Origin of the sequence: Micromonospora sp. NPDC126480 (genome assembly GCF_040302465.1) — a bacterium.
Taxonomy (GTDB): domain Bacteria; phylum Actinomycetota; class Actinomycetes; order Mycobacteriales; family Micromonosporaceae; genus Micromonospora.
This window is the reverse complement of sequence record NZ_JBEORU010000014.1, coordinates 1-56,218: the sequence shown is the minus strand read 5'-3', so window position 1 is coordinate 56,218 and position 56,218 is coordinate 1. Positions and strand designations below refer to the sequence as shown.

55 protein-coding genes are annotated in these 56,218 nt (G+C 73.5%); 39 read left to right on the top strand and 16 right to left on the bottom strand.

Translation table 11 applies throughout. The features are described from left to right. The first annotated feature begins 8 nt into the window (after positions 1–8). The 3 genes from ABTW87_RS15325 to ABTW87_RS15315 all read left to right on the top strand — a co-directional run bounded on the left by ABTW87_RS15325 (position 9) and on the right by ABTW87_RS15315 (position 3,614). A complete protein-coding gene (locus ABTW87_RS15325; protein WP_350651438.1) occupies positions 9–854 on the top strand; it encodes a single-stranded DNA-binding protein in 846 nt (281 codons plus the stop codon). Positions 855–1,074: 220 nt separating this feature from the next. Continuing rightward, positions 1,075–2,076: a cobalamin biosynthesis protein gene (locus tag ABTW87_RS15320; protein ID WP_350651437.1), complete on the top strand. Its 1,002-nt coding sequence runs from the start codon at positions 1,075–1,077 to the stop codon at positions 2,074–2,076. Then, entirely contained in the window at positions 2,073–3,614 is a 1,542-nt protein-coding gene (locus tag ABTW87_RS15315; protein ID WP_350651436.1) for a cobyric acid synthase, read from the top strand. Before ABTW87_RS15320 ends, ABTW87_RS15315 begins: the two co-directional genes overlap by 4 nt. Before the next feature lie 60 nt (positions 3,615–3,674). Here the strand turns inward: ABTW87_RS15315 and ABTW87_RS15310 are convergent, their stop codons facing one another. After that, a complete protein-coding gene (locus ABTW87_RS15310) occupies positions 3,675–4,076 on the bottom strand; it encodes a rhodanese-like domain-containing protein (RefSeq protein WP_350651533.1) in 402 nt (133 codons plus the stop codon). 169 nt (positions 4,077–4,245) lie between these two features. On the opposite strand from ABTW87_RS15310, the gene ABTW87_RS15305 reads away from it, so the two are divergent. The 4 genes from ABTW87_RS15305 (at position 4,246) to ABTW87_RS15290 (ending at position 8,284) form a co-directional block, all read left to right on the top strand. Further along, complete coding sequence (locus ABTW87_RS15305; protein WP_350651435.1) at positions 4,246–4,911, top strand: uridine kinase family protein; 666 nt, start codon at positions 4,246–4,248, stop codon at positions 4,909–4,911. 73 nt (positions 4,912–4,984) lie between these two features. Continuing rightward, positions 4,985–6,331, top strand: coding sequence for a dipeptidase (locus ABTW87_RS15300; protein ID WP_350651532.1), 1,347 nt, complete (start codon positions 4,985–4,987; stop codon positions 6,329–6,331). An 82-nt stretch (positions 6,332–6,413) separates the two neighbouring features. After that, positions 6,414–6,620: a hypothetical protein gene (locus ABTW87_RS15295; protein WP_350651434.1), complete on the top strand. Its 207-nt coding sequence runs from the start codon at positions 6,414–6,416 to the stop codon at positions 6,618–6,620. An 80-nt stretch (positions 6,621–6,700) separates the two neighbouring features. Continuing rightward, on the top strand, positions 6,701–8,284 hold the full coding sequence (locus ABTW87_RS15290; protein ID WP_350651433.1) for an ATP-dependent DNA ligase: 1,584 nt from the start codon (positions 6,701–6,703) through the stop codon (positions 8,282–8,284). A gap of 7 nt (positions 8,285–8,291) precedes the next feature. Here ABTW87_RS15290 and ABTW87_RS15285 read toward each other — a convergent pair whose 3' ends face one another. Then, positions 8,292–9,110 carry an SURF1 family cytochrome oxidase biogenesis protein gene (locus tag ABTW87_RS15285; protein WP_350651432.1) on the bottom strand — a complete coding sequence of 273 codons (819 nt, stop codon included), beginning with the start codon at positions 9,108–9,110 and terminating at the stop codon, positions 8,292–8,294. A gap of 268 nt (positions 9,111–9,378) precedes the next feature. On the opposite strand from ABTW87_RS15285, the gene ABTW87_RS15280 reads away from it, so the two are divergent. Continuing rightward, the gene (locus ABTW87_RS15280) at positions 9,379–10,782 is read left to right on the top strand and encodes a cobyrinic acid a,c-diamide synthase CobB (RefSeq protein WP_350651431.1); all 1,404 of its coding nucleotides are present in this window, start codon (positions 9,379–9,381) and stop codon (positions 10,780–10,782) included. Continuing rightward, positions 10,779–11,348: a GNAT family N-acetyltransferase gene (locus ABTW87_RS15275; RefSeq protein WP_350651430.1), complete on the top strand. Its 570-nt coding sequence runs from the start codon at positions 10,779–10,781 to the stop codon at positions 11,346–11,348. The genes ABTW87_RS15280 and ABTW87_RS15275 overlap by 4 nt, the downstream gene beginning before the upstream one ends. A 36-nt stretch (positions 11,349–11,384) precedes the next feature. On the opposite strand, the gene ABTW87_RS15270 is transcribed toward ABTW87_RS15275, so the two are convergent. Next, a complete protein-coding gene (locus tag ABTW87_RS15270) occupies positions 11,385–13,517 on the bottom strand; it encodes a transglycosylase domain-containing protein (RefSeq protein ID WP_350651429.1) in 2,133 nt (710 codons plus the stop codon). A gap of 122 nt (positions 13,518–13,639) precedes the next feature. On the opposite strand from ABTW87_RS15270, the gene cobC reads away from it, so the two are divergent. Genes cobC through cobA form a run of 3 tightly spaced genes read left to right on the top strand, consistent with a single transcriptional unit; the run spans position 13,640 to position 17,101 of the window. Further along, complete coding sequence (gene cobC, locus ABTW87_RS15265) at positions 13,640–14,746, top strand: Rv2231c family histidinol phosphate aminotransferase CobC (RefSeq protein ID WP_502891588.1); 1,107 nt, start codon at positions 13,640–13,642, stop codon at positions 14,744–14,746. Then, positions 14,746–15,816 carry a nicotinate-nucleotide--dimethylbenzimidazole phosphoribosyltransferase gene (cobT, locus tag ABTW87_RS15260; protein ID WP_350651531.1) on the top strand — a complete coding sequence of 357 codons (1,071 nt, stop codon included), beginning with the start codon at positions 14,746–14,748 and terminating at the stop codon, positions 15,814–15,816. The genes cobC and cobT overlap by 1 nt, the downstream gene beginning before the upstream one ends. Before the next feature lie 46 nt (positions 15,817–15,862). After that, positions 15,863–17,101 (top strand): uroporphyrinogen-III C-methyltransferase, encoded by a 1,239-nt coding sequence (gene cobA / locus ABTW87_RS15255; protein ID WP_350651427.1) that lies wholly within the window; start codon positions 15,863–15,865, stop codon positions 17,099–17,101. Between the two features lie 96 nt (positions 17,102–17,197). On the opposite strand, the gene otsB is transcribed toward cobA, so the two are convergent. Then, positions 17,198–19,798, bottom strand: a complete 2,601-nt coding sequence (gene otsB / locus ABTW87_RS15250) for a trehalose-phosphatase (protein ID WP_350651426.1) — start codon at positions 19,796–19,798, stop codon at positions 17,198–17,200. Next, positions 19,795–21,195, bottom strand: coding sequence for an alpha,alpha-trehalose-phosphate synthase (UDP-forming) (locus tag ABTW87_RS15245; protein WP_350651425.1), 1,401 nt, complete (start codon positions 21,193–21,195; stop codon positions 19,795–19,797). The genes otsB and ABTW87_RS15245 overlap by 4 nt, the downstream gene beginning before the upstream one ends. Positions 21,196–21,502: 307 nt before the next feature. On the opposite strand from ABTW87_RS15245, the gene ettA reads away from it, so the two are divergent. From ettA to ABTW87_RS15225, 4 genes are all read left to right on the top strand, one after another. Next, positions 21,503–23,179 (top strand): energy-dependent translational throttle protein EttA, encoded by a 1,677-nt coding sequence (gene ettA / locus ABTW87_RS15240; RefSeq protein ID WP_350651424.1) that lies wholly within the window; start codon positions 21,503–21,505, stop codon positions 23,177–23,179. Between the two features lie 6 nt (positions 23,180–23,185). Then, positions 23,186–23,632: an acyl-CoA thioesterase gene (locus tag ABTW87_RS15235; protein ID WP_350651423.1), complete on the top strand. Its 447-nt coding sequence runs from the start codon at positions 23,186–23,188 to the stop codon at positions 23,630–23,632. Beyond that, positions 23,629–24,366: a DUF8185 domain-containing protein gene (locus tag ABTW87_RS15230; protein ID WP_502891587.1), complete on the top strand. Its 738-nt coding sequence runs from the start codon at positions 23,629–23,631 to the stop codon at positions 24,364–24,366. Before ABTW87_RS15235 ends, ABTW87_RS15230 begins: the two co-directional genes overlap by 4 nt. A 131-nt stretch (positions 24,367–24,497) precedes the next feature. Beyond that, complete coding sequence (locus ABTW87_RS15225; RefSeq protein ID WP_350651422.1) at positions 24,498–25,085, top strand: type III secretion system chaperone family protein; 588 nt, start codon at positions 24,498–24,500, stop codon at positions 25,083–25,085. A gap of 19 nt (positions 25,086–25,104) precedes the next feature. Here the strand turns inward: ABTW87_RS15225 and ABTW87_RS15220 are convergent, their stop codons facing one another. From ABTW87_RS15220 to ABTW87_RS15210, 3 genes are all read right to left on the bottom strand, one after another. Then, the gene (locus ABTW87_RS15220) at positions 25,105–25,533 is read right to left on the bottom strand and encodes a globin (RefSeq protein WP_350651421.1); all 429 of its coding nucleotides are present in this window, start codon (positions 25,531–25,533) and stop codon (positions 25,105–25,107) included. 52 nt (positions 25,534–25,585) lie between these two features. Further along, positions 25,586–27,031 carry an MFS transporter gene (locus ABTW87_RS15215; RefSeq protein ID WP_350651420.1) on the bottom strand — a complete coding sequence of 482 codons (1,446 nt, stop codon included), beginning with the start codon at positions 27,029–27,031 and terminating at the stop codon, positions 25,586–25,588. Between the two features lie 219 nt (positions 27,032–27,250). Then, positions 27,251–28,297 carry a mechanosensitive ion channel family protein gene (locus ABTW87_RS15210; RefSeq protein WP_502891586.1) on the bottom strand — a complete coding sequence of 349 codons (1,047 nt, stop codon included), beginning with the start codon at positions 28,295–28,297 and terminating at the stop codon, positions 27,251–27,253. Between the two features lie 287 nt (positions 28,298–28,584). Between ABTW87_RS15210 and ABTW87_RS15205 the strand changes: the two genes are divergently transcribed. Next, entirely contained in the window at positions 28,585–29,118 is a 534-nt protein-coding gene (locus ABTW87_RS15205; protein WP_350651418.1) for an HNH endonuclease, read from the top strand. A 2-nt stretch (positions 29,119–29,120) separates the two neighbouring features. Here ABTW87_RS15205 and ABTW87_RS15200 read toward each other — a convergent pair whose 3' ends face one another. From ABTW87_RS15200 to ABTW87_RS15190, 3 genes are all read right to left on the bottom strand, one after another. Continuing rightward, a complete protein-coding gene (locus ABTW87_RS15200) occupies positions 29,121–29,960 on the bottom strand; it encodes a class F sortase (RefSeq protein WP_350651417.1) in 840 nt (279 codons plus the stop codon). Positions 29,961–29,974: 14 nt separating this feature from the next. Further along, positions 29,975–30,463: a hypothetical protein gene (locus tag ABTW87_RS15195; protein WP_350651416.1), complete on the bottom strand. Its 489-nt coding sequence runs from the start codon at positions 30,461–30,463 to the stop codon at positions 29,975–29,977. A gap of 91 nt (positions 30,464–30,554) precedes the next feature. Continuing rightward, positions 30,555–31,016: an Lrp/AsnC family transcriptional regulator gene (locus ABTW87_RS15190; RefSeq protein ID WP_350651415.1), complete on the bottom strand. Its 462-nt coding sequence runs from the start codon at positions 31,014–31,016 to the stop codon at positions 30,555–30,557. 169 nt (positions 31,017–31,185) lie between these two features. Between ABTW87_RS15190 and ABTW87_RS15185 the strand changes: the two genes are divergently transcribed. From ABTW87_RS15185 to ABTW87_RS15120, 14 genes are all read left to right on the top strand, one after another. Next, the gene (locus ABTW87_RS15185) at positions 31,186–32,088 is read left to right on the top strand and encodes a tryptophan 2,3-dioxygenase (RefSeq protein WP_350651414.1); all 903 of its coding nucleotides are present in this window, start codon (positions 31,186–31,188) and stop codon (positions 32,086–32,088) included. Further along, positions 32,064–33,383: a kynureninase gene (gene kynU / locus ABTW87_RS15180; protein ID WP_502891585.1), complete on the top strand. Its 1,320-nt coding sequence runs from the start codon at positions 32,064–32,066 to the stop codon at positions 33,381–33,383. Before ABTW87_RS15185 ends, kynU begins: the two co-directional genes overlap by 25 nt. Further along, positions 33,380–34,723, top strand: coding sequence for an FAD-dependent oxidoreductase (locus ABTW87_RS15175; RefSeq protein WP_350651412.1), 1,344 nt, complete (start codon positions 33,380–33,382; stop codon positions 34,721–34,723). Before kynU ends, ABTW87_RS15175 begins: the two co-directional genes overlap by 4 nt. A 20-nt stretch (positions 34,724–34,743) precedes the next feature. Next, positions 34,744–36,225, top strand: a complete 1,482-nt coding sequence (locus tag ABTW87_RS15170; RefSeq protein WP_350651529.1) for a 2-hydroxymuconic semialdehyde dehydrogenase — start codon at positions 34,744–34,746, stop codon at positions 36,223–36,225. Next, positions 36,222–37,019 (top strand): 2-keto-4-pentenoate hydratase, encoded by a 798-nt coding sequence (locus tag ABTW87_RS15165; RefSeq protein ID WP_350651411.1) that lies wholly within the window; start codon positions 36,222–36,224, stop codon positions 37,017–37,019. Before ABTW87_RS15170 ends, ABTW87_RS15165 begins: the two co-directional genes overlap by 4 nt. Next, positions 37,016–37,978, top strand: a complete 963-nt coding sequence (locus ABTW87_RS15160; RefSeq protein ID WP_350651410.1) for an acetaldehyde dehydrogenase (acetylating) — start codon at positions 37,016–37,018, stop codon at positions 37,976–37,978. The genes ABTW87_RS15165 and ABTW87_RS15160 overlap by 4 nt, the downstream gene beginning before the upstream one ends. Next, the gene (gene dmpG / locus ABTW87_RS15155; RefSeq protein ID WP_350651409.1) at positions 37,975–39,039 is read left to right on the top strand and encodes a 4-hydroxy-2-oxovalerate aldolase; all 1,065 of its coding nucleotides are present in this window, start codon (positions 37,975–37,977) and stop codon (positions 39,037–39,039) included. The genes ABTW87_RS15160 and dmpG overlap by 4 nt, the downstream gene beginning before the upstream one ends. Then, on the top strand, positions 39,036–39,809 hold the full coding sequence (locus ABTW87_RS15150; protein ID WP_350651408.1) for a 2-keto-4-pentenoate hydratase: 774 nt from the start codon (positions 39,036–39,038) through the stop codon (positions 39,807–39,809). The genes dmpG and ABTW87_RS15150 overlap by 4 nt, the downstream gene beginning before the upstream one ends. Next, the gene (locus ABTW87_RS15145; RefSeq protein WP_350651407.1) at positions 39,806–40,231 is read left to right on the top strand and encodes a RidA family protein; all 426 of its coding nucleotides are present in this window, start codon (positions 39,806–39,808) and stop codon (positions 40,229–40,231) included. The genes ABTW87_RS15150 and ABTW87_RS15145 overlap by 4 nt, the downstream gene beginning before the upstream one ends. Further along, on the top strand, positions 40,228–40,752 hold the full coding sequence (locus ABTW87_RS15140) for a 3-hydroxyanthranilate 3,4-dioxygenase (protein ID WP_350651406.1): 525 nt from the start codon (positions 40,228–40,230) through the stop codon (positions 40,750–40,752). Before ABTW87_RS15145 ends, ABTW87_RS15140 begins: the two co-directional genes overlap by 4 nt. Further along, positions 40,752–41,753 (top strand): amidohydrolase family protein, encoded by a 1,002-nt coding sequence (locus ABTW87_RS15135; RefSeq protein WP_350651405.1) that lies wholly within the window; start codon positions 40,752–40,754, stop codon positions 41,751–41,753. The genes ABTW87_RS15140 and ABTW87_RS15135 overlap by 1 nt, the downstream gene beginning before the upstream one ends. 197 nt (positions 41,754–41,950) lie before the next feature. Then, entirely contained in the window at positions 41,951–43,417 is a 1,467-nt protein-coding gene (locus ABTW87_RS15130) for an amidase (protein WP_350651404.1), read from the top strand. A gap of 46 nt (positions 43,418–43,463) precedes the next feature. Beyond that, entirely contained in the window at positions 43,464–43,778 is a 315-nt protein-coding gene (ctaJ, locus tag ABTW87_RS15125) for an aa3-type cytochrome oxidase subunit CtaJ (protein ID WP_502891584.1), read from the top strand. Continuing rightward, a complete protein-coding gene (locus tag ABTW87_RS15120) occupies positions 43,765–44,178 on the top strand; it encodes a DUF5130 family protein (RefSeq protein WP_350651403.1) in 414 nt (137 codons plus the stop codon). The genes ctaJ and ABTW87_RS15120 overlap by 14 nt, the downstream gene beginning before the upstream one ends. Before the next feature lie 145 nt (positions 44,179–44,323). Here the strand turns inward: ABTW87_RS15120 and pepN are convergent, their stop codons facing one another. Next, complete coding sequence (gene pepN, locus ABTW87_RS15115; protein WP_350651402.1) at positions 44,324–46,870, bottom strand: aminopeptidase N; 2,547 nt, start codon at positions 46,868–46,870, stop codon at positions 44,324–44,326. A gap of 218 nt (positions 46,871–47,088) precedes the next feature. On the opposite strand from pepN, the gene ABTW87_RS15110 reads away from it, so the two are divergent. From ABTW87_RS15110 to ABTW87_RS15095, 4 genes are all read left to right on the top strand, one after another. Next, positions 47,089–47,712, top strand: coding sequence for a mycothiol-dependent nitroreductase Rv2466c family protein (locus tag ABTW87_RS15110; RefSeq protein ID WP_350651401.1), 624 nt, complete (start codon positions 47,089–47,091; stop codon positions 47,710–47,712). Positions 47,713–47,883: 171 nt separating this feature from the next. Further along, entirely contained in the window at positions 47,884–48,174 is a 291-nt protein-coding gene (locus ABTW87_RS15105; protein WP_350651400.1) for a hypothetical protein, read from the top strand. A gap of 124 nt (positions 48,175–48,298) precedes the next feature. Then, complete coding sequence (locus tag ABTW87_RS15100) at positions 48,299–49,498, top strand: DUF1015 family protein (protein ID WP_350651399.1); 1,200 nt, start codon at positions 48,299–48,301, stop codon at positions 49,496–49,498. 83 nt (positions 49,499–49,581) lie between these two features. Further along, complete coding sequence (locus ABTW87_RS15095; RefSeq protein ID WP_350651398.1) at positions 49,582–50,049, top strand: ribose-5-phosphate isomerase; 468 nt, start codon at positions 49,582–49,584, stop codon at positions 50,047–50,049. 7 nt (positions 50,050–50,056) lie between these two features. Here ABTW87_RS15095 and ABTW87_RS15090 read toward each other — a convergent pair whose 3' ends face one another. Continuing rightward, a complete protein-coding gene (locus tag ABTW87_RS15090; RefSeq protein ID WP_350651397.1) occupies positions 50,057–50,368 on the bottom strand; it encodes a hypothetical protein in 312 nt (103 codons plus the stop codon). A gap of 16 nt (positions 50,369–50,384) precedes the next feature. Then, a complete protein-coding gene (locus ABTW87_RS15085; RefSeq protein WP_350651396.1) occupies positions 50,385–51,614 on the bottom strand; it encodes a GNAT family N-acetyltransferase in 1,230 nt (409 codons plus the stop codon). Between the two features lie 112 nt (positions 51,615–51,726). Here ABTW87_RS15085 and ABTW87_RS15080 point away from each other — a divergent pair, with 112 nt between their 5' ends. Continuing rightward, positions 51,727–52,269 (top strand): hypothetical protein, encoded by a 543-nt coding sequence (locus ABTW87_RS15080; protein WP_350651395.1) that lies wholly within the window; start codon positions 51,727–51,729, stop codon positions 52,267–52,269. 149 nt (positions 52,270–52,418) lie between these two features. Here the strand turns inward: ABTW87_RS15080 and ABTW87_RS15075 are convergent, their stop codons facing one another. Next, positions 52,419–53,627: a S8 family peptidase gene (locus ABTW87_RS15075; RefSeq protein ID WP_350651394.1), complete on the bottom strand. Its 1,209-nt coding sequence runs from the start codon at positions 53,625–53,627 to the stop codon at positions 52,419–52,421. Between the two features lie 120 nt (positions 53,628–53,747). Further along, positions 53,748–54,014 (bottom strand): hypothetical protein, encoded by a 267-nt coding sequence (locus ABTW87_RS15070; protein WP_350651393.1) that lies wholly within the window; start codon positions 54,012–54,014, stop codon positions 53,748–53,750. Positions 54,015–54,154: 140 nt separating this feature from the next. Between ABTW87_RS15070 and metK the strand changes: the two genes are divergently transcribed. From metK to ABTW87_RS15055, 3 genes are all read left to right on the top strand, one after another. Next, on the top strand, positions 54,155–55,372 hold the full coding sequence (metK, locus tag ABTW87_RS15065; RefSeq protein ID WP_350651527.1) for a methionine adenosyltransferase: 1,218 nt from the start codon (positions 54,155–54,157) through the stop codon (positions 55,370–55,372). Continuing rightward, entirely contained in the window at positions 55,372–55,677 is a 306-nt protein-coding gene (locus ABTW87_RS15060) for a DUF6059 family protein (protein ID WP_350651392.1), read from the top strand. The genes metK and ABTW87_RS15060 overlap by 1 nt, the downstream gene beginning before the upstream one ends. 46 nt (positions 55,678–55,723) lie before the next feature. Further along, positions 55,724–56,218: adenosylhomocysteinase (locus tag ABTW87_RS15055; RefSeq protein ID WP_350651391.1), on the top strand; the 495-nt coding region annotated here is incomplete at its 3' end.

The following is a 56,218-nucleotide window of genomic DNA, read 5'->3' as shown; positions in this document are numbered from 1 at the left end:
GAGGGACGATGTTCGACACCTACGTCACGATCGTGGGCAACGTGCTCACCACGCCCGAGTGGCGGCGTACCACGCAGAGTCAGACTCTGGTGGCCAACTTCAAGGTGGCCTCCACCGCCCGCCGGCTGGACCGCGACAGCGGCCGCTGGGTGGACGGCAACAGCCTGCGCGTCCGGGTCAACTGCTGGCGGAAGCTCGCCGAGGGCGTGGCCGCCTCGGTGATGGTGGGCGACCCGGTGATCGTCTGCGGGCGCCTCTACACCCGCGACTGGACCGACGACGCCGGCAACCACCGCACGCTCTACGAGTTGGAGGCCGTCGCGGTCGGGCACGACCTGTCCCGGGGCCGGGGCCGGTTCCTGCGCAACCGCCCGACGACGGCGACCAGCGCCGTCGAGGACGCCGAGGCCGAGCATCGCGTGCACGGCGAAGCGACCGAGCCGGTTCCGGCCGCCGAGTCGCCCGCCCTGCTCGACGACCGGCCGCTGGACGACGACTTCGAGCTGCCCGGGTTGGCGGCCCGGGGCGTGCCGGCTCCGCTCGGCTTCGGCCCGGCGGAGCACCCGGACCGTCCCGCTGACGGTCCGAGCGACTCGATTCACGGCGGCACCGACCCGGGTGCGGACCTCAGCGGCTACTACCCGGCAGACGTGGACCCCGACGGTCATGGCGAGCCGGGCCCGGATCCGGACGTTGAGTCGCGCCCGGAGCGCGACGAGTCGGATCCGGGCGACCCCGGGCCCGGCGAGCTGTCCCCGCCGGCCGACGGTCCGGAGTTGGGCGGTGCCGCCTCAAGCCCGGTGAGCGCCGGGCGGGGACGGCGGGGCCGGGGACGGGTACCCACGCCCGCCTGAGCCGGCCGCCCGGTTCGACCCTCGACCCACACGTGCGACGAGGGCGGGGTGGCGGGGCCTGCGCGGACCGTCGCCCCGCGCGACGGGGGCGGGGTGGCGGCGCTGAGAGGACCGTCACCCCGCGCAACGCCGGCTCCTGGTCGGGCCGCACCGGCCGCCGGTGGGCGGGCGGGGCTGAGGGCGGCGCTCGGTTAGGCTGGCCGGCCGGAGGTGATGGCCGGTGCGGCAGGCGACCGCGGTGGGGCTCGTCGCCGGGTATGCGCTGGACGTGCTCTTCGGCGACCCGCGCCGGTGGCATCCGGTGGCCGGCTTCGGCCGTGCGGCCGGGGCGCTCGAGCGGCGGATCTACCGGCCCGACCGGGCGGCGGGTGCGGCGCACGCGGCGGTGGCGGTGGGTGTGCCGGTGCTGCTGGGCATCGCCGCCACGGCCGCCACCCGCCACCGGCCGGTGGCGCGTGCGGCGCTGGTGGCCGCCGGCACGTGGACGGTGCTCGGCGGCCGGACGCTGCGGCACGAGGCCGAGGTGATGGGCCGCGCGCTGCGCGACGGGGACCTGCCGGCGGCCCGGCAGCGCCTCGGCCACCTCTGCGGACGGGACCCGTCCGCACTGGAGGAGCCGGAGCTGGCCCGCGCCACCGTCGAGTCCGTCGCGGAGAACACCTCCGACGCGGTCGTCGCCCCGCTGTTCTGGGGTGCCGTCGCCGGCCTGCCCGGGCTGCTGGGCTACCGCGCGGCGAACACCCTCGACGCGATGGTCGGCCACCATTCACCCCGGTACGCCCGGTTCGGCACTCCGGCCGCCCGCCTCGACGACCTGCTCAACCTCGTACCGTCCCGGCTGACCGGCCTGTTGACGGTCGCCGCCGCCCCGGTCGCGCGTGGTGACCGGGAGCGGGCCCTGCGGGTCTGGCGCCGGGACCGCAACGACCACCCCAGCCCCAACGCCGGGCAGTGCGAGGCGGCGATGGCCGGCGCGCTCGGCGTGCGGCTCGGCGGTCGCAACGTCTACTTCGGCCGCTCCGAGGTCCGCCCCTTCCTGGGCGACGGGCCGCGCCCGGAGGCCCGCCACCTTCCCCGGGCCGCCCGCATCTCCGGTGCGGTCGGGCTCGCCGCGCTGGGGCTCGCCGCGGCGTACCCGCTGACCGTCGGCCGGCTGGTGGACGTCGTCAGCCGCCGCGCGGTTGCCCTCGGGCTGTCGGCCGTGCGCAGGAGGGGGCGGTGAGCGGCGGGCTGCTGGTCGCCGGCACCACCTCCGACGCGGGCAAGAGCGTGCTCACCGCGGGCATCTGCCGGTGGCTGCGGCGGCGCGGCGTGAAGGTGGCGCCGTTCAAAGCGCAGAACATGTCCAACAACTCGGCCGTCGTGATCGGGCCCGACGGGCGTGGCGGCGAGATCGGGCGGGCACAGGCGATGCAGGCCGCCGCCTGCGGTCTCGCGCCGGACCTGCGCTTCAACCCGGTGCTGCTCAAACCGGGCAGCGACCTGGCCAGCCAGGTGGTGCTGCTCGGGGAGGCGGTCGACACGATCACCGCCGGCACGTTCCGGCAGCTGCGGCCCCGGCTCGCCGGGACCGCGTACGCGGCGCTGGCCGAACTCCGGGCCGCCTACGACGTGGTGATCTGCGAGGGGGCCGGCAGCCCGGCGGAGATCAACCTGAGGGCGGGCGACTACGTCAACATGGGGCTCGCCCGGCACGCCGGCCTGCCCGCGATCGTGGTCGGCGACATCGACCGGGGCGGGGTGTTCGCCTCGATGTTCGGCACCGTCGCCCTGCTGGACCCGGCCGACCAGGCGCTGGTCGCCGGGTTCGTGATCAACAAGTTCCGGGGCGACCTGGGCCTGCTCCGACCGGGGTTGGACATGCTGCACCAGGTCACCGGCCGGCCCACGTACGGGGTGCTGCCCTGGTCACTGGACCTGTGGCTGGACGCGGAGGACTCGCTCGCGTACGGGCGGGTGCTGGGGCGTCCGGACGCGCCGCGCGGCACCGAGTGGTTGGACGTGGCCGTCGTCCGGTTGCCCCGGATCAGCAACGCCACCGACGTCGAGGCGCTCGCCACCGAGCCCGGCGTGCGGGTGCGCCTGACCGTCGAGCCGGCCGAACTCGCCGCCGCCGACCTGGTCGTGCTTCCCGGTTCGAAATCGACAGTGGCGGACCTGGCCTGGCTGCGGGAGACCGGGCTGGCCGACGCGGTGCTGGCGCACGCCGCCGCCGGCCGCCCCCTGCTCGGCATCTGCGGCGGGTTCCAGATGCTGGCGCGCGCCATCGACGATCCGGTGGAGAGCCGGCGGGGCAGCGTGCCCGGTCTCGGCCTGCTCCCGGTCGAGATCACCTTCGACCCGCGCAAGACCGTGCGGCAGTCGGCCGGCACGGCGTGGGGTGACGTCCCGGTGCACGGCTACGAGATCCACCACGGATACGTCTCGACCGCCGACGCGGATCTCGCGCCGCTGCTCGCGTACGACGACGGCTCCGGTGAGGGCGCCGTCGCCGGCGCCGTGTACGGGACGCACTGGCACGGCGCGTTCGAGTCCGACGGGTTCCGCCGCCGCTTCCTGACCGAGGTGGCCCGGCAGGCCGGCCGGGACGGCTTCCGGGTCGCGCCGGACACCTCCTTCGCGACGGCCCGCGAGCGCTCCCTGGACCTGCTCGGCGACCTGGTCGAGGAGCACCTCGACACGGCCGCGCTCTGGAATCTGATCGAGTCCGGCCCGCCCGCCGGCCTCCCATTCATCCCCCCAGGCGCCCCGCCCGGCTGACCCGTCATCCCCCGAGGCTCGCGCCACCCCTCGACTCGGTGATGGGGAAGGGGGAGGGGGTCAGGGGCGGACGTCGGCGGGGCGGTCGGACATCGGCAGTCCCGCCTCCCGCCAGGCCTCCACGCCGCCGATCACGTCGGTGGCCCGGTGCAGGCCGAGCGCGCGCAGGCTGGCGACCGCGAGGCTGGAGCTGTAGCCCTGGCGGCAGGCCAGGACGATCTTCAGGTCGTACCCGGTCGCCTCGGGGATCCGCCAGGTGCTCGCCGGGTCCAGCCGCCACTCCAGGACGGTGCGGTCGACCACGATCGCGCCGGGCAGCTCACCCTGCTCCCGCCGCTGCCGCTCGGTGCGTACGTCGATCAGCAACGCCCCCGTGCGGACCGCCTCGACGGCCTGGTGCGGGGTGAGCCGGCGCACCCCGGCGCGGGCCTGTTCCAGGAGGGCGTCGACGCCCGGACTCATCACGCTGTGGGACACGAGCCGATCCTGCCGCCCCGCCGGGCGTTCCGGCGGTCGAACGGCCCGGCTGTCACCATGACCGCCCGAACGGGCGACGGCCCCGGGGAGCGCCCCGCACGGTACGGGTGACCGGCAGCGGGGCAGGCTCCGCGTCGCCCGCTACCGTCGGCCCGTGGTGGTCGCGGTGATGGAGGCGTACGCCCAGCTGGCGCACCGGGTCCGGGAGGCGCCGGCGCGGTTGGGGCGTACCCGTCTGGTGGCCGTCGACGGGCCCAGCGGCGCGGGCAAGAGCTGGTTCGCGGCGCGGCTCGCGGACGCCCTCGCGGCACTGCCGGGCGGTGCCCGGCCGCCGGTGGTGCACACCGACGACCTGCTCGACGGCTGGGACGACCAGCTCACCTTCTGGTCGCGGCTGGAGGAGTGCGTGCTGGCACCGGTGCGGGCGGGCCGCCCGGGCGCGTACCGGCGGTACAGCTGGGTGCGGCGCGCGTTCCTGCCCCGGCCGGTGCCGGTGCCGGTGGCGCCGGTGCTCCTGGTCGAGGGGGTGAGCGCCGCGCGGGCGGCGGCCGGGCCCGACCTCAGCCTCGCCGTGTTCGTCAGCGCCCCGCCGCGGCTGCGGCTCACCCGGGCGGTGGCCCGCGACGGCCCGGGGATCCTGCCCGAGCTGCGCCGCTGGCACGCGGGTGAGCGGGCCCACTTCGCCGCCGACGGCACGGAGGAGCGGGCGGACCTGGTGGTCGACGGCGCGCCCGACGTGCCGCACGACGCCCGTCACTACTACGTGCGTCGGGCCCGCAGCCGGGGCGTGACCGGTGGTGGCGACCACGGTACGGGCTGAGCTGCCACTCCGCGGCTCGGGCGGTGCGGCCCGGTAAGGGCGGCATACGATGCCGGTCATGACCACACCGATCATGTCCGAGTCCGACCTGCGGGCCGCCGTCGAGCGGGAACTGCCCGGCGTCCGCGCGGACCTCGAACGCCTCGTCCGCATCCCCGGCATCGCGTTCGAGGGCTTCGACCACTCGCACGTGGAGCGCTCCGCCGAGGCGGTCGCCGAGCTGCTGCGCGGCTGCGGCCTCGACGTGAAGATCGTGCGCTCCGGCGGCCAGCCGGCCGTGATCGGGAAGAAGGCCGCCCCGCCCGGCGCGCCGACGGTGCTGCTGTACGCGCACCACGACGTGCAGCCGGTGGGCGACCTGTCGAAGTGGGAGTCGGACCCGTTCGAGCCGGTGGAGCGGGACGGCCGCCTCTACGGGCGCGGCGCCGCCGACGACAAGGCCGGCATCATGGCGCACGTGGCGGCCCTGCGCGCGTTCGGCGACGCGCTGCCGGTCGGCGTCGTGCTGTTCATCGAGGGCGAGGAGGAGTACGGCTCGGACTCGCTGGAGGCGCTGCTGGCCGAGCACCGCGACGAGATCGCCTCGGACGTCATCGTGATCGCCGACTCCGGCAACTGGGACATCGGTGTGCCGGCGCTGACCACCTCGCTGCGTGGCATCGTCAACTGCTTCGTCGAGGTCCGCACGCTGGACCACGCCGTGCACAGCGGCATGTTCGGCGGCGCCGTTCCGGACGCGCTGACCACGCTGGTCCGGCTCCTCGCGACCCTGCACGACGACGCGGGCGACGTCGCCGTCGACGGGCTGGTCGGCCGCGAGGGCGCGGTCGTGGACTACCCGGAGGACCGGATCCGCGCCGAGGCGGGCCTCGCGGAGGGTGTGCAGTTCATCGGCACCGGCCGGATCACCGACCGGCTCTGGACCAAGCCGGCCCTGGCCGTGCTCGGCATCGACGCGCCGGCCACCGCGGAGGCCCCGAACGCGCTGGTCCCGGCCGCGAAGGCCAAGCTCAGCGTGCGGCTCGCGCCGGGCGACGACCCCAAGCGGGCGTACGCGGCGCTGCGCGCGCACCTGGCGAAGCACGCCCCCTGGGGCGCGCGGGTGACCGTCACGTTCGAGCACGACGGCGACCCGTGCGTCATCGACGCCTCCGGCCCGATGTTCGACGCGGCCCGCTCGGCGTTCCGTACCGCCTGGGACGGCACCGACCCGGTCGACATCGGTGTCGGCGGCTCGATCCCGTTCATCGCCACCTTCCAGGAGATGTTCCCGCGGGCCGCGATTCTGGTGACCGGTGTGGAGGATCCGCACGCGCGGGCGCACGGCCCGAACGAGAGCCTGCACCTGGGCGAGTTTGCGCGCGTGTGCCTGGCGGAGGCGCTGCTGCTGCGCAATGTGGCCGGAGCCGCCCGCGGGTGACGCCGGTGTCGGAACCGTAACTTCCTGGTTCATCTGGGAGTTTGCGGTGTGTCGGGCGCGGGGCTGTTATAGCCTTTCGTACATGAGTACGAACGAGGTGATGGCCCGCCTGGAGGCCGCCGTCAGCGCTCTGGGGGACGTCGACGTCTCCGCGTGGCCCGAGGACACGCTCAAGGAACAGCTCGGTGAGCTCTCGGCCGCCCTGGTCGCGCTCGATTCGGTGCTCTCCCGGGTCGCCGATGAGGTGCGTGCCCGTGGTCTGCGCATCGAGGAGCCCGTCTCGGCCTGACCGGGCGGCGGCCACTCCGCTCGGCGGTCCGGGCACGGCAATGCCCGGGTGGTGTCGGGGGTGGCTGGCAGGATGGGTCCGTGCTGTTCCTGGACCTGGCAGCCACCTCCGCCGCCGTCGCCGCGACAAGTGGACGCCGGGCGAAGGTGGAGCTGCTCGCCGACGCCCTGCGCCGGCTCGACCCGGCCGAGGTGGCGGCGGGCTCCGGTTACCTGGCCGGCGAGCTGCGGCAACGACAGACCGGCGTGGGCTGGGCCAGCCTGCGCGACCTGCCGCCACCGGCCGAGACGCCGACGCTGACCGTGGCCGCGGTGGACGCGGCGATCGACGCCATCTCCGCCGTGTCCGGGGCGGGTTCCCAGGCGCGCCGCCGGGCGCTGCTGCACGGGCTCTACGCCGCGGCCACCGCGCCGGAGCAGCGCCTGCTGACCGGGCTGTTCAGCGGGGAGCTGCGGCAGGGCGCCCAGGCCGGTCTGCTCGCCGACGCGATCGCCCGGGCCGCCGACGTGCCGGTGGCGGCCGTCCGTCGGGCGCTGCTGCTGGCCGGGGATCTGCGGTCGGTGGCGGTGGCCGCCTGCGGCGGCGGCGCGCCGGCGCTTGCCGCGTTCGGCCTCCAGGTGGGGCGACCGCTGGCGCCCATGCTCGCGCAGAGCGCGCCGTCGGTCGACGAGGCGCTGGCCGCGACCGGTGTTCCCGCCGTGGTCGACGTCAAGCTGGACGGCATCCGCATCCAGGTGCACCGCTCCGGGCGGGACATCGCCGTGTTCAGCCGCAGCCTCGACGACATCACCGCCCGGCTGCCGGAGGTGGTCGCCGCGGTCCGTGCGCTGCCCGCCCGCGAGCTGGTGCTCGACGGCGAGGCCCTGGGCGTGGACGCCGCCGGCCGGCCGCTGCCGTTCCAGGAGACGTCCGCCCGCGCGGCCCGCCGCACCACGCCCAGCACCACCGGTGGCAGCGCGGTCGCGCCCGCGGTGCTCGCCGCCGCCCGCACCACCGGCGAGTCGGTGCTCACGCCGTACTTCTTCGACCTGCTGCACCTCGACGGCGAGGATCTGATCGACCGGCCGGGCCGGGAGCGGTGGACGGCGCTGGCCGGAGCGGTCGACCAGGAGCTGCTGGTGGGGCGGCTGGAGGTCGACGGCCCGGAGGCGGCGGGGGCGGCGTTCGCCGCCGCCGTCGAGGCCGGGCAGGAGGGCGTCGTGGTGAAGTCGCCGGACGCGCCGTACGACGCCGGGCGCCGTGGCGCCGCCTGGGTCAAGGTCAAACCACGGCACACGCTGGACCTGGTGGTCCTCGCGGTGGAGTGGGGCAGCGGCCGGCGCCAGGGCTGGCTGTCGAACCTGCACCTCGGCGCGCGCGACCCGCGTACCGGGGAGTTCGTCATGCTCGGCAAGACCTTCAAGGGGCTCACCGACGAGGTGCTGCGCTGGCAGACCGAGCGGTTCCTCGAACTGGCGGTCGAGAAGGGCGACTGGGTGGTGCGCGTGCGCCCCGAGCAGGTGGTCGAGATCGCCTTCGACGGCGTGCAGACCAGCTCCCGCTACCCGGGTGGGATGGCACTGCGGTTCGCCCGCGTCGTGCGCTACCGGGACGACAAGACCGCCGCGGAGGCGGACACGATCGACGCGGTCCGGGCGATCCACGCCGGCCGCCGCACCGGCTGAGCGCGGCTCAGGCGGAAGCGGGCTCGGCCGCGCGGTCGGCCGGGGGCCGCCGCACCACGCCGGCCCGCCGGTGCGCGTCCCGGCGGGCGAAGTAGCCGTAGCCGACCAGGGTCATCCCCGCGAAGATCCACCACTGCACGACGTAGCCGAGGTTCTGCCAGTTGTTCGCGTACCCGACCGGGATCGGCTTGAAGACCGGGTCGGCCGCCGGGGACTGCTCGTCGAGCAGCACGTACCCCCCGTACACCGGGTAGGGCAGCTCGGCGGCCAGCCGGGGCAGCCCGATGCGGCGGGTCTCCAGCTTGCCGTCGCGCCGGGCCACCGGGACCGAGCCGCTCTCGCCGGGACGGATCCGCCCGGTCACGGTCACCGCACCGGAGGGAGTCGCGGGCACCACCGGCTGGGCGGTGGCGTCCCTGCCCGGGGCGGGCGGGATCCAGCCCCGGTCGACGAGCACGGCCGTTCCGTCGGCGAGGACCAGGGGGGTCAACACCTCGAAGCCGACCGTACGGTCCACCGAGCGGCCCCGGACCAGGACGATGTTCGAGGTGTCGTACCGGCCGGTGACGGTGACCTTCGTCCAGGTCTTCTCCGCGACGGGTGCCGGCCCGACGGTGCCGGCATTCCCGGCCGGGACGCCCACCGCGTCGCCCAGCGGCACCGGGGTCATGCTCAGGCCCGCGTCGATCCGCTCGTTGATCTCGCTGCGCTCGTGGTAGCGGTCCAGCTGCCAGTTGCCCAGCAGCACCATCGCCACCGCCGCCACCAGGGTCAGCGCGAGCGCGCCCAGCCAGCGCGGCGTCAGCAGGAACCGGTACACGACCACGAGGTTACCCCGGCGACCCGAGCCCACCGGCATCGCCGGTCCCACCGGGAGACCGCGCTCACCGGTGCGTCCGTCGCCGGTTTCGGCCCAGCCGGCGGGACGCCGCCATCGACGGTCCGGGCGGAACGCCATCGACGGCCCGGCGGGCGCCCGGCGACCCGCCCCGCTCGGTGCCGCACACCTGTCGATCGCTTCGGCTATCGTCACGCGGGCGGACCGCGCCGTCGGGCCGCCCGCGTACCCGCCACCGCCCGCGAGGGAGTCGATGATGACCGTCGTGCCGCGCCTGGTGCTCAGTGCGCCCTCCTCCGGACACGGGACGAACATGCTGGCGATCGGGCTGCTCGCGGCCGTCGCCGACCGGGGAACGGAGACCGCCGGGTTCAAGGTCGGTCCGGACCGGGTCGACGCCGCGTACCTCGGGCTCGCCGCCGGCCGGCCCGGACGCACGCTGGATCCGCGCCTCGTCGGCGCCGAGCGGATCGTCCCGCTGTTCGCGCACGGGGCCGCCGGTGCCGGGCTCGCGGTGGTCCAGGGCAGCATGGGGCTGTACGACTCGCTGACCGGCCGCCCCGAGACGGAGTCGACCGCGGCGGTCGCCGCGGCGCTGCGCAGCCCGGTGGTGCTGGTGATCGACGTGGCCGCGATGGGCCAGTCGGTGGCCGCCCTGGTGCACGGCTTCCGGGCGTACGACGAACAGCTCTGGCTGGGGGGTGTGATCCTCAACCGGGTCGCCTCCGGCCGGCACGAGGCGCTGCTGCGTGAGGCGCTCGACGACGTCGGTGTGCCGGTGTACGGCGCGTTGCGCCGGCAGGACCTGCCGCCGGTGCTGCCCGCCCGCCGGCACGGGGTGGTCCCGGTGGTCGGCGGCTCCGCCGAGGCGGGGCGGGCGGTCCGCCGGCTCGGTGAGGCGGTGGCGGCGACGGTCGACCTGGAGCGGTTGCTCGGCCTCGCCCGGTCCGCGCCGCCGCTCACCGCCGCGCCCTGGTCCCCCGAGGCCGGGACGACCGAGGGTGGACAGACCGCGCCGGCCGGTGAGCGGCCGCTGATCGCCGTTGCCGGGGCGACCGGCGGCAGCTACAGCCACGCCGAGACGCACGAGCTGCTGCGCGCCGCCGGAGCCGAGGTGGTGGCGTTCGACCCGTTGCAGGACGAGACCCTGCCGGCCGGGGTCCGGGCGCTGGTCGTCGGCGGTGCGCTGCCCGAGGCGTACGCCGACCAGCTCTCGGCCAACCGGCGGCTCTGCATCTCGGTGGCCGAGCTGGCGCGCACCGGTCGCCCGGTGATCGCCGAGGGCACCGGCCTGCTGTGGCTGGCCCGGGAACTGGACGGGCTGCCCATGTGCGGGGTGCTCGATGCGGTGGGCAGCAGCCGTGCGGGCCTGGTGGTGGGATACCGGACCGCGACCGCCGCCACCGACAGCGTGGTCGCCCCGGCCGGCGCGACGGTGACCGGGCACAAGGAGCACCGGGGGGTGCTCACGCCACGGGCGGGGCAGCGGCCGGCCTGGACCTGGGAGGGCGGCGCGCCCGAGGGCTTCGTCTGGCGGGGGGTGCACGCCTCGCAGCTCACGTTGCACTGGGCCGCGCAGCCGACCCTGGCCGCCCGGCTCGTGGCCGCGGCCGCTGAGGCGGAACCGGCGGTGGCGCAGACCGGCGGGGTTCCCGCGTGATCGGTCAGGTGGCGGTCCGCCGGTTCCCGGAGCTGACGGTCTCGACGCCGCGTACGGAGGTGCGGCCCCTGCGGGCGGCGGACGCGAAGGCGGCCGACGAGATCTTCGCCGACCGGCAGACCCAGCGTTGGCTGCCGCTGGCCGAGGAGAGCGGCCAGATCGACGGGCACGCCTGGTGCACGGACCTGGCCCGGCAGCGGCGCGACAGCGGCGACGGGGACCACTACGCGGCCGTCCGCCGTGAGGACGACCGGGTGGTCGGCTGCCTGTGGACCCGGCGTACGGACTGGGGTGCCCTCTGCACCGAGGTGTCGTACGCGATGGCCGCGCACGCGCGGGGGTTCGGGCTGGCCGCCGAGGCGGTGGACGCGCTGGCCATCGCGCTGCTGCTGGAGCACGGTTTCCAGCGCGTCGAGCTGCGGGTCGCGCCGGGCAACGTGGCGTCGCGGCGAGTGGCCGAGAAGGCCGGGTTCAGCTACGAGGGCCTGCTCCGCAACGCCGGCTACGTCCGCGGCACCCGGGTGGACGTCGAACTGTGGTCCCTGGTCTCCGCCGACCTCCACTGACCCACCCCACCTGAGTACGCGAGGGTGGGGGGCGGGTCAGCCGACTATGGCGTCGGAGGGTGGGGTGAAGTCGCGCTCGGGTTTGTCCTTCAGGGCGTCCCGCAGGGTGTTGGCCACGGCCGCGATCGGGATCTGCGACTGGCCGTCGCCGACCGCGTTGAACGGGTTGTCCGGGTCGGAGATGAAACTTGCCGCGGCGAGTTCGGGCGTGAACCCGACGAACCAGGCCGACCGCGTGCTGTCCGTCGTACCGGTTTTGCCGGCGACCGGGCGGCCCACCGTGCCGCGTACGCTGTCGGCGGTCGACCAGCCCCCGCAGCTTCCCTTCGCCGGCGTGTCGCCGGTGGGGCACCGGGCGGCGTCGGTGGCCGCCCGGGCCGCGTCCGCGCTGACCACCTGGCGGCAGCGGGGCTTGGCGACCTCCCGCTCGATCCCGGACGCCGTCCGGTACATCGCCGGGGTGCCGTCCCGGTTGTAGATGGCCTGCACCGGGAGCGCCTCGCAGTAGCGGCCCTCGGCCGCGACGGTGGCGTAGGCGTTCGCCATCTCCAGCGGCGTGGCGTCGGAGACGCCCAGGGTGAACGCGCCCCACTTCTTCGCCTTCGCCGGGGACGCCTGCTCCCGGTCCACGTCGGTGCGCCAGCGCAGGCCGAGCTGTTCGGCGAGGCGCACCGCCTTGTCCGCGCCGACCTGCTCCTCCAGCCAGACGAAGTACGTGTTCACCGACTTGCCGAAGCCGGACCACATGGTCTGGGTACCGGACATCGCGCCGCTGGCGTTCGACGGCGCCCAGCCGTCGTAGACCTCCGACCGGTACCGGTGCGGCGCGTTGAACGTCGTGTTCAACGTCATGCCGGAGTCCAGCGCGGCGAGCATCGGGAACATCTTGAACGTCGACCCCGCCTGGTAGCCCGGCAGGTCACCGCCGCCGAGCAGGGGCGCGACCGTGTTCGGATAGGTGGCCTTGATCTTCGGTCCGGCCTCGGGGTTGCCGCTCGGGCCGTTCCCGCTCAGGTCGAGGGAGTACCGGCGGTTGACCGCCATCGCCTTCACCCGGCCGGTGCCCGGCTCGGCGACCACGATGCCGTTGGCGAACGGGCTGCCGATGTTCTCCTCGGCGCCGACGTTCTTCTCGGCCGCCTCCTGGATCTTCGGGTCGATGCTGAGCACGATCCGGTACCCGCCGCGGCGTAGCTTGTCCATCCGCTCCAGCCGGTTGGCGCCGAACGCGGGCTGCGCGCTCCACCAGTTCTTCACGTAGTCGCAGATGAAGCCCCAACTGTTCCACTCGTCCGGCACCGAGGCGCAGTCGTTGGAGGGGTAGCTCAGCTTGAGCCGGATCGGCTCCGACTTCGCCGCGTTGGTGGCGTCGGGTGACAGGTAGCCGAGCTGCGTCATCCGGTCCAGCACGTAGTTGCGGCGGGCCGTGGCCTCCTTCTGGTCCGAGCTGGCCGGGTCGTACTGGGACGGCGACTTGACCAGCCCGGCGAGGGTGGCGGCCTCGACCGGCGTCAGCTCCTTCGGGGTCTTCGAGAAGAAGATCTCGCTGGCGGCGTAGATGCCGTACGCGCGGTGGCCGAAGTACGCGGAGTTGAGGTAGCGCTCCAGGATCTGCTCCTTGCTCAGCTCCTTCTCCAGGTCGAGGGCCATCCGCATCTCCCGGATCTTGCGGACGCTTGTCTGCTGGGTGGCCTCCTGCACCTCCTTCGGCGTCGTCGCGCTGTCCCGTAGGGCCATCCGGACGTACTGCATGGTGAGCGTGGAGGCGCCCTGGGAGACGCCGTTGGAGCCGACGTTCGCCACGAACGCCCGCGCGACACCCTTGGGGTCGACGCCGTGGTGCTGCCAGAAGCGGTTGTCCTCGGCGGCCACGATCGCCTGCTGGATGTTCGGCGACATGTCGGCGAGTTTCGTGTACTGCCGGTACTCCTCGTAGAACATCGTCAGCACGGTCCTGCCGTCCGGCGCGTACAGATACGAGGTCTCGGCGGGTAGCGCGGTCCTGAGGATCTTCGTCTTGTGCTCCAGCGCGTGGGCGGTGACCTTGGCGCCGATGCCGGTGGCGGCGGCGAGCGGGTAGGCCACGGCGGCGATCACGACACCGGCGATGAGCCCGGCGCGGAGGAGAGGGACGAGACGACCGGCGGCAGCGAGGGGTCGGTTGCTCACACCGCCAAGTTATGACATTTCCGATTCGTACTAGAGAAATATTCATAAACTGGCGGGCTCGTGATGCGGCCCACGTCGCGCCGCGCTGTCCCGTGCGCGGCCTTCCCGGCAGGATCGCGGTCATGCGTGGTCAGCCGATCGAGGCAAGCGCGGTCCGCGGGACCGGGTCCGCCGACGGGTCGCCCGAGCCCGACCTCGGGCACCACGGGGACGCCGAGGCCACCTCCGGCCTGGTCGACCTGGCCGTGAACGTACGCCGGGCCCCGATGCCCGACTGGTTGGCCGACCCGATCACGGCCGCGCTCGGCGACCTGGCCGGGTACCCGCAGCCCGGGCCGGCGCGGGCCGCGGTCGCCGCCCGGCACCGCCGGCCCCCGACGGAGGTGCTGCTCACCGCCGGCGCCGCCGAGGGCTTCGTGCTGATCGCCCAGGCGCTGCGCGGGATCCGTCGCCCGGTGGTCGTCCACCCCCAGTTCACCGAGCCGGAGGCCGCCCTGCGCGCCGCCGGGCACCGGGTGGAGCGGGTGCTGCTCGATCCGGCCGAAGGGTTCCGGCTCGACCCCGCCCGGGTCCCGGAGGACGCCGACCTCGTCATGGTCGGCAACCCCACCAACCCGACCTCGGTGCTGCACCCGGCCGCCGACCTGGCCGGGCTGGCCCGCCCGGGCCGGGTCCTCGTTGTCGACGAGGCGTTCGCCGACACCACCACGGCGCCCGGGACCACCGGCGAGCCGGAGTCGCTCGCCGGCCGCCGCGACCTGCCCGGCCTGCTCGTGGTCCGCAGCCTCACCAAGACCTGGGGCCTGGCCGGGCTGCGGGTCGGCTACCTCCTCGGCGAGGCCGCCCTGCTGGAGCGGCTGGCCGCCGTACAGCCGCTGTGGGCGGTCTCCACCCCGGCCCTCGCCGCCGCCACGGCCTGCGCCGGGCCGCAGGCGATCGAGGCGGAGCGCGCCGTCGCCGCCCGCCTCGCCGCCGACCGCGACCACCTGGTGGCCCGCCTGGCGGCCCTTCCCGGGGTACGCGTCGCCGGCCGGCCCGCCAGCGCCTTCGTGCTGGTGCACCTTCCCGGCGCCGACGCGGTGCGGCTGGCCCTGCGCGAGCGCGGCTGGGCGGTCCGCCGGGGCGACACCTTTCCCGGGCTGGGCCCGGACTGGCTGCGGGTCGCCGTGCGCGACCCGGCGACGACCGACGCGTTCACCGAGGTACTGGCGGGGATCCTGGAGGCATGATGCTGGAGACGACGATCGAGGCGATCGGACCGCTCGACGAGCCGGCGATGGCCGCCGCCCGGGACCTGCAGGGCCGCCTGACCAAGCCGGCCGGTTCGCTGGGCGCCCTGGAGGAGCTTTCCGTACGCCTCGCCGGCCTGGCCGGTCACTGCCCTCCGCCGGTGCCCGACCGGGCCGCCGTGGCGATCTTCGCCGGTGACCACGGCGTGCACGCCCAGGGTGTGACGCCCTGGCCGCAGGAGGTCACCGTGCAGATGATCGGGAACTTCCTCGCCGGGGGCGCCGTCGTCAACGCGTTCGCCCGGCAGGCCGGTGCCTCGGTCACCGTCGTCGACGTCGGCGTCGCGACCCCGCCGCCGCCCGTCCCCACCGGGGACCTCGCCGCTCCCCGGCTGGTCGAGGCCAACGTGCGGCGCGGCACCCGGGACCTGACCGTCACCGCGGCCGTCAGCCGCGACGAGGCGCGCGCCGCCGTCGAGACCGGCGTCCGGGTCGCCGGCGACCTGATCGACGCCGGGGCCGACATCCTGCTCACCGGCGACATGGGCATCGGCAACACCACGCCGGCCGCGGCCCTGATCGCGGCCTTCGCCGGAGTCGACCCCGCCGAGGCGACCGGTCGCGGCACCGGAGTGGACGATCCGACGTACCGGCACAAGATCGAGGTGGTCCGGGCGGCGCTGCGCCGGCACGAGCCCGATCCGGCGGACCCGCTGGGCGTGCTGGCCGCCGTCGGTGGCCTGGAGCACGCCGCCCTGGCCGGGCTGATCCTGGGCGCCGCCGCCCGGCGCGTCCCGGTGCTCCTGGACGGGGTGATCGCCGTCTCGGCCGCGCTGGCCGCCGCGGCGTTCGCGCCGCACGCCGTCGGTGCGATGGTCGCGGGGCACCGCTCCGCCGAGCCGGGCGCCACGGTGGCGCTGCGCCGGCTCGGGCTGACGCCGCTCATCGACCTCGGGCTGCGCCTCGGCGAGGGCACCGGCGCGCTGCTCGCCCTGCCCGTGGTCACCGGCGCGGTGCGGGTGCTGCACGAGGTCGCCACGTTCGACTCGGCGGGAGTGGCCGAGAAGTGAGCGAGCGTGGCGAGCGAACCATCGGGCCCAGCAGCGAGGTGGCGGCGTGAACGAGCGCGCCAACCCGTACCCCCTGGGGCTGCGCCTCGCCGGCCGGCGGGTGGTCGTGGTCGGTGGGGGAGCGGTGGCCACCCGCCGGGTGCCGGCGCTGATCGACGCGGGCGCGGACGTCTTCCTGGTCGCGCCGGAGCTGACCCCGGCGTTGCGGGCGCACGTCGACGCCGGCCGGTTGCACTGGGCGCGGCGCCGGTTCGCCCCGGACGACCTCGACGGGGCCTGGCTGGTGCAGGTCGCGGTCGACGACGCGCTGGCCGCGGCCTCGGTGAGCGCGGCGGCCGCCGAGCGGAGGATCTTCTGCGTCCGGGCCGACGACCGGGCCGCCGCGACGGCGTGGACGCCGGCGGTCACCCGGCACGGCCCGGTGACGGTCGCGGTCCTCGGCGGCGGCGACCCCCGCCGCGCGATGACCGTCCGCGACGCGATCCGCGACCTCCTGGGTGCAAGGAAGGGCCCCTTCTTAACGCCTCAGGTAGAGGAAGGGCCCCCGGTTAACACTCCCGGCGGTCGTGTCGCCCTCGTCGGTGCCGGTCCGGGCGACCCGGAGTTGATCACCGTCAAGGGGTGGCGGCTGCTCACCGAGGCGGACGTGGTGGTCGCCGACCGGCTGGTGCCCGGGCTGCTCCTGGACGAGTTGCGCCCGGACGTCGAGCTGGTCGACGCCTCCAAGATCCCGTACGGGCCGTCCCGGGCCCAGGAGGAGATCAACCGCATCCTGGTCGACCGGGCCCGGGCCGGCCGGACCGTGGTCCGGCTCAAGGGCGGCGACCCGTACGTGTTCGGCCGCGGCGGCGAGGAGCTGCTCGCCTGCGCCGAGGCGGGCGTGCCGGTGACGGTGGTGCCCGGGGTGACCAGCGCGATCGCCGTGCCGGCGGCGGCCGGTGTGCCGGTGACGCACCGCGGGGTGGCGCACGAGTTCACCGTCGTCTCCGGGCACCTCGCACCGGACTCGCCGGCCTCCCTGGTGCGGTGGGAGCACCTCGCCAAGCTGCGCGGCACGCTTGTGGTCCTGATGGGGCTGAAGAACCTGCCGGCGATCGCCGCCACGCTCCTCGCGCACGGCCGGCCGGCGGCAACCCCGGCCGCGGTGGTGCAGGAGGGTACGACCGGTGCCCAGCGCACGCTGCACTCGACGCTGGGCGAGGTGGCCGCCGACGTGGCCGGGACCGGCCTGCGCCCGCCGGCGATCGTGGTGATCGGTGACGTGGTCGGCGCCCTGGACGGTTGACGGCGGCGGCCCGCCGGTCGTGCACCGGTCCGCGCGGGCGGCGGACGCGACGGCGGCCGGGACCGTCCGGTCCGGGCCGCCGTCGTGCAGGTCAGGTCACTGCTTGAGCATGTTGTCCAGCAGCAGGGCGCAGCGCACGAGACCGAGGTGGCTGTAGGCCTGCGGGTGGTTGCCCAGCCCGCGCTCGGCCAGCGGGTCGTACTGCTCGGGCAGCAGCCCGGTCGGCCCGGCGGTGTCGATCATCTGGATGAACAGCTCCTCCGCGTCGGTGCGGCGGCCGGTGCGCAGGTACGCCTCGATCAGCCAGGCCGTGCAGATGTGGAAGCCGCCCTCGCGGCCGGGCAGGCCGTCGTCCCAGTGGTAGCGGTAGACGACCGGGCCGCTGCGCAGGTCCGCCTCGATCTTGAGCACGGTGGACAGGAAGCGCGGGTCGTCGCCCGGGAGCAGGCCGGACAGCCCGATCCAGAGCGAGGACGCGTCGCTGTCCTCGTGCCCGTACGCGACGCTGTACGCCTCGGCGTCCTCGTGCCAGCCGTACTCCAGGACGTTGGCGCCGATGCGGTCGCGCAGCTCCACCCACTCGGGCCGGTCCCCGCCGCCGTGCTGGCGTACGACGTGCAGCGCCCGGTCGACGGTCATCCAGCACATCACCTTCGAGAAGATGTGGTGCCGGGGCGGGAGGCGGGCCTCCCAGATGCCGTGGTCCGGTTCGTGCCAGCGCCGGCGGACCGCCTCGACCATGTTCTCCAGCACCCGCCACTCGTCCTCACGGACCGAGCCGCGCGCGTCGGCCACGGCCGCGATCAGGTCGGCGATCGGGCCGAACACGTCGAGCTGGAGCTGGTGGTTGGCGAGGTTGCCGACCCGGACCGGCCGGGAGCCGGCGTACCCGGGGAGCGTGTCGATGACCGCCTCGGCGCCCAACTCGTAGCCGTCGACCGTGTAGAGCGGGTGGAGCCGCTCCGGGTGCCCGCCGGTGCGCTCCACGACGCCGTCGATCCAGCGCAGCAGGCCCTCGGCCTCCTCCAGCGAGCCCAGGTCGACAAGGGCGCGGGCGGTCAGCGCGGCGTCGCGCAGCCAGCAGTAGCGGTAGTCCCAGTTGCGGACGCCGCCGAGCTCCTCGGGCAGCGAGGTGGTCGCGGCGGCCAGGATCGAGCCGGTCGGCGCGTGGCAGAGCGCGCGCAGGGTGAGCGCGCTGCGGGCGACCAGGTCCCGGGCGGTGGTCGGGAGCCGCAGCGAGGCGACCCAGTTCTTCCAGGGCTGCTCCGCCGCCGCCTGCCGCTCGTGGATCGGCAGCCGGTGGTGCTCCAGGCTGTGCGTGCCGAAGCGCATCTCGAGCACGACCTGCCCGCCGGCGGCGGAGAGGTCCACGACGGCCTTGGCGGTCTCGTACACGCCGTCGCCGGTGACCTCCCACTCGACGCCGGGGGCGTAGAGCGCGACCGGTTCGTTGGAGCCGAGGACCAGCAGGCCGTCGCCGAGCGGCTGGAGCTGGACGGCCACCTGACCGAACTCCGGTCGGGGTGCGAACTCCAGGCGGGCCCGGCCCCGGCCGGTGAGCACCCGGACGAGTGTCGAGTCACCGCTGACGATCGCCGGGCCGTCCGGCGTGGTCTCGGTGTCCGGCAGGTCGAGCCAGTCGGTCACGGTCAGGCCGGACCACCGGGTCTCCACGGTCATCGTGCCGGAGCGGTAGCGCTGCCCGAGCGGGATGCCGCCGCGCTCGGGGGCGACGCTGAAGTATCCGGCCGGGCTGCCCCCGACCAGGTCGGCGAAGATCGCCGCCGAGTCGGGCTTGGGGTTGCAGAGCCAGGTGACCTTGGCCTCGGGGGTGAGCAGCGCGACCGTACGCCCGTTGGCGAGCATCGAGTGCCGTTCGATCGGCACCGCCCGCTCGCCGAACAGCCAGTGCCGCCGGGTCTCCAGCAGCAGGCCGAGCGCCCGGGCCGCCTCGATCGGCTCGGCGACCCGGAACTGCGCCCTGGTCTCGCCCGGGCCGATCTTGATGCCGACGTCCGGACCGGTCAGGTTGCCGAAGGCGTTCTCGTCGGTGACGTCGTCACCGATGAACAGCACCGCGCTGGCGGAGAGCTGGGTGCGCAGCTGGTCGACGGCGGTGCCCTTGTGGGTGGCGACCACCGACAGCTCGATGACCTCCTTGCCCTGGGTGACGGTGACGCCGTCCCAGGTGGCGGGGCCGCTGCGGACCGCCTCGATGGCGGCGGCCGCGACCTGCGGGTCGACCCCGCGGGTGTGCACGGCGACACTGGCCGGCTTGCGTTCCAGGCGGATCCCGGGATGCGCGTTGGCGATCTCGCGCAGCGCGTCGCGCAGCCGGGTGCGGACCGCGATCAGCTCCGGGGAGAGCCGCTCGACGAAGCCGATGTCGAACTCGGAGCCGTGGCTGCCGACCAGGTGCACCTCGCTGGGCAGCCGGGACAGGGCCGCCAGGTCGCGCAGTGCCCGGCCGGAGACCACCGCCACCGTGGTCTGCGGCAGCGCGGCGAGCGCGCGCACCGCGGCCACCGATTCGGGCAGCGGTACGGCCCTGCTCGGGTCCTCGACGATCGGCGCGAGGGTGCCGTCGTAGTCGCAGGCGACAAGCAGCTGCGGGACGCGGGCGATCCGGCCGATCGCGGTGCGCAGCTCCCGGTCGAGGGCGCCGGCGGGGGTGATGGTCTCGGCGGCCCCGTTCACGAGGCGTCCGCCTCGGGCACTCCGAGTTCGGTGAGGAAGGACTTCGCCCAGTGCCCCACGTCGTGGGTGCGCAGATGGCGTTGCATTGTCCGCATGCGGCGACGGGCCTCCGGCTTCTCCACGTGCACGGCCCGCAGCAAGGCGTCCTTGACCGCGTCCGGGTCGTGCGGGTTGCACAGGAACGCCTGGCGCAGCTCGGTGGCGGCGCCGGCGAACTCACTGAGCACGAGCGCGCCGCCCTGGTCGGCGCGCGATGCGACGTACTCCTTGGCCACCAGATTCATTCCGTCTCGCAGCGGGGTCACCATCATCACGTCGGCGGCGGCGTACATCGCGGCCAGCTCGGTGCGACTGTACGACTGATGCAGATAATGCACCGCCGGGACGCCGACCCTGCCGAATTCGCCATTAATCCGACCAACCTCGCGCTCGACCTTGACGCGAAGTGCCTGGTAGTGCTCCACGCGTTCCCGGCTCGGCGTCGCCACCTGCACCATAACCGCGTCCGGCACTGTCAACTTTCCGTCAGCCAGCAACTCGCGGAACGCCTTGAGCCGCAACTCGATGCCCTTGGTGTAGTCGAGCCGGTCGACGCCCAGGATGATCGTGCTCGGGTTGCCGAGCTCCTCCCGGATCTCCTTGGCCCGCGCCTGGATCGCCGGGTCCGCGGCCAGCCGCTCCATCTCCCTGGTGTCGATCGAGATCGGGAAGGCGCCCGCCTTCACCTGGCGGCCGTCGACCTGGATCATCTGCCCCTCGTACCGCAGGCCGAGCAGGTGCCGGGCCAGCCGGACGAAGTTCTGCGCGGCCAGCCGCTGCTGGAATCCCACCAGGTCCGCGCCGAGCAGCCCGCGCAGGATCTCGGTGCGGAAGGGCATCTGCATGAACAGCTCGATCGGCGGGAACGGGATGTGCAGGAAGAAGCCGATCCGCAGGTCGGGGCGGAGTTCGCGGAGCATCGCCGGCACCAGCTGGAGCTGGTAGTCCTGCACCCAGACGGTGGCGCCCTCCGCCGCCACGTCCGCCGCGGCCTCCGCGAACCGGGCGTTGACAAGCCGGTACGCCTCCCGCCAACGGCGCTTGTAGACCGGTGTCTCGACCGCGTCGTGGTAGAGCGGCCAGATCGTCGCGTTCGACTGCCCCTCGTAGTAGCGCTCCAGCTCGTCCGCGCTCAACGGCACCGGGTGCAGCCGGATTCCCTCCATGTCGAACGGCTCCGGGGCCGCGCCGGTGCCACCGGCCCAGCCGACCCAGGTCCCTTGGTGTTCGGCGAGGACGGGATGCAGTGCCGTGACGAGCCCGCCTGGGCTGCGTCGCCACTGCCGTCCCTCGGGTGTGCTCACCTCGTCGACCGGCAGTCGGTTGGCCACTACGACAAAGGAGCTACGGACGGTCACGTTCGGCCACCTCCGGGTGCTGACGAATCCACCGCGACGAGCGTACTGAGCGTAGCTGCGGCGTCTGGTGGCCCGTGCCGGAGTTACCTACCCGTCCCACCGGCGCCGAACCCCCGTACGTGATCTTGCCGACACCGGTTCGCCGTGGGTGAGGTGGGGTGATGTGGGCGGAGCGTCGCGTACCTGTCAGGATTGACGGCGGCGTGCGCGCGGCCGGCTCCCGGCCGGTGGCGGCGGGCGGAAGTCGTGCCCCGCGCCCGCGCCCCGCAAGCTCGCGACCGCAGACCCGACGGAGGTAGCCCGCACCGTGGCCCAGTTCATCTACGTCCTGGACAAGGCGCGCAAGGCGCACGGCGACAAGGTCGTGCTCGACAACGTGACGCTCAACTTCCTGCCGGGCGCCAAGATCGGTGTGGTCGGGCCGAACGGCGCCGGCAAGTCCAGCCTGCTCAAGATCATGGCAGGGTGGGACCAGCCGAGCAACGGCGAGGCGCGGCTGATGCCGGGCTACACGGTCGGGATGCTGGCGCAGGAGCCGCCGCTCAACGACGCGAAGACCGTCCTCGGCAACATCGAGGAGGCCGTCGCCGAGACCAAGGCGAAGCTGGAGCGGTTCAACAAGATCGCCGAGCAGATGGCGACCGACTACTCCGACGAGCTGATGGAGGAGATGGGCCGGCTCCAGGAGGAGCTGGACCACGCCGACGCGTGGGACATCGACTCCAAGCTCGAGCTGGCCATGGACGCGCTGCGCTGCCCGCCGCCGGACGCCGACGTCACCCAGCTCTCCGGTGGTGAGCGTCGCCGGGTCGCGCTCTGCAAGCTCCTGCTGGAGACGCCGGACCTGCTGCTGCTCGACGAGCCGACCAACCACCTGGACGCGGAGAGCGTGCAGTGGCTGGAGCAGCACCTGGCGAAGTACGCCGGCACCGTGATCGCCATCACCCACGACCGGTACTTCCTCGACAACGTGGCCAACTGGATCCTCGAGCTGGACCGCGGCCGCGCCTACCCGTACGAGGGCAACTACTCCACCTACCTGGAGAAGAAGGCGGCCCGGCTGGCCGTCGAGGGCCGCCGCGACGCCAAGCTGAAGAAGCGGCTCTCCGACGAGTTGGAGTGGGTCCGCTCCAACGCCAAGGCCCGCCAGACCAAGTCCAAGGCCCGGCTCGACCGGTACGACGAGATGGCCGCGGAGGCCGAGAAGACCCGGAAGCTGGACTTCGAGGAGATCCAGATCCCGCCGGGCCCGCGCCTGGGTGCCACGGTCATCGAGGCGAAGAACCTGACGAAGGCCTTCGGCGACCGGGTGCTGATCGACGACCTGAGCTTCTCGCTGCCGCGAAACGGCATCGTCGGTGTGATCGGCCCGAACGGCGTCGGCAAGACGACCCTGTTCAAGACGATCGTCGGGCTGGAGGAGCCGACAAGCGGCACGGTCCGCGTGGGCGAGACGGTCTCGCTGTCGTACGTCGACCAGAGCCGGCAGGGACTGGCCGGGGACAAGACCGTGTGGGAGGTCGTCTCCGACGGGCTGGACCACCTGATGGTGGGCAAGGTCGAGATGCCGTCGCGGGCGTACATCGCCGCGTTCGGCTTCAAGGGGCCGGACCAGCAGAAGCCGACGAAGGTGCTCTCCGGCGGCGAGCGCAACCGGCTCAACCTCGCGCTGACGCTGAAGATCGGCGGCAACGTGATCCTGCTCGACGAGCCGACCAACGACCTCGACGTGGAGACCCTCTCCAGCCTGGAGAACGCGCTGCTGGAGTTCCCCGGCTGCGCCGTGGTCATCTCGCACGACCGGATGTTCCTCGACCGGGTCGCCACGCACATCCTGGCCTGGGAGGGCGACGACCAGAACCCGGCGAAGTGGTTCTGGTTCGAGGGCAACTTCGAGGCGTACGAGAAGAACAAGATCGACCGCCTCGGCGCGGAGGCCGCGCGACCGCACCGGGTGACCTACCGCAAGCTGACCCGGGACTGACCCGCCTTGGCTGACCGGTTCATCTACCACTGCACGCTGCGGTGGTCCGACCTGGACGCGTACGGCCACGTCAACAACTCGCGCTTCCTCACCCTCTACGAGGAGGCGCGGGTGGCGTTGATGTTCGCCGGGGGCCGGGCGTGGGGAGTGGGCTCGTTCGCCGACGGCGTGGTGATCCGCCGGCACGAGGTCGACTACCTGCGGCCGGTCGCCTACGCGCTCGGCCGGGCCACCGCGGAGGCGGCCCCGACCGTCCGGATCGAGCTGTGGGTGGCGGAGGTCCGGGCCGCGGCCTTCACCGTCGCCTACGAGATGTACGACGGGGACGTGCTGGTCAGCCGGGCCCGGTCGGTCCTGGTGCCGTTCGACCTCACCAGGCAGCTGCCGCGCCGGCTGTCCGCGGAGGAGCGTGAGTTCCTGCGTACCTACGCCGTCGAGGGCGGCCCGGTGTGACCGGCCCGGCGAGCGCTCCGCGCCCGCCCGCCGCCGGCCCGGACACCGCCGCGCCGGGCGGTGCCGGCGGGCCGGAGCACGCGTTGGACGGGATCCGGGACGCGGGCGCTTTCCTGGCCCGGCTGGTCCGCCTGGAGCGGGTGGCGCTGGTCCGGCTGCGGCCGGCCGCGGCGCCGGACCGTACCGCTCTCTGGGCCCGCCTGCCGTGGGGCGTGCTGGTGACCCGCACGGTGGCCGGCGCCGGTCCGGGCGACGTCACCGTCGCGGCGGGCGACCTGCTGGCCGAGCTGACGGCCGGCCGTTCCGCGCTGCCCGCCCGCCGGGACGCGCAGTGGCGCTGGCCGCTCCCACCACCGGCCAGCCGGCTCGCGGAGACGCTGCCGGCCGCCGAGGTGCGGCGGGTCGCCGACGCCGCGGCGCGGGCCCTGCGGGACGCCACCGCGCACGGTGTGGCGGGACGGGCGGTCGGTCAGCGGATGCTCCGCGACGCCCTCCTCGACCACGTGCCGGTGACGGTCACGCCGGACGACCCGCCGGGTGAGCCGGTGCAGGTGCCCCAGCGGCTGGTCCAGGGGCTGGTGCGGATGGGCTTCGTCGGTGACGAGCCGGCCGGCCGGGTGCAGGTACGCACGGCCGGCCGATGGGTCGGCCTGGTCGGGCCGTACGGAGCGGCATGGTCGCAGACGGCTACGGATCTCGCTGTCCGCCCGGTGGCTAATCATCCGTTCGGATGACCCCTGCTCATTCTTCTGTCCTGGGGCTGGCGTTGGGGGGATGCTTCCGCCCGGCTGTCCGGGTACCGTCCTTCCTCGGATCCAACGCACCGTAGGCGGCTGGATCCGCTGGGGAGTGAGGTGCGCGAGCGATGCCGTGGTGGTCATGGCGCCCCGGTCCCGCCAACGGCGGCGGTGAGCCGGACAGTCGTAGCGGGATCACAGTGGAGGACACCATCCGGGTCGGCCCGCCGACCCCCCGCCAGCCGGGAGACAACTGCCCGGGTTCCGACCGTCCCCCGATCGCGGACATGCCGGCCACGGTCGCGCCGGTGACGCTCAGCCGGGTCTGCGACGCGCTCGACCTGCTCGACGTGCGCTACCTGGCCGACGGCGACGGAAACCTGCTGGCGATGTGGGAGCGGCACGCCGTCCTGGTGACGCTGGAGGGTCCCGAGGACGAGATCCTGGTGATGCGGGCCCGTCCACACGCGACCGTCCCGCCGGACTGGGAGGACCGGGCCTACCGGGTCGTCAACGAGTGGAACCACACCCGCCGCTTCTGCAAGGCCTACATCGGCGACCCGACCGAGCGCGGCCAACTCCCCATCTACGCCGAGCTGCAGGTGCCGTTCAGCGCCGGCGCGCACGACGCGCTCCTGGTCGAGATGCTCGACTGCGGCGCCGCGGTGGCCACCAGCTTCGTCGACTGGCTGCACGACGAGGGCGCGCTGCTCTGACCGCCCGACGCGGTCCCGGTCAGGCCGTCCCGGCCGGATCCTCCATGACGTTCACCATGAAGTACGCGGCCCGCTCCAGGTAGTCCCAGAGCGCGACGGCGAGGTCGGGCGGCAGGTCCAGCCGGTCCACGGCCCGCCGCATGTGCCGTAGCCACGCGTCCCGCTCGGCCGCCCCGATGCGGAACGGCGCGTGCCGCATCCGCAGCCGCGGGTGCCCCCGCTCGGCGGAGTACGTGTTCGGCCCGCCCCAGTACTGCATGAGGAACAGGGTCAGCCGGTCCGCGGCCGGCCCCAGGTCCTCCTCCGGATACATGGGGCGCAGCAGCGGGTCCGTGGCAACGCCCGCGTAGAACTCGTCCACCAGCTTGCGGAAGGTCGGCTCGCCGCCGACCGCCTCGAAGAAGGTCGTCGACGGGCGAGGAGGGCCGGACTCACCTGCGGGATTCACCACTCCATCCTGCCAGGTTCCGACGGCCGGCCGGCCGACGGCCGGTCGTGGGTCAGGTCACCGCGTGCCGCTGGCGCCCCGGGTCGCCCGGGCGGCCGCCGTCCGGATGGTCCCCGGCGTCCCGCCGCCCGGGTCGGGGCCGCTCCGGCCCGGCCTGCGGATGGGGCTGCCGTGGGCTGTCGGAAGGCGCGTCGGGTTGGGCCGGCGTGCCGGCGGGCTCCCCGCTCCGCCGACCCGCGGCGACGACCGCCGCGTCGATCGTCGCCCGGCTCGGCCAGCTGAGCGCGGCGAGGGTCATGAGCACCACGCCCGCCGCGCTCCACACACCGACCACCAGGGGAATGGAGAACCGTTGGGCGAGCAGCCCGGTCACCAGCACCGCCGCGCCCTGAATCACCTGGACACCGGTGGCCATGACGCCGAAGGCGCGGGCCCGGTAGCCGTCCGGCAGGGCCCGGACGAACAGCCCGTTCGCCATCGGCAGCATGCCGGCGACGGCGAACCCGCAGGCGGCCGCGAGCACCGCCACCACCACCGGCGGCGGGTTGAACAGGGCGGGAACCAGGACCAGGGGGGACAGCACCGCCAGCGGTCGCATCAGCGCGAGCCGCCGGGCCGGCGAGAAGAGACGGCCGACGACGAGACCGCCGAGGATGAACCCGACCGGGCTGGCCGCCATGATGATCGCCTGGGCGGCGGCGGTGTCCATCTCACCGGCGTGCCGCCCGGCCCACGCCGCCGCCAGCCCTTCCGGCACGATCGAGAAGAGCATCGCGCTGAAGACGAGGATCGCGATCGCGCGGAGCACCGGGCTGCCGAAGACGATCCGGAAGCCGTCACCCGTCTCCCGGAGCAGGTGGCTGCGGTGCGCCGGCGTCATCGCGGGTGGCCGGTCCGCGACGCCGAAGCGGAGCAGGGCGGCCGACGCGGCGAAGGTGGCCGCGTTGACCAGCAGCGCGGCGCTGGGGTTGACCGCCGCGATGGCGGCGCCGGCCAGGTAGCCCACGACCTGCGCGGCCTGGCCGACGCTGACGCTCACCGACAGGCCGACCACGAGGCGGTCGCCGGTGAGGATCAGCGGCATCAACGCCGACCGGGCAGCCTGGCTCGGCGGGTTGGCGAGGGTGGCGGCGAACAGGAGCGCCAGGATCGCGGTGCTCGGCATCCCGGGGATCGCGATGACGAGCAGCAGCATCATCCGGACGAGGTCGCAGGTGACCATCACCCGCCGGTACGGGTGCCGCTCGGCGAGCGTCGCGAGCAGTGGCCCGCCGACGAGCCACGGCAGGTAGCTGACGGCGAACGCGGCTGCGGAGAGCGCCACCGACTCGGTCTGCCGGTAGATCAGCAGGGTGACCGCGGCCTTCGCGATGTAGTCGCCGACCCAGGCGAGCGTGCTCGCCGTGAAGACGTACCGGTACTCGCGCTGGGCGAACACCTCGCGGAAGGTGGCCGGCCCTTCCGAAGAAGGTCGCTCGTCGGACACCGTCGCCTCCATCGTCCCCAGAACCGACCACTCGTGATGGTCGTGCCCGGGAACCGTCGTCGAATCTTCCGATCAGCGAGGACGTGATCACGCTCCGAGGGGAGCACGTGTACCGGATTCTGCCCGATCGTCCGACAACTGGCTAGGGCGGACGGGTTGATCGTCGCATCGCCGACTGAACGAACGGACGATACCCGAGGGGTCGGCCGGCCGGAACCCCGCAGTTTCCGGTCAGGTCGCGCCGCCGGTACCCGTCTCCCCGGCGGGTGGGGTCGGCAGGACCGGGAACAGGCGGGCGGCGGCGATCTTGGCCGTGATGCCCGAGTTCTCCAAGGCCTCGGCCAGCCGGCGCCGCAGCTCCCGGCCCACGGCGAACTGCCCGTCCGCCGTCGTCTTCACCACCGTACGGATCACCGCGCCGTCCATCGTCATCTGCTCCACGCCCAGCACCTCCGGCGCCTCGACGATCTCCGGAGCCAGCCCCGGGTCGAGCGCGACCGACGCGGCGGCGGTCCGCAGCACCGCCGTCGCCTCCTCGGTGCTGGCGAAGCCGATCGGCAGGTCGACAACGACAAGCGCCCAGCCCTGGCTCTTGTTGCCGACCCGGATGATCTCGCCGTTGCGGATGTACCAGAGAACGCCGCGCCCGTCACGGACGGTGGTCACCCGCAGCCCGACCGACTCGACCACGCCGGTCGCCTCGCCGAGGTCGACCGTGTCGCCGACGCCGTACTGGTCCTCGATCAGCATGAACAGACCGGCGATCAGATCCTTCACCAGGCTCTGCGCGCCGAAGCCCAGCGCGACACCGGCGATGCCGGCGCTGGCCAGCAGCGGCGCCAGGTCGAAGCTGAACTCCTTGAGCACCATCAGCAGCGCGATGCCGAAGATGAACGCCGTGGCGAAACTGCTCAGCACCGAGCCGATCGCCTCGGCCCGCTGGCGTCGGCGTTCCGGGACGAACTCGCCCGGCTCGGTCGCGGCGGTGGGGATCCGCTCGCGCAGCGGCCGCAGCATCGTGGGCACGCCCGCGTCGCTGGTGGAGCGGACGAGCCGCTTGATGGTCCGGCGCACGAGCCACCGGGCCAGGACGGCCAGCAGCAGGATCAGGACGATTCGCAGCGGCTTGACCAGGATCCAGTAGCTGCCCTCGGCGAACCAGACGGACCCGGTCACGTCCCAGGCCCACTTGCACACCGTCTCGCCGAGGCACTCCGGGCTCGGCGCGTCGTCGGGAGCGGGCACGGCCGACACGATCGGCACGATGGAGGCATCCACCCTGTCTTCGTACCGCAAGTGGTCGGGGCGGTGGCGGGCGACCCACCGTGGGGTGACCGGAGCCGGTCGCGGGTTCGTGTTCCAGGGCGAACCGGGTCATCAGCGGCAACAGCCCGGTAAGCCTGGGTGGGGGAGCCCCGGATTAGTACGTGCAATCCGGGGTCTTATCAGGGACGATTGGCGCACGGACGTCGGTGATCCGGGCCGACGTCGGCCGGTGGGTTGCTGCGCCCGTTTCCCGGCCGGCGGTGGCGAGCAGAGCCGCCTGAACCGGGAGGGTGAGCGCGATGCCTGACATACGACCCACGGTGGGCTCCGGCGCGCTCGTTCTCAACGCCACCTACGAGCCCCTGTGTGTCGTGTCGGTCCGTCGTGCCGCCATCCTCGTGCTCTCCGCCAAGGCCGTCTGCGTCGCCGACGGTGACGGCGTCCTGCACAGCGCCCGCGACTCGTTGCCGGTGCCCTCGGTGGTCCGGCTGACCCGCTTCGTCCGCGTGCCCTACCGCACCCACGTCGGGCTGTCCCGGCGGGCGATCTTCGCCCGGGACGGCTGGCGCTGCGCGTACTGCCGGGGTCCGGCGGAGACCATCGACCACGTCTTCCCGCGCAGCCGGGGTGGCCGGCACGCCTGGGAGAACGTGGTGGCCGCCTGCGCCCGGTGCAACCACACCAAAGGCGACAAGACCCCGGCCGAGCTGGGCTGGCGGTTGCACGCACCGCCGGTCGCCCCGAAAGGGACCGCGTGGCGGGTCCTCGGTCACCGGGCGCCCGACCCCCGGTGGGCCGACTGGCTCGACCTGCGCGAGCCCGAGGCGGCCTGAGCTCATCCGTCGCGCGCCCTGACCAGGGAGGCGAACACCACCACGTTGTCGGCGTAGCCGGTCTCGCCGCCGACCCACCGGCCACCGCAGGTGACCAGCCGCAGGTTCGGGCGGTCGAAGTCGCCGAACACCTGGTCGGCCGGGAAACGTTCCTTGTCGAACCGCTCCACCGAGTTGACCTCGAAGACCGCCACCTTGCGGTCGGTCCGGGTCACCTCGACCCGGTCCCCGGCGCGGAGGTCGCGCAGCCCGTGGAAGACGGCCGGTCCGGTGCTGGTGTCGACGTGGCCGACGATCACCGCCGGGCCGTACTGCCCCGGGGTCGGTCCCTGGTCGTACCAGCCGGCCTCCTGGGCGCGCGCCGCGTCCGGTGCGGCGATGGTGCCGTCCGGGGCCAGACCCACGGTGTGCACCGGCGCGGCCACGTCGATCGCGTCGATCTCGATGGCTACCGGCGGGCTCGCCGGCAGCACCGGGAACTCCTTCGGCGGCGGGCGCAGGCCCGCGGTGAACCGGTCCGGCAGCACGCTCATCCCGGTGATCCGCTCCACGCCGAGCATCGCGATGATCAGCACCATCAGCGTGCCGATGACCAGCACCGGAATCCCCGGACTGCGGGAGGGCGCCAGCCGGCGGCCGGCGGCCACCCAGCGGTGGCGCGGGCGCGCCGGTAGCGGGCCGGCGGTCGGGTCGGTGGTGGGGACGCTCGCGGCGAACGCCTGCCCGGCGACCCGGCGCAGCCTCCGCCCGGCCGCCGCGGCCAGCCGGGCGGAGGCCCGCGCCGCCCGGCGGGTCGTCGCCCGGGTCCCTCGTGCTCGGGTACGCCTGTGCGCTCCGGCCATGACGGTCGGTCAACTCAGGCGCCGGTCCCGGAGCGGCGGTTGCCGAGGAACCCGAAGCCGACGGCGAGCGCCACCGCGACGATGCCGCCGATCAGCAGGTACGAGCCGGTCGCCCCGGCGGTGCCACCGCCCCCGGTCGCCGGCCCCTTCGTCGGTTGCTGCATGTTCAGCACCGTCAGCGTCGTGTGGGCGGTGTTGCCGTTGTCGCAGCGCAGGTCCACCCGGTAGTCGCCGGGCTCCTTGCTGCCCGGGACGGTGACCTGACCGTCGAGGAAGCCGTTGTCCGGCCGCAGGACCACCCGCCCGAAGGCGTCCGAGTGCACGGTGGCCTGGCGGTTGTTTGTGGTGTCGCAGCTGGCCCGGATGTCGACCCGGCTGCCCGCCTGCGCCGGGTTCGGCGTCACCTCGACGAACGTGTTCTCGCCCGCCCGTACGGGTGCGGCGCCGACCAGGACGAACGCCGCCACCAACGCCAGGCTGGCGAGTACGCGTTGACCTCGCATGATTCCCCCCTCCGGTGCGACCACCGGAAACCCTCCCCCGGGTGACGGGCTCTGCTTTCCCGCTGGCCCCGGTGCAAACCCCGGACGGGTGTCAGCGGGAGACCGGTGGGGCGGGTGGGGGTGGCGGGGTGACCGGGTGCCAGTCCAGCGGGGTGGAGAGCACCATCGTGCTCGACGGCTGGCCGTACGGGGCGAGCCGGTCGATGACCGCCTCGAACTCGCCGATCGATCCGGCCGCGACCTTCAGCACGCTGCAGGCGTCGCCGGTGATCCGGTGGATCTCCATGATCTCCGGCCAGTCGGCCACGTCCGGGTCGTTGAGGATGCAGCGGGAGCCGTAGCAGGACATCCGGATCAGCGCGACCACGGTCCGCCCGGCGCGGCCCAGGTCGACGTGCGCGTGGTAGCCGGTGATCACGCCCGACTCCTCCAGCCGGCGGACCCGTTCGGCGACCGCCGGCGGTGACAGGTGCACCCGCCGGGACAGTTCGCTGTACGACAGGCGGGCGTCGGCCTGCAGTTCGCGCAGCAGCGCCCAGTCCATCTCGTCCACGCCCTGACCTTACGTTCTTCAAGTGTTTCGGTGCCATCGCCTTGCGAACGGTAGGAGTTCCCCGGCAAGTGCCGTTGATCCGGCATTCCGTGGCGCGCTCCCGCCGCGGCATCATGTCGGTCATCCGGCAGTGCGGCCGGGTGACGACGTGAGCGGAGGGAGCGGACCGGTGGAACGGACGGACCTACGGGCGGCCAACCGGGCGGCGGTGCGGCCGGTCACCCCGCGACAGCGCGCCGCCCGGGCCGCCCGCAACGGCGGCGAGCCGACCCTGGAATTCGCGGAGCGGGTCCCGTACGACGCGTACGTGCAGGCCAGCACGCTGCACCGGTTGCAGACGCCGCTGAGCAGCGACCCGGGGGAGATGTCCTTCCTCATGGTCAGCCAGATCATGGAGCTGTACTTCAAGCTGACCTGCCACGAGCTGCGCGAGACCCAGCGGCTGCTGCGCGAGGACCGCGTCTGGGACGCCCTGGCCCCGCTGCGCCGCGCCTCGCTGCACCTGGAGGGCTTGAACGCGGCGTGGCAGGGCCTGCGCTGGATGACCCCCGCCGACTTCAACCGGTTCCGCAACCTGCTCGGCGAGGGCTCCGGCTTCCAGTCGGCGATGTACCGGCACCTGGAGTTCCTGCTCGGCCTGCGGGACCCGGCGCTGATCCGCCCGTTCCGCCGGCAGGCCGAGGCGTACGCGGAGCTGCGCGAGACCCTCGCCGCTCCGAGCGTGTGGGACGACGTCGTCGCCCTGCTCGCCCGGCACGGTCACGACCTGCCCACCGACCTCCTGAAGCGGGACGTCGCCGAGGAGCACCAGCCGCACCCGGCGGTGGAGGCCGCGTGGGTGCGGATCTACGACGAGGACGCCGGCCCGGACAATCAGCTGCGGCTGCTCGGTGAGGCGCTGACCGAGGTCGCCGAGCGGTTCGGCGACTGGCGGTGGAACCACATCAAGGCCGTGCAGCGCACCATGGGTGCGAAGGTCGGCAGCGGCGGCTCGGCCGGGCTGGCCTGGCTGCAACGCAGCATGGCCCGGGTGGTCTTCCCGGAGCTGTGGTCGGCCCGGACCGCGATGTGACCGAAGGACGAGACGCAGTGACGAGCACCGAAGACGAGGCCCGCCGCCTCGACGCCGACGACCCCGGCCACCGGCACCTGTTCCACGTCCCGCCCGCCGACGGCGGCCGGTACCCGGAGGCCGCCTACCTGGCCGGGAACTCGCTCGGCCTGCAGCCCCGGGCCACCCGGGACGAGCTCCTCGCCGACCTGGACGCCTGGCGCCGCCTCGGGGTCGAGGGGCACCTGGAGGCCGAGCGGCCGTGGCTGCCGTACCACGAGCTGTTGACGGCCCCCGCCGCGCGACTGGTCGGCGCCCGGCCCGCGGAGGTCGTGGTGATGAACTCCCTCACCGTCAACCTCCACCTGCTGATGGTCAGCTTCTACCGGCCGGCCGGCGCCCGCACCCGCATCGTCATCGAGGACACCGCCTTCCCGTCGGACAGCTACGCCGTCCGCAGCCAGGCCCGGTTCCACGGCCTGGACCCGGACGCCACGGTCGTCCGCCTGACTCCGCGTCCCGGCGAGGACACCCTCCGTACCGACGACGTGCTCGACTTCCTCGCCGCCGAGGGCGACACCGTGGCGCTGGTGCTGCTCGGCGGCGTCAACTACCTGACCGGCGAGCTGATGGACATTCCGGCGGTCACCGCCGCCGGCCGGGCGGCCGGTGCCGTGGTCGGGTGGGACCTGGCGCACGCCGCCGGCAACGTGCCGCTGCACCTGCACGACTGGCACGTCGACTTCGCGGCGTGGTGTTCGTACAAGTACCTGAACTCGGGGCCCGGTGCGCTGTCCGGCGTGTTCGTCCACGAGCGCCACCTCGGCGACCCGGCGCTGCCCCGCTTCGAGGGGTGGTGGAGCACCGAGGCGGCCGGCCGGTTCGAGATGACCCCGGTCGCCCGGCCGCCGGCCACCGTGGAGGCCTGGCAGATCTCCAACCCGCCGATCTTCGCCATGGGCCCGGTGCGCACCTCGCTCGAGCTCTTCGACTCGATCGGCATGCCGGCGCTGCGGGAGCGCAGCGTCCGGCTGACCGGCTACCTGGAGCGGTTGCTCGACGAGGTGACAGCCGACCGGCCGCTGACCGTGGTCACCCCGCGCGACCCGGCCCGCCGCGGCGCGCAGCTCTCGGTGCGGATCGGCGCCGGCAGCGCCGCGGCGCTGGCCAAGCGCCTGCGGTACGAGCACGGCGTGATCGCCGACGCCCGCGAGCCGGACGTCGTCCGGTTCGCTCCGGTGCCGCTCTACTCGACGTACCACGACTGCTGGCGGGTGGCCGACGCCCTCGCCGCCACCGTGGAGGTCTCCGCATGAGTGAGCAGCGTGCCGAGGTCGCCGTCGTCGGTGCCGGGCTCGCCGGTTGCCTGCTCGCCGCGTTCCTGGCGCGGCGCGGGTATCCGGTCGCCCTCTACGAACGCCGCCCCGACCCGAGGACCGGCGCGGTCGAGCGGGGCCGTTCGATCAACCTGGCGCTCTCCGAGCGGGGCCTGGACGCCCTGCGCCGGATCGGGCTCGACGAGCAGGTGCTGGCCGACGCGCTGCCGATGCGCGGTCGCATGATCCATCCGGTGGCCGGGGAGCCGCAGTTCCAGTCGTACAGCGCGGCCGGGGACCGGGCGATCAACTCGATCAGCCGCGGCGCGCTGAACAACGCCCTGCTCAACGCGGCGGCCGCGCTGCCCGGCGTGCGGATTGCCTTCGACCACCGGCTGGTCGGCCTCGACCCGGCCACCGGGGAGATGACCTTCGAGACCCCGCAGGGCAAGGTCAACGAGACCGCCTCGGTCGTCCTGGGCGCCGACGGCGCCGGCTCGGCCGTACGCGGGCAGCTGCTCGGCCACGGGCTGCTGCGGGAGAGCGTCGACTTCCTCGACTACGGCTACAAGGAGCTGACCATCCCGCCGCTGGGCGGGGACTTCGCGCTCGACCCGGAGGCGCTGCACATCTGGCCGCGCGGCACCTCCATGATGATCGCGCTGCCCAATCCGGACCGCTCCTTCACCTGCACGCTCTTCTGGCCCACCCACGGCACCGCGGCCTTCGCCTCGCTGGGCAGCCCGGCGGCGATCGAGCGGCACTTCGCGCAGCACTACCCGGACCTGCCGCCGCTGGCGCCCAACCTGGTCGACGACTACCAGCACAATCCGGTCGGTGTGCTCGGCACGGTCCGCTGCGACCCCTGGCAGGTGAACGGGACGGTGGCGTTGCTCGGCGACGCGGCGCACGCCATCGTGCCGTTCTACGGGCAGGGCGCCAACTGCGCGTTCGAGGACGTGGTGGAGCTGGACCGCTGCCTGGACGAGTGCGCCGACGACTGGTCCGCCGCGCTGCCGCTGTACCAGCGGCGCCGGCAGGACAACGCGGAGGCGATCGCGCAGATGGCGCTGGCCAACTTCGTCGAGATGCGCGACAAGGTCGCCTCGCCGCTGTTCCAGCTCGGTCGCCGGGTGGAGCACGCGCTGGAACGGGCGCTGCCCGGCCGGTACGTTTCCCGGTACGAGATGGTGTCCTTCTCGACCACCCCGTACGCCGAGGTGCGCCGCCGGGTCCGCCGCCAGCACCGGACGGTCGGCGCTGTGGCCGCCGGGGCGGTGCTGCTGCTGGCCGGGGCGGTCGGGTCCGTGCTCGGCGGCCGGCGAGGGAGGCGTCGATGAACGGCTGGGATCCGCGGCTGATGGCCGGGCACGCGCCCGACGGGCCGGAAGTGCTGCGCAACTTCGTGGCCGGCGAGTTCGTCGACGCCGGCCGCCGGTTCACCAAGCGCAGCCCGGTGACCGGCGAGCCGGTCTTCGAGGTGGTCGAGGCCTCCTCGTCGGTGGTGGACGACGCGGTGGCCGCGGCCCGGGCGGCGCTGCGCGGCCCGTGGGGCCGGATGGGCGAGCGGGAGCGCGCCGAGGTGCTGCGCCGCGTCGCCGACGAGTTGGAGCGCCGCTTCGACGACCTGGTCACGGCCGAGGTGGCGGACACCGGCAAGGCCATTTCGCAGGCTCGCACGCTGGACATCCCGCGCGGCGCGGCGAACTTCCGCGCGTTCGCCGAGATCGTCGCGACCGCGCCCACCGAATCGTTCACGACGGTCACCCCGACCGGCGGCCGGGCGCTGAACTATGCCGTCCGCAAGCCGGTCGGCGTCGTCGCGGTGATCGTGCCGTGGAACCTACCGCTGCTGCTGCTCACCTGGAAGGTGGCGCCGGCGCTGGCCTGCGGCAACGCGGTAGTGGTCAAGCCCAGCGAGGAGACCCCCGCCTCGGCGACCCTGCTCGCCGAGGTGATGGCCGCGGCCGGCGTGCCGGAGGGCGTGTTCAACCTGGTGCACGGCTTCGGGCCGGACTCGGCCGGGGAGTTCCTCACCCGGCACCCGGGCGTCGACGCGATCACCTTCACCGGCGAGTCGGCCACCGGCGGCGCCATCATGCGGGCCGCCGCCGACGGCGTGAAGGCGGTCTCCTTCGAGCTGGGCGGCAAGAACGCCGGACTGGTCTTCGCCGACGCCGACCTGGACGCGGCGGTCGCCGGGTCGGTGCGGTCGAGCTTCACCAACGGCGGCCAGGTCTGCCTCTGCACCGAGCGGATCTACGTGCAGCGCCCGGTCTTCGAGGAGTTCACCGCGCGGCTGGCGAAGCGGGCCGCCGAGCTGCCGTACGGGTGGCCGGCCGACGAGGCCACCGTGAACATGCCGCTGATCTCGCACACCCACCGGGAGAAGGTGCTCGGGCACTACGAGCTGGCCCGCTCCGAGGGCGCCGAGGTGCTCGCCGGGGGCGGCACGCCACGCTTCGGCGACGCCCGCGACGGCGGCGCGTACGTGCAGCCGACGGTGCTGACCGGGCTCGGCCCGGACGCCCGCACCAACCGGGAGGAGATCTTCGGCCCGGTCGTGCACGTCGCGCCGTTCGACGCCGAGGACGAGGCGTACGCGCTTGCCAACGGCACCGAGTACGGCCTGGCGGCGGCGGTCTGGACCCGGGACGTGGGCCGCGCCCACCGCGCCGGCGCCCGGCTCGACGCCGGCATCGTCTGGGTCAACACCTGGTTCCTGCGTGACCTGCGCACCCCGTTCGGCGGGGTCAAGGCCTCCGGCATCGGCCGCGAGGGCGGGGTGCACTCGCTGGACTTCTACTCCGAACTCACAAACGTCTGCGTGGACCTGTCATGAGCGTTGATTACGAGGCCGCCGCCCGGGAGCTGACCGACGCCCGGGAGAGCGGCAAGCCCTGCCCGCCGCTGCGCGGGCGGCTGCTCCCCGAGGGCGACGTCACCTCGGCGTACCTCGTGCAGCAGTTGCAGGTGCGGGAGTGGCTGCGGCGCGGCCACCGGCGGATCGGCGCCAAGATCGGGCTGACCTCGCGGGCCGTGCAGGAGAGCTTCGGCGTCTACCAACCGGACTTCGGGGTGCTGACCGAGGAGATGGCGGTGCCCGACGGGGTCGAGGTGCCGCTGGACCGGCTGCTCCAGCCCCGCGTGGAGGCCGAGATCGCCTTCGTCCTCGGCACGGACCTGCCGGACGAGCGGATCACCACCGCCGACCTGACCCGGGCGGTCGACCACCTGCTGCCCGCCATCGAGATCGTCGACTCCCGGATCGCCGGCTGGGACATCTCCATCGTGGACACGGTGGCGGACAACGCGTCCAGCGGGCTGTTCGTGCTGGGCACCACACCCCACCGGCTCGCCGACGTCGACCTGCGCCTGGCCGGCATGGTCCTGGAGCACGCCGGTGAGCCGGTCTCGGTGGGCGCCGGAGCCGCCTGCCTCGGCAATCCCCTGCACGCGCTGGCCTGGTTGGCGCAGACGCTCGCCCGCTCCGGCGACCCGCTGCGCGCCGGTGACGTGGTGCTCTCCGGGGCGCTCGGCCCGATGGTGCCGGTGACCCCCGGCGCGGCGTACGAGGCGCGGATCTCCGGGCTCGGCTCGGTGCGGACCTGCTTCACGAAGGACGGTGACCAGTGAGCGTCGGTGTGGCGGTGATCGGCTCCGGCAACATCGGGACCGATCTCATGATCAAGGTGCTGCGGCTGTCGGAGTCGCTGCGGATGGTCGCGATGGCGGGCATCGACCCGGATTCCGACGGGCTGGCCCGCGCCCGCCGGCTCGGCGTGGCCACCACCGCCGACGGGGTGGACGGGCTCGTCGCGCTGCCCGAGTTCGCCGACGTGGAACTGGTCTTCGACGCCACGTCCGCCGGCGCGCACCGGCACAACGACGCCGTGCTGCGCGCCCACGGGCGGACCGTGGTCGACCTGACCCCCGCCGCGATCGGCCCGTACGTGGTGCCGCCGGTGAACCTCGACGAGCACCTGCAGGAGACCAACGTCAACATGGTGACCTGCGGCGGGCAGGCGACCGTGCCGATCGTCGCCGCCGTCGGCCGGGTCACCCCGGTCGCGTACGGGGAGATCGTCGCCTCGATCGCCTCGAAGTCGGCGGGGCCGGGCACCCGCGCCAACATCGACGAGTTCACCGAGACCACCGCCCGGGCGATCGAGGTGGTCGGCGGCGCCGGTCGCGGCAAGGCGATCATCGTGCTGAACCCGGCCGACCCGCCGCTGCTGATGCGGGACACGGTCTACTGCCTCTGCCCGGACGCCGACGCCGACCGGGCCGCGATCGCCGCCTCGGTCGCCGCGATGGTGCGGAGCGTGCAGGAGTACGTCCCCGGCTACCGGCTCAAGCAGGACGTGCAGTTCGACCCGGTGGACACCTACGTGCCGTCGCTCGGCCGGCACCTCACCGGCCTCCAGGTCTCGGTGTTCCTGGAGGTGTCCGGCGCCGGGCACTACCTGCCCGCGTACGCCGGGAACCTGGACATCATGACCTCGGCCGCGCTGCGTACCGCGGAGCGGCTGGTCGCCCTGCGCCCAACCGGCGCTGCCGCGCCGGGACGGCAGGCGGAGGTGACGGTCCGATGACGCAGTTGTACATCCAGGACGTGACGCTGCGGGACGGGATGCACGCCATCGCGCACCGCTACACGGTCGACCAGGTACGCGGCATCGCCGCCGCGCTCGACGCCGCCGGAGTGGCCGCGATCGAGGTGGCGCACGGCGACGGGCTCGCCGGCTCCAGCGTCAACTACGGGCACGGCGCGGCCGGCGACGCCGACTGGATCGCGGCGGCGGCCGAGGTGCTGACCACCGCGAGGCTCACCACCCTGCTGCTGCCCGGCATCGGCACGATCGCCGACCTGAAGGCCGCGAAGGCACTCGGCGTCACAAGCGTGCGGATCGCCACGCACTGCACCGAGGCGGACATCTCGGCCCAGCACATCTCCTGGGCCCGGGAGAACGGCATGGACGTGTCCGGCTTCCTGATGATGTCGCACATGAACGACCCGGCCGGACTGGCCGCGCAGGCCAAGCTGATGGAGTCGTACGGCGCGCACTGCGTCTACGTCACCGACTCGGGGGGCCGGCTGCTGATGTCCGACGTGGCCGAGCGGGTCGACGCGTACCGGCAGGTCCTCGACCCGGAGACGCAGATCGGCATCCACGCCCACCACAACCTGTCGCTCGGGGTGGCCAACAGCGTGGTGGCGGTCGAGCACGGCCGGATCCACGGCGCCGCGCCGGCCGGGGCCGACGCCCCGCACGGCCGGACCGTCCGGGTGGACGCCTCCCTTGCCGGGCAGGGCGCCGGCGCCGGCAACGCGCCGCTGGAGGTCTTCGTCGCGGTAGCCGAGCTGCACGGCTGGAAGCACGGGTGTGACGTGTTCGCGCTCATGGACGCCGCCGAGGACCTGGTGCGCCCGTTGCAGGACCGGCCGGTACGGGTGGACCGGGAGACGCTCTCGTTGGGATACGCGGGCGTCTACTCCAGCTTCCTGCGGCACGCGGAGCGGGCCTCGGCGAAGTACGGCGTGGACGTTCGTTCGATCCTGGTCGAGCTGGGCCGGCGGCGGATGGTCGGCGGCCAGGAGGACATGATCGTCGATGTGGCGCTCGACCTCGCCGGCCGGAAGGAGGACTCGTGATCGGGCCGGACATCGCCGGCATCGCCGGGAAGCTGTGCGCCGCGGCCGACACCGCCACCGCGATCCCGCAGCTCGCCGCCGAGACCGGTCTCGACGTCGACGCCGCGTACTCGGTGCAGACCGCGCTGCTCCAGCGCCGCCTCGACCGGGGCGAACGGCTGGTCGGCCTCAAGATGGGCCTGACCAGCAAGGCGAAGATGGCCCAGGTCGGCGTGGACGAGGTGATCTGGGGTCGGCTCACCGACGTGATGCGGATTCCCGACGGCGGCACCGTCCCGGTCGGCGACTTCATCCACCCCCGGGTCGAGCCGGAGGTGGCGTTCCTGCTGGACCGGCTGCCCGAGCCCGGCGAGCCGGTCGCCGACTTCACCGCCGCGGTCCGCGCGGTCGCCCCGGCGATCGAGCTGATCGACTCCCGGTACGCGAACTTCACCTTCTCGCTGCCCGACGTGATCGCCGACAACACCTCCGCCGGCGCGTTCGTGGTCGGGCCCTGGTGCCCGGTGCCGGACGGCCTGGACAACCTCGGCGTGCTGCTGGAGATCGACGGTCGGGTCGCGCAGGTCGGCTCGACCGCGGCGATCCTCGGTGACCCGCGTCGCGCGCTGGACGAGGGCATCCGGCTCGCCGGCCGGCACGGCGTGCGGCTGCGCGAGGGCTGGGTCTTCCTGGCCGGCGCCGCCACGGCCGCGGTTCCGCTGCGCCCGGGAGCGCACGTCCGCGCCGTCGTGGAGAAGCTCGGCACCGCGTCCCTACGGGCGGCGTCGTGAGCGGGGCGCGGGTCGTCGCCGGGAAGGCGGTCCCCCGGGGCGCCTTCCCGCACGTCAAGGTCGCCGGCGGGTTCGTCTTCGTCTCCGGTACGTCCTCCCGCCGCCCGGACAACACATTCGCCGGGGTCCAGGTGGACGAGTTCGGCACGACCGACCTGGACATCCGGGCGCAGACCCGGGCGGTCATCGAGAACATCCGGGACCTGCTCGGGTCGGTCGGGGCCGGCCTGGGCGACCTCGTCCAGGTCACCAGCTACCTGGTCAACATGAACGACTTCGGTGGCTACAACGAGGTGTGGGCGGAGTTCTTCGACGCCACCGGGCCGACCCGGACGACCGTCGCGGTCCACCAGTTGCCGCACCCGCACCTGCTGATCGAGATGCAGGCCGTCGCCCTGCTCCCACAAGGAGGTCACTCGTGAGTGAGATCGCCGAGCCGTTCAGCTTTCCCGGGTGGATCGCGGAGAACCAGCACCTGCTGAAGCCGCCGGTGGGCAACAAGGAGATGCTGCCCGGCAGCGACGACTTCATCGTCATGGTCGTGGGCGGGCCGAACCAGCGCACCGACTTCCACGTCGACCCGTACGAGGAGTTCTTCTACCAGGTCAAGGGCAACATGCACGTCAACCTGATGCTTCCGGAGGGCCCGCGTACGGTGCACATCCGCGAGGGCCAGATGTGGATGCTGCCGCGCGACACCCCGCACTCCCCGCAGCGTCCCGAGGCCGGCTCCATCGGCATGGTGATCGAGCGGGTGCGCGAGGAGGGGACGCTGGAGAAGTTCCAGTGGTACTGCCCGGAGTGCCACCACAAGGTGCACGAGGTCGAGTTGCAGGTGCGGGACATCGCCGCGGACCTGCCCCCGGTCTTCGCCGCCTTCTACGCCGACGAGAAGGCGCGCACCTGCGACAACTGCGGCGCGCTGCACCCGGGCAAGGGCTGATGCGCGGACCGGTGGTGGACGTGCACACGCACGTCGTACCGAAGGGGTGGCCGGACCTCGCCGCGGCGTGCGGCGGGTCCGGCTGGCCCTGGCTGCGGATCGACTCCGAGCGGGCGGCCATGATCATGGTCGGGGAGACCGAGTTCCGGCCGGTCGGCGCGCAGTGCTGGGACGCCGACACCCGGCTGGCCGACATGGCCGCCGACGGCGTGGACGTGCAGGTGGTCTCCCCGACACCGGTCTTCTTCTGCTACGACCGACCCGCCGACCAGGCGGTCAAGGTGGCGCGGATCTTCAACGACCGCACCCTCGAGGTCACCGCCGCCGGCGGTGGCCGGCTGGTGCCGTTCTGCCAGGTGCCGTTGCAGGACCCGGAGGCGGCCTGCGCCGAGTTGGACCGCTGCCTCGCGGCCGGGCACGCCGGTGTCGAGATCGGCAACCACGTCGGCGACCGCGACCTGGACGACGGCGGGATCGTCGAGTTCCTCACCCACTGCGCGCAGGTCGGCGCCCCGGTCTTCGTCCACCCCTGGGACATGCCGGGCGGGCCGAGGCTCGACCGGTGGATGGCCCGGTGGCTCACCGGAATGCCCGCCGAGACCCACCTGTCGGTGCTGGCGATGATCCTCGGCGGGGTGTTCGACAAGGTGCCGGAGACGCTGCGCATCTGCTTCGCGCACGGCGGCGGCAGCTTCCCGTTCTGGCTGGGCCGCGCCGACAACGCCTGGCACCGCCGGGGTGACCTGATTCGCGGTGCGTCGGCCGCGCCGCCCAGCTCGTACGTCGACCGGTTCCTCGTCGACTCGGTGGTGTTCGAACCGGCGGCGCTGCGGCTGCTCGTCGACACGATGGGGGAGGACCGGGTGCTGGTGGGCAGCGACTACCCGTACCCGCTGGGGGAGCGGCCGGTCGGCGCGGTCGTGCACCGGTCGGACTTCCTCACTCCCGCCCAGCGCGCCAAGCTCCTCGGCGGCAACGCCCTGCGCTTCCTGCGCGGCTGAGACCCAGGCCGCGGGCGCTGCGCCCGCCCCCGGCCACTCATCCGCGCCCCCTTTGCTCTGCTTCAACGGGCGCAACGGTTCCGAGCCGAATCTGGTGCGTGGGTTGAAGCAGAGCAAAGGGCCCGAAGCGAGGACCTTGGGGTGCTTGCCGGCGCGTGACGAGTGCGTCACGGTCCGGCGCCGGGCAGGATGGGGGCATGGCCGAGCCGCACGACCTGACCGCGCTGGAGCAGGCCGACGCGATCGCCCGCGGCGAACTGACCAGCCGCGACCTGGTCGAGCACCACCTCACGCGGGTGGCGGCGCTCGGCGACACCGTCGGGGCGTTCGTCACCGTCACCCCCGACGCGGCGCTGGCCGCCGCCGACGCGGCCGACGCCGTCCCACCAGGCGCGCGAGGCCCGCTGCACGGGGTGCCGACCGCCATCAAGGACCTGACGCTCACCGCGGGCGTACGCACCACCTTCGGCTCGGCCGCCTTCGCCGACTTCGTGCCGCCGGTCGACGCCGACGTGGTCCGGTTCATGCGCAACGCCGGCCTGGTCAGCCTCGGCAAGACCACCACCTCCGAGCTGGGCTGCTCGCTCTACTCCGAGGGACTTGTCGCGCCACCGGCGCGCAACCCGTGGAACATCGCGTACACCGCGGGTGGGTCCAGCGGCGGCGCGGCGGCCGCGGTGGCGGCCGGTCTCGTCCCCGTCGCGCAGGGCTCCGACGGCGGCGGGTCGCTGCGCATCCCGGCGTCGATGTGCGGGCTGGTCGGCTACAAACCCAGCCGTGGGCTGGTCTCCGGCGGGCCGGTCGGCTTCGGGGCGTACGGGCTGCCCACCAGCGGCCCGATCGGGCGGACCGTCGCCGACGTGGCCGCGCTGCTCGACGTCCTCGCCCAGCCGGTCCCCGGCGAGCCCTACCTGCCGCCGCTCCCGCCGGCCGGCGGGTGGCTGGCCGCGGCCCGGGCGGCCGAGCCGGGCCGGCTGCGGATCGGGCGTTTCACCACACCGATGCTCGCCGACGAGCCGGTGCACCCCGACTGCGTGGCCGCCGTGGACCGGGCCGCCGCCCTGCTCGCCGCCGCCGGCCACGACGTGGTCGAGGTGCCGGCGCCGCTCACGCCGGCGGCGTGGCCGCTGTTCGAGATCGTCTGGTACGTGCTGGCGCTCGCCCCGGTGCCGCCCGAGCGGGAGAGCGAGCTGCTGCCGCTCACCCGGCTGCTGCGGGCCCGCGGCGCGGCGATCTCCGCGGCCACCCTCACCGCCACGCTCGGCGAGCTGCAGGCGCAGGTCCGCCTCGGGGTGCGCCGCACCGCCGGCTGTGACCTGCTGCTCTGCCCGACGCTGGCCGCGCCGCAGGCGCCGGTGGGCTGGTTCACCGAGGGCCGCGACCCGGCGGAGGACTTCGACCGGCAACGCCGGTTCTCGCCGTACTGCGCCATATTCAACGTGACGGGCGATCCGTCCATGTCGCTGCCGGTGGGCGTGACCGCCGACGGGCTGCCCGTCGGGGTGCTGCTCAGCGGCCGGTACGGTGCCGACGCCCGTCTGATCGCCACCGCTGCGCAACTGGAACAGTCCAGTGGCGGATGGGATCACCACCCCGCGATCTGGCGGGCGGTCGGCTCCGCTAACGTGAATAGCACAAGCGGAGTCGGGGAATCGTCCACATGACCGTCCACCCGACCCGGATTCCTGGTCTCTCTCTCGCCTGGGGGCGTTGGGATTGTCTGTAACCGACACTCTGCTGGTCTTCGTCGGCATCCCGGCGGCCACGGTGCTGGTGATCGCCGGTCTGGCGTACGCCGGCAGCAACCGTGGCACCGGAAGCGGTCGCGGTAAGCGCTACCGGCCGGGCCGGCCCTTCGACTTCACTCCGGTCTGGTTCCTCAGCCGCCCGGAGGAGCTGGCCGACTCGGCCGGCGCCGTGATGGCCGTCGGCGCGCAGTCGCCCGCGCTGACCAGCGGCAAGCAGGAGCGGGCCGGCATCGAGCCGCCGGCCGGTGGAACCGGAGGCGCAAGTGACCGTTGGTGAGCTGCAGCCCCAGTCCGGGACGGGCAACCCGCCCGAGGTCCTGGACGGGCCGTTCTCGACCCGCCAGCTGCTGCGCATCGACGAGGCGCTGCGACTGGCCGACCGCGGGACCGGCCTGGTCTTCTCGGTCTTCGTCGGTGGCCTGGACGAGCCGATCCGGGAGCACGCCGAGCGGCTGCACCGCCAGCTCGCCGAACCCCACCGGTCCGTGCTGATCGCGATCTCGCCGAACCAGCGGCAACTGGAGATCGTCACCGGCCGGCACGCCCGCAAGCGCATCCCCGACACGTACGCGAAGCTCGCCGCCCTCTCCATGGTGGCCGCCTTCGGCGGCGGCGACCTGGCCGGCGGCATCATCACCGGCCTCGACCAGCTCGCCAGCCACGCCGGCAAGGGCTGAATCCCGCTCCGCGCACGACGAAGCCCGGTCCACGCGGACCGGGCTTCGTCGTGTCGCCGTCGCGGTCAGCGCGGCAGGGGTGCCGGAACGGCCGGGGCCCGGGCGCGGGCCTCCGCCCACACCGGCCCCGGCCGGCTACTCCTGCTCAGGCGCTCCGGTCGTCCCGGGCGCGGGCCTTGAGAGCCCGGATCACGCCGTCGCGGCCCTCGGCGACCAGCCGGCGCAGCGGGGCCGGGTGGCCCTCGCCGGCCAGCCAGGCGTCGGTCGCCGCCACGGTGTCGTCCTCGACCAGGTACGCCGGGTACGCCAGCTGCGCGAACTCCTGCGCCGGCTCGCTGTCCCGGCTGGCCCAGACCTGCGCGACCGTGGCGAAGTACCGGTCCCGGTAGGGGCGCACCAGCTCGACCTGCGTCGGATGGGCGAACCCCATGAGCAGCGCGCGGTGCCGCCAGTTCGGCAGCGGATCCGGGCCGGTCAGCTGCGCCCACACGGCCGCCTTGTTCTCCGGGGTCGGCACGAGCGCGTGCGCGTACGCGGCCTCCCGCTCACCGCTGGCGGTGCGGTCGGTCGCCAGCTCCGCCTCCACGTCGGCGGGGCCGGCCGCGCCGTTGGCCACCAGCGCGCCGAGCACCGTCCAGCGCAGCTCGGTGTCGACGGTCAGGCCGGCCGGCACCCCGCTGCCGTCCAGCCAACCCCGCAGGGTCGCCAGGTCCTCCGACGAGCGGGCCGCCGAGGCGTACGCGCGGGCCCAGGCGAGCTGGAAGCCGCTGCCGGGCTCGGCGGCGGCGAGCGCCGTGCGCGAGGTCCGCGCCAGGTCGGCCCAGCCGGTCGGCGCCCACACCGGGTCGGCGTAGAAGGTCAGCGCGGTGGTGGCCTGCCGCAGCGTGGCGGTGACCAGGTTGATGTCGGTCTCGGCGGGCAGGCCGGCGAGCACCAGCGCCACGTAGTCGCGGGCGGCCAGTTCGGCGTCACGGATCATGTCCCACGCGGCGGTCCAGCACAGCGCCCGCGCCAGTGACGACTCGAAGCCGGCGATGTGCTGCACCACGGTGGCCATCGAGCGCTCATCGAGCCGCAGCTTCGCGTACGTGAGGTCGTCGTCGTTGAGCAGCAGCACGTCCGCGGCGCGGAGCCCGGCCAGTTCGGCCAGCTCGGTCGCCTCGCCGGTGACGTCCACCTCGACGCGCTCGCGCCGGACCAGGCGGCCGTCGGTGAGGTCGTACAGGCCGACGCCGATGCGGTGGGTACGCAGCGTCGGGTGCCCCGCCGGCGCCTCCTGCCGTACCACGACCCGCTCGTAGCTGCCGTCGGCGCCGATCGTCACCTCCGGGCGCAGCGTGTTGACCTGCGGGGTCTCCAGCCACTGCGCGGCGAACTTGCGCAGCTCCCGCCCGGAGGCGGCCTCCAGCTCCGACAGCAGGTCGTCGAAGGTCGCGTTGCCCCACGCGTGCTTGCCGAAGTACGACCGGAGGCCGGCCAGGAACGGCTCCTCGCCGACATACGCCACGAGCTGCTTGAGCACGCTCGCGCCCTTGGCGTACGTGATGCCGTCGAAGTTGACCTCGACCGCCTCCAGGTCCGGCATCTCGGTGTAGACCGGGTGGGTGGAGGAGAGCTGGTCCTGCCGGTAGCCCCAGTTCTTCCGGATGGACAGGAACGTCGTCCAGGCCTCGGAGAAGCGCGTCGCGTGGGTGTTGCACCAGTGGCTGGCCCACTCGGCGAACGACTCGTTCAACCACAGGTCGTTCCACCACCGCATGGTGACCAGGTCGCCGAACCACATGTGCGCCATCTCGTGCAGGATCGTGTTGGCGCGCTGCTCGTACTCGTAGTCGGTGACCTGCGAGCGGAACAGGTAGTGCGACTCGGCGTGGGTGACGCAGCCGAAGTTCTCCATCGCGCCGGCGTTGAAGTCCGGCACCCAGAGCTGGTCGTACTTCGTGAGCGGGTAACGCACCCCGAACTGGTCGTGGAAGAAGTCGAAGCCCTGCCGGGTGACGAGGAACAGGTCGTCGGAGTCCAGGTGCGGCGCCATCGAGGCCCGGCAGAAGACCCCGAGGTCGATGCCGTCGTGGGTCTCCCGCACCTCGTGGTACGGCCCGGCGCAGAGTGCGGTGATGTAGGTGCTCATCCGCACCGACTCGGCGAAATGGACGGTCTTCAGGCCCTCGCCCGCCGTCTCCTCACGCTCCACGGGCATGTTCGAGACGACCTTCCAGTGCGCCGGAACCGTGGCGTGCCACGTGTAGACGCTCTTCAGGTCGGGCTGGTCGAAGGCGGCGAAGACCCGCTGGGCGTCCGCGGTCTCGAACTGGCTGTACAGGTAGGTCTCGCCGTCGACGGGGTCGACCGTGCGGTGCAGCCCCTGCCCGCTGTTCGAGTACGCGAAGTCCGCCTCGACCACGAGCGTGTTCTCCGCGGCCAGGCCGGACAGGACGAGACCCTTCTCCGCCGACCAGTCGCCGAGGTCCAGCGGGGTGCCGTTGAGGGTGGCGGACCGCACCGAGTCGGCGGCCACCTCGATGAAGGTGCTCGCACCCGGCTCGGTGCACCGGAACCGGACCTCGGTCCTGGACCGGAAGGTGCGACCACCGGCCTGTACGGCGCTCGACAGGTCCAGGTCGATGTCGTACCCGGTCACGTCGAGCAGGCGGCTCCGCTCGGTGGCCTCCACCTGCGTCAGGTTGCGCACTCCCGGCACTGTTCGTCTCCATCCCTCGTCTCGCCGTCGCCGACCGCGGCGCCGTTGCCCAGCCACTCGTGGCAGCCGCGCGAATCGAGTCTTGCATGCACCCGGGCCCCACGGTGGGCGAGGTCACGCTCTCATTCCGGTGTCGTCCTCAGGAAACCGGGGTGAAGATCGGTGCAGGCGCCGAGGAGCGGCGCCACCCGTCGTGAAGGGACCTCACCGTGAGCGAGCGTGTCACCGTCGACATGTGGTTCGACCCGATCTGCCCGTGGGCGTGGATCACGTCCCGGTGGCTGCTGGAGGTCGAGCGGGTCCGGGAAGTGGACATCCGGTTCCACGTGATGAGCCTGTCGGTGCTCAACGAGGGCCGGGACCTGCCCGAGGAGTACCAGGAGCTGATGCGGACCGGCTGGGGCCCGGTGCGGGTCTGCATCGCCGCCGAGCAGCGGCACGGCGCGGAGGCGCTGCGCGGCCTCTACACCGCGCTCGGCACCCGCATCCACCTCGAGCGGGAGAAGCTCTCCCCGGAGCTGTACGCGGCCGCCCTGACCGATGCCGGCCTGGACCCGGAACTCGCGCAGGCCGCCGAGAGCGCCGGCCACGACGAGGCGCTGCGGGCCAGCCACGAGGCGGGCATGCGACCGGTCGGCACCGACGTCGGCACCCCGGTCATCCACGCGCCAGGCCCGGACGGCTCCCCGGTCGCCTTCTTCGGGCCGGTGGTGACCCCGGCCCCGAAGGGCGAGGCCGCCGGTCGCCTCTGGGACGGCGTCCTGCTGGTCGCCGGTACGCCCGGCTTCTACGAGCTGAAGCGCTCCCGCGAACAGGACCCCATCTTCGACTGAGGTGAAAGGAAGGGCCCCTTCTTAACGCTTCGCGTAGAGGAAGGGGCCCTTGTTAACACCTTGGGACCGCCGTCACCCGGCCTCCGGCGGATTCGTTGGCCTCCATGTCCGCCGCAGCGACCCGCAGCGACCCGAAAGGGCCGCACCCCGCAGCTCGTGGAGGCAAGTCTGATGGCCAAGCACCGTGCGTCCGGTGACGAACCGTTGACCAGGGAGGAGACGAGCGACAACCCCGCGTACTGGTCGGTCGACGACTCCCGCTGGCCGGCGGTCCGTCCCGACCTGCCCACGCACATGGTGGACCTGCTCGCCCCGCCGATCGTGGTCGGCGTGGCCCGCGTGCCGGTCACGTCGCGGCTCACTCCGCCCGGCGCGCCGGAACGGTCCCGCCCCGCCATCGCGCCCCGCCGGCCGGTCGAGCCGGCGCCAGCGGGCCGGCACCGCCGGGTACGGGACGTCTGACGAGGTGTTAACAAGGGGCCCTTCCTCTACCGCAGGCGTTAATAAGGGGCCCTTCCTTTCACCTGGTGGGCGGGACGGCGGGTACGGGACACGGCGCCGGCGGGCACCGGTAGCGTCATCGGACATGACGGTCGTCCATCCGATCGCCCGGGCCTGGATCACCACCGGCGGCACCGGCGCGCAGAACTACGACGAGTTCGCCGACGACGCGGAGATCACCGCGATCATCGAGGCGAACCCGCACAGTGCCCTCGGCATCGAGATGCCGCACCGGGCTCCGGAGAGCGTGGGGAAGTCGTTCCTCGACGCGCTGCCCGACGCGGTGGCCCGGCTCGCCGAGGCGAAGGCGGACGGCAGCTATACCCCCGCCGAGCAGGTGGTGGTGCTCTACCGGATCAGCGCGCCGGGGGAGGAGCCCGCGTACGGGCTCTTCGCCATGGTCGACACCGATCAGATCTCCACAAGCGCGGACGAACCGGGCCTGGTCATCCGCAACGAGGACGTGTTCATCGCCAAGGTGCGCGAGCGGGTGGCCCTGGCCGAGACGCTTGGCCACCTGCTCTCGCCCGTGCTCCTGCTCCAGACCGGGCGCGGCGACGACCTGCACGCCGCCCTCGCCGCGGCGACCGACGCGGCCGGGGCGCCGGCCGCCACCGACACCGACCAGGCCGGGCGTACGCACGCCATCTGGCTGGTCGGCCCCGGCGCCGAGCAGGACGAGCTGACGGCTCTCGCGGGTGGCGGCGAGCTGGTCGTCGCCGACGGCAACCACCGCAGTCTCGCCGCGCAGACCGGCGGGCTGCCGCGCTTCCTGGCCGTGGTCACCACGCCGGCGTCGGTGGCGATCCAGCCGTACAACCGGCTGGTCAGCGAACTCACCACCGGCCCGGCCGAGCTGCTCGACCGGCTGCGCGCCGCCGGCGCGCAGATCGAGCCGATCGACGGCCCGGTCGAGGTGCCGGCGGCCGGCGGCACCATCCATCTCCGGCTCGCCGACCGGGGGTACGCGGTGCGCCTGCCCCGGGTGGGTGCGGGCGACCTGGAGAACCTGGACCACGCGCTTGTCGAGCGGCTGCTGCTGCGTGACGCGCTGGGGCTGGACCCGGGTGACAAGCGGATCACGTACGTCGGCGGTGACTACCCGGCGAGCTGGCTGACCGGCGAGGTCGCCGCCGGCAGGGCCGAGCTGGCCGTGCTCATCGCGCCGGTGACCGTCGACGACTTCGTCGCGGTGAACCTCGCCCGGGAGAAGATGCCGCGCAAGAGCACCTGGTTCACCCCGAAGGCCCGCGGCGGCCTGGTCGTCGCCGAGCTGGAGCACTGAAGGCTACGGTCACCTGTGACGAATCCGCCTCCGTGCCGCCGCCCGCGCGCCGGTACGGAGGCGGGCCTGTCAGACTGCGCGGTATGCGTGTCTACCTGGGTTCCGACCACGCCGGTTTCGAGTTGAAGACGCACCTGGCCAACCACCTGGCCAAGGAGGGGTACGACGTGGTCGACGTCGGCCCGCACGCCTACGACCCGGACGACGACTACCCGGCGTTCTGCCTGCACACGGGGGACCGGGTGGTGGCGGATCCGGGCAGCCTCGGTGTGGTCATCGGTGGCTCCGGCAACGGCGAGCAGATCGCCGCGAACAAGATCACCGGCGTGCGGGCCGCGCTGGCGTGGAGCATCGACACGGCTCACCTCGCCCGCGAGCACAACGACGCCAACGTCGTCGCGGTCGGCGCGCGGCAGCACACCCTGGACGAGGCCACCGCGATCGTCGAGGCGTTCCTGACCACCCCGTTCTCCGGCAACGAGCGCCACGCCCGCCGGATCCGCCAGGTGGCCGACTACGAGGGCAGTCGCGAGCTTCCGCCGCTGCCCTGAGCGGCGGTCACCGGCGGGGAAGGTCCTCGCGCGGGGTCCAGTTGCGGCGGACGAGGACGACCCGGGCCGCCGCCTCCGCCAGGTCCTCGTCCGTCGGGCGCGAGGCGTCGCGCGCGCGCATCGCGGCGGTCACGCTCACCTGGGACGAGCCGGAGCCGACCAGCCCGCGCAGCCCGCGCTCGCCCTCGTCGGCGCCGCTCCGCCGGTTACGGGGTGGCGCGTCGCCGTCGTGCACCCCGGCTGTCGCCGCGCTCGGACCGTCGGTGCCGCCGTCGGTCGGGTTGCGGTGCCGGCGCCGGCGTCGTTCCACGTCACCCATCAGCCGACCGTACCGCTCAGAACACCTCCATGCCGGTGGGCGCCCGATGCCAGCCGAAGGCCGGCCCGGCGGCCGCCAGCGCGCCGGGCCGCAGTTCCCGGACGCGGCCCGCGGCGGCGAGTTCGCCGAGCCCGGCCCCACCCAGGTAGAGCTCGCCGAGGCAGCGTACGTCGCAGGCGAGGTCGGCCGGCCCGTCGCTGGCGGTGCAGGTGGCCCCGTCCGGGCCGCCGGTGAGGCGCCACCGGCCGGTGTTCGTCGGCAGCAGTTCGTCGGTGATCTCCAGCACCACGTCCACCGCGGTCGCGTACCGCCGGCCGGCGAGCGCGGCGGGCAGGTCCACGACCCGCAGCCACAACCCGTCGCTCAGCTGTGGGGCCAGCCGGCGCGGCTCGTTGACCAGCCGCAGCAGCGGCTCGTCCACCGCCGCCGCGCGGTACGTGAGCCGCCGGGTCAGGTCGAGGGAGAGCAGCATCCGCCACAGCGCCAGGTACGCGGCCGGGTCGCCGGTCACCACCTCGTCGACGATCGTGGTGGCCTTCGGGCCGGCGGCGTCCCATTCGCCCCGGGTGCGGTAGAGCGCGTACCCGTCGACGCCGTCACGCCCCTCGTGCAGAACGGCCCGGCGTTCGGTGGCGCCGCCCCGGTGCGACGCCGGGTCGGACACGACGTAGTTCCACCACACCTCGCCCCGGCTCGACCAGCCGGGGCGGTCCGGGCGCACCACGTCGTACACCCGGGCCAGCTCGGCCCGGCACTCCGCCGGCCGGGCCAGGCGGAGGCGGCCCTCGGCGGGCGTCGGGCCGGGCAGGCGCAGCTCGGTCGTCTCGCACTCCACCACGAGCCGCTGGCTGGCCAGGCCGTACCCGAAGCGCGGGTAGATCCGTCCCTCGCTGGCCCACAGCAGGGCGACCGGCTCGCGGCCGGCGTCCCGCACCTCGCCAAGCTGTCGTCGCATCAGGTCGGTGAGCAGCCCTCGACGGCGGTGGGTGGGGGCCACCCCGACCATGCTGACGTGCGCGGCGGGCAGGCAGGCCCCGGGCACGGTCAGTTCGCGGGTGTACGCGGTGGCGCTCGCCACCAGGTCGGTGCCGTCGCGGACGAGCACCGTGCGCTCCGGCTCCAGGAGGTCCTTCTCGACCGCCCACGACTCGGTGTCGAAGCCGCCGTGGAACAGGCTGCCGAGCAGTTCGCCCAGCTCGTCGAAGTCCTCGGTCCGGGCGGCGTCGAAGCGCAGTGGGGCAGTCATGTGGCCCTGTCTAGCGCACCGGCGGTGTTCCGGACGACCGATTTGCGCGCTGGCTACCCTCGATAGTCAGACGGGGCCCCGCTGGTCCCGTCCGGTCCAGGGGAGGGACGACATGGCCGACCAGACGCAGCCGTGGGCGGAGCGGACCGTCGAGGTGCCGCCGCAGCCGGGCGTCGGGGTGCCGCAGCAGCGGGACGCCTTCCGGCGGGGGGTGGCCTCGGTGGGGCCGTCCGGCGCGAAACGAACGGAGCCGTTCCCTGTGGTCCAGGATCCGACCGGGCCGGGCTGGCCCGGCGCACCGGCCCCGCGCCGCCCGTTGAGCTGGCACATCGCCCAGCTTCGGCGCGGCGGGCAGTGGAGCGCCGCCGGTGCGCTCTTCGCGTTCGTCTGCTGGGGTATCTGGGCGATCTCCGGCGGCGGCAACCTCGCGGCGCCGCTGTTGATCTTCGTGCTGAGCCTGCTCGTGGCGGCCGGCCTGTTCGCTCTCGCCCGGCTGCTCGGCCGGGTGGTGCTGGAGCAGCGCCTGGGCCGCGTGCGGCGCAGCGCCCGCGGCGCGCACCTGGTGACGGCCGTCTTCCTGGCCGGTCTCGGCGTGGCGTGGCTCCAGCAGACCGAGTGGGTCGTCTCGGTCTGGAACTGGATCACCAACAACTGACGGGTGGGCGGGGCGTGTCGCCGCCCCGCCCACCCGTGCGTCCGGTCGCGTGCTGTCGCGACCACGTCGTCCTCCCACCAGGTCGTGGGAGGCATACCCGGCCCGGCGCGGATCATCCCCGCGGGACCCGGTCGCGGCGGGCTTCTCGGTCAGGGCCCGCAGTACAGCAGGCGGTTCGGGGTGCCGCTCACCGAGCCGCCGCTCACCACGCCGACGGTCGCCCGGCTCGTCAGGTAGCCGGTGACCTGGGCGGGGCTCCAGGTCGGGTTCGCCGAGAGGGCGAGCGCGGCGCAGCCGGCGACGTGCCCGGCGGCCATCGAGCCCCCGCTGATCGTCGCCGTCGCGGTGTCGCTCGGGTGCCAGGTCGACGTGATACCCGCTCCCGGCGCGTACAGGTCGAGGCAGGTTCCGTAGTTGCCGGAGGGCATCCGGCCGTCGGTACGGGTGGTGCCGGCCACGGTCAGCGCGGCGGGGACCCGCGCCGGGGAGTAGTTGCAGGCGTTCGACGCCGAACTTCCCGCGGTCACCACGTACGTCACGCCCGAGCGGATGGAGTTCGTCACCGCCGTGTCCAGCGCGGTGCTCGCGCCGCCACCGAGCGCCAGCAGGGCCACCGCCGGGCGCGCCGCGTTCGCGGTGACCCAGTCGATGCCGGCGATCACCTGGGCGATGGTGCCGCTGCCCGCGCAGCTGAGCACGCGTACCGGGTGCAGCCGCACCTCCTTGGCCACCCCGTGCAGCGTGCCGCCGACCGTTCCGGCCAGGTGGGTGCCGTGTCCGTTGCAGTCGTCGGCCGGGCCGCCGTCGACCAGGTCCACCCCCGGCCCGACCCGGCCACCGAGGTCCTGGTGGGTGCCGCGCACGCCGGTGTCGATCACGTACGCGTTGACGTTCGGCGCGGTGTTCGGGTATGCGTACCGGCCGTCGAGCGGCAGGTTGCGCTGGTCGATCCGGTCCAACCCCCAGGACGGCGGGTTCAGCTGCACGCCACCGGCGGAGAGTCCGACTCGTTGGTTCCGTTCGACGTACGCGACCGCCGGGTCGGCGGCGAGGCGGCGGGCGGCGGGCGCGGTCAGGCGTACCTCGAATGCGTCGAGGGCGTTCCGGAAGACCTGCCGCACGGTGCCCGCGTGCCGGTTCGCGAGCCGGTGGGCGGTGCTGTCCACGCTCGCGGAGCGGGTCCCGGTCGACACGTCCCGGAGTACCACCACGTAGCTGTCGGCGACGGCGGTCGGCGAGTCGGCGTACCGGATCTGGCCTGCGGCGGGCGCGGCGGTGGCCGGGCCGGCCGTCAGCGCGCCCGCGACGGCGGCGACGAGCGCGATGGTGCGGAGACGTCGGGGAACGGCGAAGGGCATCGGTTCCTCCTCCTGGCCGCTCTCCCGCGGCTCGTGACCGCGGGAGAGCACGACGGGTTGCCAGCAGAATACCGATGCATCGAGATCGCTGGATATAACTGGCGGCTTCCGCCGCCGGTTTCAGTGCGTTCCCCCCTGCCCCTCGGCGTCGGCCCTCGGCGAGGCGACCCGGGCCTGCGGGTCCTCGACACCGGGCTCGCCGCCGTCCGGAGCGACCACGCCGTCGTACGTGTAGACGGGCCCGCCCTCGGCGTGCTGCTTCGTGGTCCGCACGTAGCGGTGCATCATGCCGTCGATCTCCACCTCGAGCAGGGCGTCGCCGCCCGTGTCCAGGGCGCTGCCGTCCCGGGGGCCACCAACCAGGTGGGCTGTCGTGTTCGTGTCCATGTCGACGCGGGTTACCCGGGGCGCTCCGGTGCAAAACGGGCGGCTTGAGTGAGCGTTGACCGGGCGTCGCGAGAATCGACCGCCGTAGGAACGGATCCAGCGCACCCGGAGGAGTCCCCTTGACGTACGCATCGCTCCCGCTGACTCCCGGCGCGCCGGCCGATCGGGCGGGACGCCGGCTGTTCACGTCGGAGTCGGTCACGGAAGGTCACCCTGACAAGATCGCCGATCAGATCAGTGATGGCATCCTCGACGCGTTGCTCGCGGAGGATCCGCGGTCGCGGGTCGCGGTGGAGACGTTGATCACGACGGGTCAGGTGCATATCGCGGGTGAGGTGACCACGAAGGCGTACGCCGATATCCCGACGATCGTGCGTAGGACGATCCTCGACATCGGTTACGACTCGTCGAAGAAGGGTTTCGACGGAGCGTCCTGCGGCGTCAGCGTGTCGATCGGGGCGCAGTCGGCGGACATCGCGCAGGGGGTGGACAACGCCTTCGAGTTGCGGACCGGTGAGTCGGAGAGCGCGTTGGACGCGCAGGGTGCCGGTGATCAGGGGATGATGTTCGGTTTTGCGTGTTCGGAGACGCCGGAGTTGATGCCGTTGCCGATCGCGTTGGCGCATCGCCTGTCGCGGCGGTTGGCGCAGGTGCGTAAGGACGGGACGGTGCCGTATCTGCGGCCGGACGGTAAGACGCAGGTGACGATCGAGTATGAGGGTCTGCGGCCGGTGCGGTTGAACACGGTGGTCGTCTCCAGCCAGCACGCGGCGGACATTTCGTTGGAGTCGTTGTTGACTCCGGACGTGCGTGATCATGTGATCACGCCGGAGGTGGAGTCGCTGGGGTTGGACACCGAGGGGTACCGGTTGTTGGTGAATCCGACGGGCCGGTTTGAGATCGGTGGTCCGATGGGTGATGCGGGTCTGACCGGCCGGAAGATCATCGTGGACACGTATGGCGGGTACGCGCGGCATGGTGGTGGGGCGTTTTCGGGGAAGGATCCGTCGAAGGTGGACCGGTCGGCGGCGTACGCGATGCGGTGGGTGGCCAAGAACGTGGTCGCCGCCGGCTTGGCGGAGCGGTGTGAGGCGCAGGTGGCGTACGCGATCGGTAAGGCGCATCCGGTGAGCCTGTTCGTGGAGACGTTCGGGACGGAGACGGTGCCGGTGGAGCGGATCGAGAAGGCGGTCACGGAGGTGTTCGATCTGCGGCCGGCGGCGATCATCCGGGATCTGCACCTGATGCGGCCGATCTACGCGCAGACCGCGGCGTACGGGCACTTCGGTCGGGAGTTGCCCGACTTCACGTGGGAGAGCACCGACCGCGCCGCCGACCTCAAGAGCGCGGCGAGCTGATGGGCTGGTTCCGGCGCGTCATGTCCGAGGTCGAACTCGGGCTGAGCCTGTTGGGCGCGTCGTTCGCCGGGATCGACCTGCGGGAGATCCTCCGGTCCTACGGCCGGGGCGACCCGGCACCGGTGGCGGCCGACGGCGCCGCCGACGATCCGCCGCCGTCGGGTGCGCAAGCGCCGCCGCCCGACGCGGTACCGGACGGGCCGCCGGCGACGGAGACGCAGCCCCCGGCCGGTCACCCCGAGCGGCTGGTCCCGCACCAGCCGCTCACCGACGAGGAGCGGCGACTCTGGTCCCAACTGCGGTGACCCGCCGACGACCTGTGGATCGACAGCGTGAGTGAGGAGTCTGACCATGTCGGGAGCCGACACCCTGGTGCGTACCGCCGAGGACTTCAAGGTGGCGGATCTGTCGCTTGCTGAGTTCGGGCGTAAGGAGATCCGGCTTGCGGAGCATGAGATGCCGGGTTTGATGGCGATTCGTGCCGAGTTCGCGGGGGCGCAGCCGTTGGCGGGTGCGCGGGTGACGGGGTCGTTGCACATGACGGTGCAGACCGCGGTGTTGATTGAGACTCTGGTTGCGTTGGGTGCGCGGGTGCGGTGGGCGTCGTGCAACATTTTCTCGACTCAGGATCATGCTGCCGCTGCGGTGGTGGTGGGTCCGGAGGGCACCCCGGAGGCTCCGGCGGGGGTGCCGGTGTACGCGTGGAAGGGCGAGTCCCTGGCGGAGTATTGGTGGTGCACGGAGCGGGTGCTGACGTGGCCGGACGGGCAGGGTCCGAACATGATCCTCGATGATGGTGGGGATGCCACGTTGTTGGTGCACAAGGGTGTGGAGTTCGAGCGGGCG

Coding starts and splice junctions, on each gene's coding strand:
- ABTW87_RS15325 (WP_350651438.1), top strand. CDS start 9: ATGTTCGACACCTACGTCACGATCGTGGGCAACGTGCTCACCACGCCC.
- ABTW87_RS15310 (WP_350651533.1), bottom strand. CDS start 4,076: ATGAGTCCGGGCGTCGACGCCCTCCTGGAACAGGCCCGCGCCGGGGTG.
- ABTW87_RS15300 (WP_350651532.1), top strand. CDS start 4,985: ATGTCCGAGTCCGACCTGCGGGCCGCCGTCGAGCGGGAACTGCCCGGC.
- ABTW87_RS15295 (WP_350651434.1), top strand. CDS start 6,414: ATGAGTACGAACGAGGTGATGGCCCGCCTGGAGGCCGCCGTCAGCGCT.
- ABTW87_RS15280 (WP_350651431.1), top strand. CDS start 9,379: ATGACCGTCGTGCCGCGCCTGGTGCTCAGTGCGCCCTCCTCCGGACAC.
- cobC (WP_502891588.1), top strand. CDS start 13,640: ATGCGTGGTCAGCCGATCGAGGCAAGCGCGGTCCGCGGGACCGGGTCC.
- cobT (WP_350651531.1), top strand. CDS start 14,746: ATGCTGGAGACGACGATCGAGGCGATCGGACCGCTCGACGAGCCGGCG.
- ABTW87_RS15225 (WP_350651422.1), top strand. CDS start 24,498: ATGCCGTGGTGGTCATGGCGCCCCGGTCCCGCCAACGGCGGCGGTGAG.
- ABTW87_RS15215 (WP_350651420.1), bottom strand. CDS start 27,031: ATGGAGGCGACGGTGTCCGACGAGCGACCTTCTTCGGAAGGGCCGGCC.
- ABTW87_RS15205 (WP_350651418.1), top strand. CDS start 28,585: ATGCCTGACATACGACCCACGGTGGGCTCCGGCGCGCTCGTTCTCAAC.
- ABTW87_RS15200 (WP_350651417.1), bottom strand. CDS start 29,960: ATGGCCGGAGCGCACAGGCGTACCCGAGCACGAGGGACCCGGGCGACG.
- ABTW87_RS15195 (WP_350651416.1), bottom strand. CDS start 30,463: ATGCGAGGTCAACGCGTACTCGCCAGCCTGGCGTTGGTGGCGGCGTTC.
- ABTW87_RS15175 (WP_350651412.1), top strand. CDS start 33,380: ATGAGTGAGCAGCGTGCCGAGGTCGCCGTCGTCGGTGCCGGGCTCGCC.
- ABTW87_RS15170 (WP_350651529.1), top strand. CDS start 34,744: ATGGCCGGGCACGCGCCCGACGGGCCGGAAGTGCTGCGCAACTTCGTG.
- ABTW87_RS15165 (WP_350651411.1), top strand. CDS start 36,222: ATGAGCGTTGATTACGAGGCCGCCGCCCGGGAGCTGACCGACGCCCGG.
- dmpG (WP_350651409.1), top strand. CDS start 37,975: ATGACGCAGTTGTACATCCAGGACGTGACGCTGCGGGACGGGATGCAC.
- ABTW87_RS15135 (WP_350651405.1), top strand. CDS start 40,752: ATGCGCGGACCGGTGGTGGACGTGCACACGCACGTCGTACCGAAGGGG.
- ABTW87_RS15130 (WP_350651404.1), top strand. CDS start 41,951: ATGGCCGAGCCGCACGACCTGACCGCGCTGGAGCAGGCCGACGCGATC.
- ABTW87_RS15105 (WP_350651400.1), top strand. CDS start 47,884: ATGGCCAAGCACCGTGCGTCCGGTGACGAACCGTTGACCAGGGAGGAG.
- ABTW87_RS15100 (WP_350651399.1), top strand. CDS start 48,299: ATGACGGTCGTCCATCCGATCGCCCGGGCCTGGATCACCACCGGCGGC.
- ABTW87_RS15095 (WP_350651398.1), top strand. CDS start 49,582: ATGCGTGTCTACCTGGGTTCCGACCACGCCGGTTTCGAGTTGAAGACG.
- ABTW87_RS15090 (WP_350651397.1), bottom strand. CDS start 50,368: ATGGGTGACGTGGAACGACGCCGGCGCCGGCACCGCAACCCGACCGAC.
- ABTW87_RS15085 (WP_350651396.1), bottom strand. CDS start 51,614: ATGACTGCCCCACTGCGCTTCGACGCCGCCCGGACCGAGGACTTCGAC.
- ABTW87_RS15080 (WP_350651395.1), top strand. CDS start 51,727: ATGGCCGACCAGACGCAGCCGTGGGCGGAGCGGACCGTCGAGGTGCCG.
- ABTW87_RS15075 (WP_350651394.1), bottom strand. CDS start 53,627: ATGCCCTTCGCCGTTCCCCGACGTCTCCGCACCATCGCGCTCGTCGCC.
- ABTW87_RS15070 (WP_350651393.1), bottom strand. CDS start 54,014: ATGGACACGAACACGACAGCCCACCTGGTTGGTGGCCCCCGGGACGGC.
- ABTW87_RS15060 (WP_350651392.1), top strand. CDS start 55,372: ATGGGCTGGTTCCGGCGCGTCATGTCCGAGGTCGAACTCGGGCTGAGC.